Origin of the sequence: Microcystis wesenbergii FACHB-1317, from assembly GCF_014696875.1 — a bacterium.
Lineage (GTDB): Bacteria > Cyanobacteriota > Cyanobacteriia > Cyanobacteriales > Microcystaceae > Microcystis > Microcystis wesenbergii_A.
The window spans coordinates 1-56,725 of the sequence record NZ_JACJQV010000050.1 but is presented as its reverse complement, the minus strand read 5'-3'; the positions used below and the strand labels follow the sequence as shown (position 1 = coordinate 56,725).

Annotated in this window: 56 protein-coding genes and 3 pseudogenes (1 of these 59 cut by a window edge); 31 read left to right on the top strand and 28 right to left on the bottom strand. The window is 43.2% G+C overall.

Translation table 11 applies throughout. The features are described 5' to 3' along the window. Positions 1 to 807 carry the 5' portion of a metallophosphoesterase family protein gene (locus H6F92_RS01820; RefSeq protein WP_190356579.1) on the bottom strand. The gene continues 330 nt to the left of window position 1, outside the view, so only the first 807 of its 1,137 coding nucleotides appear in the window; it begins with the start codon at positions 805 to 807; its stop codon lies off the left edge, out of view. A gap of 65 nt (positions 808 to 872) precedes the next feature. Here H6F92_RS01820 and trmB point away from each other — a divergent pair, with 65 nt between their 5' ends. From trmB to H6F92_RS01805, 3 genes and pseudogenes are all read left to right on the top strand, one after another. After that, the gene (gene trmB, locus H6F92_RS01815) at positions 873 to 1,508 is read left to right on the top strand and encodes a tRNA (guanosine(46)-N7)-methyltransferase TrmB (RefSeq protein WP_190356578.1); all 636 of its coding nucleotides are present in this window, start codon (positions 873 to 875) and stop codon (positions 1,506 to 1,508) included. Between the two features lie 34 nt (positions 1,509 to 1,542). Continuing rightward, positions 1,543 to 2,168: pseudogene (locus tag H6F92_RS01810) on the top strand (hypothetical protein). Then, positions 2,169 to 2,969: a tetratricopeptide repeat protein gene (locus H6F92_RS01805; protein ID WP_190356577.1), complete on the top strand. Its 801-nt coding sequence runs from the start codon at positions 2,169 to 2,171 to the stop codon at positions 2,967 to 2,969. Positions 2,970 to 3,325: 356 nt separating this feature from the next. Here the strand turns inward: H6F92_RS01805 and glgA are convergent, their stop codons facing one another. Both glgA and dacB read right to left on the bottom strand, forming a co-directional pair. Beyond that, positions 3,326 to 4,804 (bottom strand): glycogen synthase GlgA, encoded by a 1,479-nt coding sequence (glgA, locus tag H6F92_RS01800; RefSeq protein WP_190356576.1) that lies wholly within the window; start codon positions 4,802 to 4,804, stop codon positions 3,326 to 3,328. A gap of 219 nt (positions 4,805 to 5,023) precedes the next feature. Beyond that, positions 5,024 to 6,448: a D-alanyl-D-alanine carboxypeptidase/D-alanyl-D-alanine endopeptidase gene (dacB, locus tag H6F92_RS01795; RefSeq protein WP_190356589.1), complete on the bottom strand. Its 1,425-nt coding sequence runs from the start codon at positions 6,446 to 6,448 to the stop codon at positions 5,024 to 5,026. A 174-nt stretch (positions 6,449 to 6,622) separates the two neighbouring features. On the opposite strand from dacB, the gene gorA reads away from it, so the two are divergent. Further along, the gene (gene gorA / locus H6F92_RS01790) at positions 6,623 to 7,975 is read left to right on the top strand and encodes a glutathione-disulfide reductase (RefSeq protein ID WP_190356575.1); all 1,353 of its coding nucleotides are present in this window, start codon (positions 6,623 to 6,625) and stop codon (positions 7,973 to 7,975) included. A gap of 46 nt (positions 7,976 to 8,021) precedes the next feature. On the opposite strand, the gene H6F92_RS01785 is transcribed toward gorA, so the two are convergent. Continuing rightward, entirely contained in the window at positions 8,022 to 8,807 is a 786-nt protein-coding gene (locus tag H6F92_RS01785) for a slipin family protein (RefSeq protein ID WP_190356574.1), read from the bottom strand. A 232-nt stretch (positions 8,808 to 9,039) separates the two neighbouring features. Between H6F92_RS01785 and H6F92_RS01780 the strand changes: the two genes are divergently transcribed. From H6F92_RS01780 to H6F92_RS01760, 5 genes are all read left to right on the top strand, one after another. Further along, complete coding sequence (locus H6F92_RS01780; RefSeq protein ID WP_002769830.1) at positions 9,040 to 9,525, top strand: allophycocyanin subunit alpha-B; 486 nt, start codon at positions 9,040 to 9,042, stop codon at positions 9,523 to 9,525. Positions 9,526 to 9,771: 246 nt separating this feature from the next. After that, positions 9,772 to 10,284 carry a hypothetical protein gene (locus tag H6F92_RS01775; protein WP_190356573.1) on the top strand — a complete coding sequence of 171 codons (513 nt, stop codon included), beginning with the start codon at positions 9,772 to 9,774 and terminating at the stop codon, positions 10,282 to 10,284. A 24-nt stretch (positions 10,285 to 10,308) separates the two neighbouring features. Continuing rightward, positions 10,309 to 10,818: a tetratricopeptide repeat protein gene (locus tag H6F92_RS01770; RefSeq protein ID WP_190356572.1), complete on the top strand. Its 510-nt coding sequence runs from the start codon at positions 10,309 to 10,311 to the stop codon at positions 10,816 to 10,818. Beyond that, positions 10,818 to 11,642, top strand: a complete 825-nt coding sequence (locus H6F92_RS01765; protein ID WP_045359832.1) for an ABC transporter permease — start codon at positions 10,818 to 10,820, stop codon at positions 11,640 to 11,642. The genes H6F92_RS01770 and H6F92_RS01765 overlap by 1 nt, the downstream gene beginning before the upstream one ends. A gap of 141 nt (positions 11,643 to 11,783) precedes the next feature. Next, on the top strand, positions 11,784 to 11,960 hold the full coding sequence (locus H6F92_RS01760) for a hypothetical protein (RefSeq protein WP_008199960.1): 177 nt from the start codon (positions 11,784 to 11,786) through the stop codon (positions 11,958 to 11,960). A 59-nt stretch (positions 11,961 to 12,019) separates the two neighbouring features. Here H6F92_RS01760 and corA read toward each other — a convergent pair whose 3' ends face one another. Both corA and H6F92_RS01750 read right to left on the bottom strand, forming a co-directional pair. Beyond that, the gene (corA, locus tag H6F92_RS01755; protein WP_190356571.1) at positions 12,020 to 13,180 is read right to left on the bottom strand and encodes a magnesium/cobalt transporter CorA; all 1,161 of its coding nucleotides are present in this window, start codon (positions 13,178 to 13,180) and stop codon (positions 12,020 to 12,022) included. A gap of 91 nt (positions 13,181 to 13,271) precedes the next feature. Continuing rightward, the gene (locus H6F92_RS01750) at positions 13,272 to 14,549 is read right to left on the bottom strand and encodes a recombinase family protein (RefSeq protein ID WP_190356588.1); all 1,278 of its coding nucleotides are present in this window, start codon (positions 14,547 to 14,549) and stop codon (positions 13,272 to 13,274) included. Between the two features lie 220 nt (positions 14,550 to 14,769). Between H6F92_RS01750 and H6F92_RS01745 the strand changes: the two genes are divergently transcribed. Continuing rightward, positions 14,770 to 15,138, top strand: coding sequence for a SpoIIAA family protein (locus H6F92_RS01745; RefSeq protein WP_190356570.1), 369 nt, complete (start codon positions 14,770 to 14,772; stop codon positions 15,136 to 15,138). A 102-nt stretch (positions 15,139 to 15,240) separates the two neighbouring features. On the opposite strand, the gene H6F92_RS01740 is transcribed toward H6F92_RS01745, so the two are convergent. The 9 genes from H6F92_RS01740 to psbO form a co-directional block, all read right to left on the bottom strand. Further along, complete coding sequence (locus tag H6F92_RS01740) at positions 15,241 to 18,369, bottom strand: BPTD_3080 family restriction endonuclease (protein ID WP_190356569.1); 3,129 nt, start codon at positions 18,367 to 18,369, stop codon at positions 15,241 to 15,243. A gap of 29 nt (positions 18,370 to 18,398) precedes the next feature. After that, entirely contained in the window at positions 18,399 to 18,728 is a 330-nt protein-coding gene (locus tag H6F92_RS01735; protein WP_190356568.1) for a XisI protein, read from the bottom strand. After that, positions 18,716 to 19,132 (bottom strand): XisH family protein, encoded by a 417-nt coding sequence (locus tag H6F92_RS01730; protein WP_190356567.1) that lies wholly within the window; start codon positions 19,130 to 19,132, stop codon positions 18,716 to 18,718. The genes H6F92_RS01735 and H6F92_RS01730 overlap by 13 nt, the downstream gene beginning before the upstream one ends. A gap of 191 nt (positions 19,133 to 19,323) precedes the next feature. Beyond that, on the bottom strand, positions 19,324 to 19,542 hold the full coding sequence (locus H6F92_RS01725) for a DUF2283 domain-containing protein (protein WP_045362939.1): 219 nt from the start codon (positions 19,540 to 19,542) through the stop codon (positions 19,324 to 19,326). Between the two features lie 57 nt (positions 19,543 to 19,599). Next, complete coding sequence (locus tag H6F92_RS01720) at positions 19,600 to 19,893, bottom strand: type II toxin-antitoxin system RelE/ParE family toxin (RefSeq protein WP_079209967.1); 294 nt, start codon at positions 19,891 to 19,893, stop codon at positions 19,600 to 19,602. Beyond that, positions 19,893 to 20,150: a hypothetical protein gene (locus H6F92_RS01715; RefSeq protein WP_079209968.1), complete on the bottom strand. Its 258-nt coding sequence runs from the start codon at positions 20,148 to 20,150 to the stop codon at positions 19,893 to 19,895. The genes H6F92_RS01720 and H6F92_RS01715 overlap by 1 nt, the downstream gene beginning before the upstream one ends. A 25-nt stretch (positions 20,151 to 20,175) precedes the next feature. Further along, a complete protein-coding gene (locus tag H6F92_RS25605) occupies positions 20,176 to 23,046 on the bottom strand; it encodes a DUF559 domain-containing protein (protein ID WP_242029964.1) in 2,871 nt (956 codons plus the stop codon). Further along, positions 23,039 to 23,947: a DNA methyltransferase gene (locus tag H6F92_RS01700; protein ID WP_242029963.1), complete on the bottom strand. Its 909-nt coding sequence runs from the start codon at positions 23,945 to 23,947 to the stop codon at positions 23,039 to 23,041. Before H6F92_RS01700 ends, H6F92_RS25605 begins: the two co-directional genes overlap by 8 nt. A gap of 129 nt (positions 23,948 to 24,076) precedes the next feature. Then, entirely contained in the window at positions 24,077 to 24,910 is an 834-nt protein-coding gene (psbO, locus tag H6F92_RS01695) for a photosystem II manganese-stabilizing polypeptide (protein ID WP_190356566.1), read from the bottom strand. 509 nt (positions 24,911 to 25,419) lie between these two features. Here psbO and H6F92_RS01690 point away from each other — a divergent pair. From H6F92_RS01690 to H6F92_RS01680, 3 genes are all read left to right on the top strand, one after another. Continuing rightward, entirely contained in the window at positions 25,420 to 25,764 is a 345-nt protein-coding gene (locus tag H6F92_RS01690; protein ID WP_190356565.1) for a hypothetical protein, read from the top strand. 61 nt (positions 25,765 to 25,825) lie between these two features. Then, positions 25,826 to 27,253, top strand: a complete 1,428-nt coding sequence (locus tag H6F92_RS01685) for a phosphoglucomutase/phosphomannomutase family protein (protein WP_190356564.1) — start codon at positions 25,826 to 25,828, stop codon at positions 27,251 to 27,253. A 218-nt stretch (positions 27,254 to 27,471) separates the two neighbouring features. Next, the gene (locus tag H6F92_RS01680; protein WP_159251396.1) at positions 27,472 to 27,942 is read left to right on the top strand and encodes a DUF29 domain-containing protein; all 471 of its coding nucleotides are present in this window, start codon (positions 27,472 to 27,474) and stop codon (positions 27,940 to 27,942) included. Positions 27,943 to 28,967: 1,025 nt separating this feature from the next. Here the strand turns inward: H6F92_RS01680 and H6F92_RS01675 are convergent. Further along, positions 28,968 to 29,540 (bottom strand): PEP-CTERM sorting domain-containing protein, encoded by a 573-nt coding sequence (locus H6F92_RS01675; protein ID WP_190356563.1) that lies wholly within the window; start codon positions 29,538 to 29,540, stop codon positions 28,968 to 28,970. Positions 29,541 to 30,039: 499 nt separating this feature from the next. Here H6F92_RS01675 and H6F92_RS01670 point away from each other — a divergent pair, with 499 nt between their 5' ends. Beyond that, positions 30,040 to 30,480, top strand: a complete 441-nt coding sequence (locus H6F92_RS01670; protein WP_190356562.1) for a Fur family transcriptional regulator — start codon at positions 30,040 to 30,042, stop codon at positions 30,478 to 30,480. A 58-nt stretch (positions 30,481 to 30,538) separates the two neighbouring features. Further along, positions 30,539 to 32,179, top strand: coding sequence for a DUF3685 domain-containing protein (locus tag H6F92_RS01665; protein WP_190356561.1), 1,641 nt, complete (start codon positions 30,539 to 30,541; stop codon positions 32,177 to 32,179). 409 nt (positions 32,180 to 32,588) lie between these two features. On the opposite strand, the gene lysS is transcribed toward H6F92_RS01665, so the two are convergent. After that, complete coding sequence (gene lysS, locus H6F92_RS01660; RefSeq protein WP_190356560.1) at positions 32,589 to 34,310, bottom strand: lysine--tRNA ligase; 1,722 nt, start codon at positions 34,308 to 34,310, stop codon at positions 32,589 to 32,591. Between the two features lie 187 nt (positions 34,311 to 34,497). Then, the gene (locus tag H6F92_RS01655; protein WP_002797241.1) at positions 34,498 to 35,067 is read right to left on the bottom strand and encodes a TIGR04376 family protein; all 570 of its coding nucleotides are present in this window, start codon (positions 35,065 to 35,067) and stop codon (positions 34,498 to 34,500) included. 209 nt (positions 35,068 to 35,276) lie between these two features. Between H6F92_RS01655 and H6F92_RS01650 the strand changes: the two genes are divergently transcribed. From H6F92_RS01650 to H6F92_RS01635, 4 genes are all read left to right on the top strand, one after another. Next, positions 35,277 to 36,191, top strand: coding sequence for an alpha/beta fold hydrolase (locus H6F92_RS01650; protein WP_190356559.1), 915 nt, complete (start codon positions 35,277 to 35,279; stop codon positions 36,189 to 36,191). 150 nt (positions 36,192 to 36,341) lie between these two features. Continuing rightward, on the top strand, positions 36,342 to 37,562 hold the full coding sequence (gene ispG / locus H6F92_RS01645) for a (E)-4-hydroxy-3-methylbut-2-enyl-diphosphate synthase (RefSeq protein ID WP_052277721.1): 1,221 nt from the start codon (positions 36,342 to 36,344) through the stop codon (positions 37,560 to 37,562). A 91-nt stretch (positions 37,563 to 37,653) separates the two neighbouring features. After that, a complete protein-coding gene (gene hisC, locus H6F92_RS01640) occupies positions 37,654 to 38,700 on the top strand; it encodes a histidinol-phosphate transaminase (protein ID WP_190356558.1) in 1,047 nt (348 codons plus the stop codon). Between the two features lie 101 nt (positions 38,701 to 38,801). Continuing rightward, positions 38,802 to 39,074, top strand: coding sequence for a hypothetical protein (locus tag H6F92_RS01635; RefSeq protein ID WP_002763859.1), 273 nt, complete (start codon positions 38,802 to 38,804; stop codon positions 39,072 to 39,074). A gap of 219 nt (positions 39,075 to 39,293) precedes the next feature. Here H6F92_RS01635 and truB read toward each other — a convergent pair whose 3' ends face one another. The 3 genes from truB to H6F92_RS01620 form a co-directional block, all read right to left on the bottom strand. Further along, a complete protein-coding gene (truB, locus tag H6F92_RS01630; protein WP_052277719.1) occupies positions 39,294 to 40,175 on the bottom strand; it encodes a tRNA pseudouridine(55) synthase TruB in 882 nt (293 codons plus the stop codon). 172 nt (positions 40,176 to 40,347) lie between these two features. Then, the gene (gene tsaD / locus H6F92_RS01625; protein WP_190356557.1) at positions 40,348 to 41,394 is read right to left on the bottom strand and encodes a tRNA (adenosine(37)-N6)-threonylcarbamoyltransferase complex transferase subunit TsaD; all 1,047 of its coding nucleotides are present in this window, start codon (positions 41,392 to 41,394) and stop codon (positions 40,348 to 40,350) included. Positions 41,395 to 41,521: 127 nt separating this feature from the next. After that, positions 41,522 to 43,093, bottom strand: coding sequence for a hydantoinase B/oxoprolinase family protein (locus H6F92_RS01620; protein WP_190356556.1), 1,572 nt, complete (start codon positions 43,091 to 43,093; stop codon positions 41,522 to 41,524). A 317-nt stretch (positions 43,094 to 43,410) separates the two neighbouring features. Here H6F92_RS01620 and H6F92_RS01615 point away from each other — a divergent pair, with 317 nt between their 5' ends. The 3 genes from H6F92_RS01615 (at position 43,411) to H6F92_RS01605 (ending at position 46,031) form a co-directional block, all read left to right on the top strand. Continuing rightward, positions 43,411 to 43,593, top strand: coding sequence for a hypothetical protein (locus H6F92_RS01615; RefSeq protein ID WP_190356555.1), 183 nt, complete (start codon positions 43,411 to 43,413; stop codon positions 43,591 to 43,593). A 575-nt stretch (positions 43,594 to 44,168) separates the two neighbouring features. Continuing rightward, positions 44,169 to 44,402, top strand: coding sequence for a hypothetical protein (locus H6F92_RS01610; protein WP_190356554.1), 234 nt, complete (start codon positions 44,169 to 44,171; stop codon positions 44,400 to 44,402). Between the two features lie 144 nt (positions 44,403 to 44,546). Next, the gene (locus H6F92_RS01605; protein ID WP_190356553.1) at positions 44,547 to 46,031 is read left to right on the top strand and encodes an HMA2 domain-containing protein; all 1,485 of its coding nucleotides are present in this window, start codon (positions 44,547 to 44,549) and stop codon (positions 46,029 to 46,031) included. 318 nt (positions 46,032 to 46,349) lie between these two features. On the opposite strand, the gene H6F92_RS01600 is transcribed toward H6F92_RS01605, so the two are convergent. Continuing rightward, positions 46,350 to 47,459: an iron-containing alcohol dehydrogenase family protein gene (locus H6F92_RS01600; protein ID WP_002789276.1), complete on the bottom strand. Its 1,110-nt coding sequence runs from the start codon at positions 47,457 to 47,459 to the stop codon at positions 46,350 to 46,352. A gap of 20 nt (positions 47,460 to 47,479) precedes the next feature. Next, entirely contained in the window at positions 47,480 to 48,037 is a 558-nt protein-coding gene (locus H6F92_RS01595) for a Ycf51 family protein (protein WP_002781770.1), read from the bottom strand. On the opposite strand from H6F92_RS01595, the gene H6F92_RS01590 reads away from it, so the two are divergent. The 4 genes from H6F92_RS01590 to queC all read left to right on the top strand — a co-directional run bounded on the left by H6F92_RS01590 (position 48,014) and on the right by queC (position 50,258). Then, positions 48,014 to 48,631: a 7-carboxy-7-deazaguanine synthase QueE gene (locus tag H6F92_RS01590; protein WP_190356552.1), complete on the top strand. Its 618-nt coding sequence runs from the start codon at positions 48,014 to 48,016 to the stop codon at positions 48,629 to 48,631. The genes H6F92_RS01595 and H6F92_RS01590 overlap by 24 nt on opposite strands. 222 nt (positions 48,632 to 48,853) lie before the next feature. Beyond that, positions 48,854 to 49,171, top strand: a complete 318-nt coding sequence (locus H6F92_RS01585; RefSeq protein WP_061430172.1) for a hypothetical protein — start codon at positions 48,854 to 48,856, stop codon at positions 49,169 to 49,171. Beyond that, positions 49,168 to 49,530, top strand: a complete 363-nt coding sequence (locus H6F92_RS01580) for a hypothetical protein (protein WP_061430171.1) — start codon at positions 49,168 to 49,170, stop codon at positions 49,528 to 49,530. The genes H6F92_RS01585 and H6F92_RS01580 overlap by 4 nt, the downstream gene beginning before the upstream one ends. Beyond that, a complete protein-coding gene (gene queC / locus H6F92_RS01575; RefSeq protein WP_190356551.1) occupies positions 49,530 to 50,258 on the top strand; it encodes a 7-cyano-7-deazaguanine synthase QueC in 729 nt (242 codons plus the stop codon). The genes H6F92_RS01580 and queC overlap by 1 nt, the downstream gene beginning before the upstream one ends. On the opposite strand, the gene H6F92_RS01570 is transcribed toward queC, so the two are convergent. Further along, complete coding sequence (locus H6F92_RS01570; RefSeq protein WP_190356550.1) at positions 50,247 to 50,819, bottom strand: manganese efflux pump MntP; 573 nt, start codon at positions 50,817 to 50,819, stop codon at positions 50,247 to 50,249. The genes queC and H6F92_RS01570 overlap by 12 nt on opposite strands. 563 nt (positions 50,820 to 51,382) lie before the next feature. Between H6F92_RS01570 and H6F92_RS01565 the strand changes: the two genes are divergently transcribed. Continuing rightward, a complete protein-coding gene (locus H6F92_RS01565; protein ID WP_190356549.1) occupies positions 51,383 to 52,336 on the top strand; it encodes a branched-chain amino acid ABC transporter permease in 954 nt (317 codons plus the stop codon). Between the two features lie 220 nt (positions 52,337 to 52,556). On the opposite strand, the gene H6F92_RS01560 is transcribed toward H6F92_RS01565, so the two are convergent. Then, complete coding sequence (locus H6F92_RS01560; protein WP_242029962.1) at positions 52,557 to 52,850, bottom strand: hypothetical protein; 294 nt, start codon at positions 52,848 to 52,850, stop codon at positions 52,557 to 52,559. 202 nt (positions 52,851 to 53,052) lie between these two features. Between H6F92_RS01560 and H6F92_RS26440 the strand changes: the two genes are divergently transcribed. The 3 genes from H6F92_RS26440 (at position 53,053) to H6F92_RS01550 (ending at position 54,906) form a co-directional block, all read left to right on the top strand. After that, a complete protein-coding gene (locus tag H6F92_RS26440) occupies positions 53,053 to 53,184 on the top strand; it encodes a hypothetical protein (RefSeq protein WP_265795898.1) in 132 nt (43 codons plus the stop codon). 223 nt (positions 53,185 to 53,407) lie between these two features. Next, complete coding sequence (locus H6F92_RS01555) at positions 53,408 to 54,301, top strand: IS982 family transposase (protein ID WP_190356548.1); 894 nt, start codon at positions 53,408 to 53,410, stop codon at positions 54,299 to 54,301. Positions 54,302 to 54,519: 218 nt separating this feature from the next. Then, entirely contained in the window at positions 54,520 to 54,906 is a 387-nt protein-coding gene (locus tag H6F92_RS01550; RefSeq protein ID WP_190356547.1) for a hypothetical protein, read from the top strand. A 141-nt stretch (positions 54,907 to 55,047) separates the two neighbouring features. On the opposite strand, the gene H6F92_RS01545 is transcribed toward H6F92_RS01550, so the two are convergent. Next, positions 55,048 to 55,368, bottom strand: coding sequence for a DUF5615 family PIN-like protein (locus tag H6F92_RS01545; protein ID WP_190356546.1), 321 nt, complete (start codon positions 55,366 to 55,368; stop codon positions 55,048 to 55,050). 1 nt (position 55,369) lies between these two features. Next, on the bottom strand, positions 55,370 to 55,588 hold the full coding sequence (locus H6F92_RS01540; protein WP_045356225.1) for a DUF433 domain-containing protein: 219 nt from the start codon (positions 55,586 to 55,588) through the stop codon (positions 55,370 to 55,372). Positions 55,589 to 55,899: 311 nt separating this feature from the next. Here H6F92_RS01540 and H6F92_RS01535 point away from each other — a divergent pair. Continuing rightward, a pseudogene (locus H6F92_RS01535) lies at positions 55,900 to 56,397 on the top strand (RNA-guided endonuclease TnpB family protein); the annotation flags it as partial. 2 nt (positions 56,398 to 56,399) lie between these two features. On the opposite strand, the pseudogene H6F92_RS01530 reads toward H6F92_RS01535, so the two are convergent. Next, positions 56,400 to 56,725: pseudogene (locus H6F92_RS01530) on the bottom strand (IS1 family transposase); the annotation flags it as partial.

Genomic DNA, 56,725 nt, shown 5'->3' with positions numbered 1-56,725 from the left:
CCATCCGGGTATATTTTGCAAATGAAAGGATTCTATGGCTAATTCAACCGTGTTTTCGCAATATTCTAGCACCCGGTAGGGATGGGGATAACTGACGAGGGAACCGGTGGTAATTTCATAGATACCTCTAGTAAAAGCCAGATCCTGCACGTGGAGATGGCCGGTAATCAACAATTTTACGCCGTTTTCCTGTAGTATATCGAGCAGTTCTACCGCATTAGCCAACATATAGCGTTTACCTAATTCATGATTGCTTTGTCCGGGTAAATGCTCGATCACGTTATGATGGATCATCACCATCACTAGATCGTTTTTTAGCGCGGGTAAAGTCTGTTTTAACCAATGCAATTGTTCTGCATCTAAACTGCCAATTTGTTTACCTTGCTCATCGAATTGATTAGAATTCAGACCGATTAATTGCACTCCGGGTAAAATTTCTTTTTGGTAGTATATTTGTTCGGGGTCGCTGTAACCAAATTGTTGATAATAAAAGGGAAAATCTGCTAAACCGATCTGGTTTTCCGTCGCGGTTAAACTCAAAACATCATGATTACCCGGCACCACATAGACGGGGAAGGGTAAAGTGGCTAAACAATCGGCTAACCAACGATGATTTTCTGGTTCACCATCTTGGGTTAAATCGCCAGCAATCAGCAGAAAATCGAGGTTAAGGGTGATGATATGGTCTAAAACAATTTTTAAAGCGGGAATACTCACTTCCACCAGATGAAAGCGATTAGAATGGTTCAAAATGGTTGTGGGTAAAGCGATATGAGGATCGCTGAGAATGGCGAAACGGAAATTCATCGCATTGAATTGGGCTAAATATCGGTAAACTAGATCGATCGAGGAGAAATGAGGAGAAAATATCTTTGGCTAAAGTTCGCGTTCGTCAGCACGTCAATCCCTTAAGTCATAAATATCGCCATCCGATCGCTCCCCCCGATTGGAATCAAGTTTATCAGGATATGACGCAACCTCTCCATCTTGACATTGGTTGTGCGCGGGGTAAATTTTTGTTACAAATGGCCCAAGTATATCCAGAAATTAATTTTTTGGGGATTGAAATTCGTCAACCTTTGGTAATTGAAGCGAATCAGGAACGGGAAAGGTTAGGATTAAGTAATCTCGCTTTTGTTTTTGGCAATATGAATGTTGCCCCAGAAATTTTACTGCAATCTTTGCCCGCAGATAAGTTATTTTGGGTGTCGATTCAATTTCCCGATCCTTGGTTTAAACAGCGTCATAGTAAGCGTCGGGTTGTGCAGCCGGAATTAGTCATAGCTTTGGCTAAATATATGGTAGCTGGGGGCTGGGTTTTTTTACAGTCGGATGTGGAATCGATCGCCCTGGAAATGACGGAGAGATTTCAAGCACATCCCCATTTTGTTCGGCAACATCAAACCCCCTGGTTAGAGGAAAATATTTTCCCCGTACCGACGGAGAGGGAAAAGTCCACTTATAATAAGGGTCAACCGGTTTATCGCTCGCTTTTTCGAGTTCGGTAGCTTCAGCTAAAATATCTTGGCACTGTCTGAAATCATGGTTATAAATCTCGACTCACCCCTAATACTTAAGGATGATAATCGCCCCCCTGTCTCTCAATTGCTGGAATTTCTCTTAAGCAAAGAAAAAACACTAAAAAAACTAAAGAAAATCTTACTTTTGAGGCTTTGGTCGGTACTTGGCGATTATACTTTATCACAGGAACTCAAAAAGCGAAAAAGAGAGCGGGAATTGTTTTGGGTAAGGGGCGCTATCTACCATCCTGGTTAAAAATTACCATCTCTTACCAAAGAAATGAGAGCTTAGAACTGGGAGAATTTATCTCTGGAACCGTCAGCAATCAGATAGTTTTAGGGGCGGTAAAACTATCCGTAAGCGGTCCGGTTAAGTTTTTTCCTAAAACCCGTCTTCTCGCCTTTGATTTTACCCGGCTCAACCTAACTCTATTTAACCGCTCTCTCTATTCAGGTTTTATTAGAAATGGCCGGGTAAGTGAAGCGAATTTTTATCAGGAAAGTATCAAAAAACAGGCATTTTTTGCCTATTTTCTGATCACAGAAACAATGATGGCAGCCCGGGGACGAGGGGGAGGATTAGCCCTTTGGATAAAAGAGATAAGTGAGACAAAACTAGCTGAAAATAAGTTATTAGAGGAGAAATAGATGGGATATTCTATTGAGGTAGATGGGACAAATTTTGACAGTGAAGTAATCGAGAAATCCTATCTAAATACGGTGATTTTAGACTTTTATGCTCTGTGGTGTGGACCCTGTAAATTGGTAAAACCGATGCTAGAAAAACTGGCAAGCGAATATAATTTTATCCTGGCCAAAATAGATATAGATAAAAATCCCGAATTAGCCGAACAATACGATGTAGAAGGAGTTCCCGATGTGCGAATTGTCAGCAAGGGAGAAGTGTTACCCTGTTTTGTCGGTGCTTTGCCAGAAGAACAAATTAGAGACTTATTTTCCCGTCTCGATTTAAAATCGGAATTAGAAACAGGATTAGCAGAAATACAAGAAGCGATTGCCCTCGATAATTTGCCCGCAGCTAAACAATTATTTGATCGTCTTTTTCCTAAATATCCCAACGAACCACGATTAGTTATTATGGCGGTAAAATTTCTCATGCGTCTAGAAAAATGGTCTGATGCTTACCGATTAATCAGTGCTATTAAAGAAGAAAATCCCCTGATCAAAGGTTGGAAAACTCTCCTAGAATTTCAACAGTTAAAACCAGAAAATAATCCCCTCGATGCGATATTTTTGACTGGGATTAATTCCGCATTAAAAGAAGATTATGCCGCCGCTTTAGATAAACTGATCAGCGTGGTGGGAGAAAGTAGAAAATATCGTCAGGATGGGGCAAGAAAAGCCATGTTAGCCATATTTCAGATTTTAGGAGTTAGTCATCCCCTCACCCAAGAATACCAAGCAAAGTTAACATTTCTGCTCTACTAGGTAGGGTTTGATGAAAAAGCTTTTCCTGGGGGCAGGGTGTGGGGTGTGGGGTGTGGGGTTTTATCGATTTTCAGGTGGTCAACTACCTAATTTTCAGGGAAAAAGTCCCTGAATTTTCCCCCCCGATCCCCGCAATGGCTGGCACTTTTTGAGGGGAAAAAAGTCCAAAAGTCTTATCCAACAAGGTTTTTAGATTTATTCAGCAGACCCTAAGTAGGGTTTGCGGCAAAAAGTTTGTTGGTGGGGTTAGGAGTCAGGAATCGGTCAAAACTAAAGCAATTCCCCGGTAATTTCAACAAATCTATTCCTCGAATTTCTGTTGACAACTGCCAGGGAATTGCTAGAGACAAGACAGTTTATTTGTGGCGAATCATTTCATAGAGGGCAACGTATTCTTCCCCAGGGCGATTCCAAGAGTAATCGCATTCCATACCTTGAATCGCTAATTTTTGGAATTCTTCTGGTTGAGTGTACCACAATTCCAATGCCCGGGACATGGCTGATTCGAGGGCATTATTATCGGGATCAAAAAAGACAAAACCATTGCGTTCTTCCGGTTTGTGATAGGTATCATAATCGCGATCAAAAACCGTATTAACTAAACCACCAACTCCCCGGACAATGGGAACAGTTCCATATTTTAAGCTGATTACTTGTGTCAGTCCGCAGGGTTCAAAATTACTGGGAACCACAATCATATCAGCCCCCGCATAAATCAGGTGAGATAATTCCTCATTAAAGCCCAATTCAATATGAACATCAGGGTTATTATTGAGGTGATTTTTCTCATGCCAGAACCAGTTATTAATTAACGATTCGGTGGCGGAACCTAAGAGGACAAATTGCGCCCCGCGAGCTAAGGCATAATACATGGCATGGTGAACTAAATGTACGCCTTTTTGGTCATCTAAACGACCGACATAACAAATTAAGGGTTTTTCTGCCTCATCTCTTAACCAGAGTCTTTCTCGCAGTGCCTTTTTATTGCGTGCCTTCTCGGAGAAGTTATCAATACCATAGGGTGCAGGAATAAATTTATCTACTTCCGGGTTCCAGATATTGTAATCTAAACCGTTGAGAATGCCAGTAAATTTCTGTTGATGCTGGTGAATTGTATGGCCTAAACCGTAACTAACATCGGTGTGGTGTGCTTCCCAAGCATGGTGGGGTGAGACGGTATTGAAATAGTTGGAAAAGACGATCCCACCTTTCATAAAATTAATCACAAAAGGATTGAAGTTATCGCGCATTCGGGCATAGCTAAAGTAGTAAGTATCGTTATTTAATCCTGTTGCCCAGAGAATTTCCGCACCAGCAAATCCTTGATGTTTAAAGTTATGGATGGTGTAGAGAACGCGCTGATTGCCCATACCATGATATTTATAAATTTCAAAAAGTAAGGGCGGAATTAAACCGGTTTGCCAGTCGTGACAATGAATTATATCGGGACGTTTATTACTTCTGAGCAAAAATTCTAAAGCGGCTTTAGAGAAGAAGGCAAAACGCATATTATCGTCCTTACAACCATAGTAAGTACCGCGATTAAAGAAATTATCCCCCGAATTGGGTTGAATAAAGAAACACAAGCGCCCGTGTACCCAACCACAAAAAACGTTACAGTGAATTGCCCCACCGTACCAAGGCACCCACAGGTCCCGATAAGCCTCGTGTAAGCCCCAAATTTGGTCGTAGCGCATACAATCATACATGGGTAGGATTAGCTCCACGCAATGACCCCGAATTTCCAATTCTCGACTCAATCCATATACCACATCCCCCAATCCCCCGGCTTTAATCACCGGGGCGCACTCAGAGGCAACCTGAACTATATACATATATCAATAACTCCCTCGATTAATCTACAGGTCAGCTAGAAGCAATTTTTACAAAAGTATACAAGCTTCTGTGATTAAATGACTCGATCGAATTAGTTGGGGGTTGGGGGTTGGGGTGTTGGGGAAGTGGGGTGTTGGGGAGAACAAAGCTGCCTTTTGCCTTTTGCCTTTTGCCTTTTGCCTTTTGCCTTTTGCCTTTTGCCTTTTGCCTCCTAAAGATTAACAGCGTTTTAACTGTCCTAGGAGCAAAATCACCTCATCGATGCCGTTTCTGAGGGTGGTGGCGGGCTGATCGCTGTTATTTACGGTTATGCTAAAGATTAGGGGTTGATTGTCGGCGGTTTCTAGATAACCGGCGAGAGCGATAACTCCGGTTAAAGTCCCGGTTTTTGCCTGTAATCGTCCTTCTAGGGGAGTCTGGCGGAATCTATTGGTTAAAGTGCCATCAACGCCGCCAATGGCTAAAGAACGCCGATAATCAGGATTTTCTGCCATTAGTTGTAAAATTTGACCTAAAGTCTTGGGTTTAATTAGGTTTTGTCGTGATAGCCCCGAACCGTCGCCGATTTTATAACTATCGCTGTTAATTCCCAGTTTTGTTAAAGTTTCTTGCAATCCCGAGACACCGCCGAGCATTTGTAGTAGGGTTTCGGCTAGTAAATTATCGCTATTTTTATTGACTTTTTCCACCAAATATGCTAGGGGTTCTGATTCTAAATTGGTGATCTCATAGCCGAGAATCTGTGAACTAATTTCTGCGTTTTTAACGGTAATTCCCGCTTTTTCAAGGATATTACGCCAGTGAGCGAGGAAATACTCCGAAGGTTGAGGAATAGCTAAATTAAAATCATCTTGACTATCAATCGCCAGAGAACCAGTGATAATTAGGCGATTATTGGCTAAATTGCCCTTAATTGCCAGAGTATTCGGGCTTCCTTGCGCTGCGGTGCTGGTTTGATTCTCAATTAGCCATTGTTTAGCGGCAATGGGATCAGACCATTGTAAATCTAAGCTTTGCCCCAATTGTCGCGGTAAAAGCTTTAAAGTGACGGAATTTTCGTTTAAAACCAAGCTAGAAGCGGGTACAGCATAGTCAAAAAAGACATCTTCCCATTCCCAGGTTTTTTGACTATCGGAGACGACAAAAGGACTAGCAACGACAATTAAGCGATAAATTGAGTTAATTCCCTGTGCTTTTAACTTTTCTGCGAATTTTTCTAACTTTTCTGTGGTTATGGTTGCATCTCCCCTCCCGACTAAGGTTAAAGTTTCTAAATCGGGGGGGTTGCCCTGGGCTAAAATGGGGGTTTTCAGACGATAATCGCGGTTAAATTTGCTGAAAGCGGCGGCAGTGGTTAATAATTTCGCAGTAGAAGCGGGAGTAAAAAAGTTATTTTCGTGGAGACTATAGAGATTTTCCTGAGAATTAAGGGATTTTACGAAAATTCCCCAATAAGCGCCTTGATAATCGGGTCGGGCCAAAATGCGATCGATCCTGGTGGCTAAGTCTGCTGGACAGATAAACTGGGAAGGGGGGGAATTGTCTTGACTGATGGGGGTTGCGAGGGTGACGGGATGGTTTACCCAGAGAAATAGGGAACAAGTCCCCAAGAGAAAAGATAATTTCGAGCGGCGTGTTAGCATAGAATTAAGTCTTGGCAGTAGGTAAATTGACTCTAATTTAGCAGCATTAGTGACCATATTCTGCTAGTTACTCGATAGATTCAGTTAGGGATTGATCCGAGATATTCGCTCCCCTTTTTGCCAAAAAAGTTTCTTGATTCCGTCAAACTTCTATTCATTTGCGAGGATATTTTTATGAGTTATGATTTTGATTTATTCGTGATTGGTGGTGGTTCTGGGGGTATTGCCACCGCTAGACGGGCTGCCGAATACGGGGCAAAAGTGGGATTAGCAGAATACGATCGCTTGGGAGGAACCTGTGTTAATCGCGGTTGTATTCCCAAAAAATTAATGGTTTATTCTAGTCGTTTTCCGCAACTATTTAAGGATGGGGAAGGTTACGGTTGGAGTCCAGTAGAGAGTCAGTTAAATTGGCAAAAATTAATTAGTGCCGTTAATCAGGAAACTATACGTTTGAATGGCATTTATCAAAAGATGCTCGATAATTCTCAAGTGACGATTTTTCCTAATTATGCCAAGTTTATTGATACCCATACCCTAGAGGTGGGAGAGGAGAAAATTACTGCCGATAAAATTTTAATTGCCGTGGGGGGACATCCCGTTAAACCCGATATTCCGGGGATCGAACATACGGTAGTTTCTGATGCCATGTTTCAACTGCCAGAACAACCGAAAAGAATTATAGTTTTAGGGGCGGGATATATTGGGGTGGAATTTGCTGGTATTATGCACGGATTAGGGACAGAAGTGGTGCAGTTAATCCGTAAAGACAAGATTTTAAGAGGTTTTGATGAGGATATACGCGATGAGATTCAAGCGGAAATGATCCGTCAGGGAATTAAAATTATGCCCGAAACTTTCCCCACTTCGATCGAGAAAACTGCTGAGGGTTTAAAAGTACATATTCAGGGGAAAGAAACCGCAGAAATGCTCTTTGTTGATGCCCTAGGATTAGCCGCTACTGGAAGAATTCCTAAGCTGGAAAAATTGGGATTAGAGAATATCAATGTCGAGGTAAAAAAAGGGGCAATTGTCGTCAACGAGTATAGCCAAACCAGTGAAGATAATATCTATGCCGTGGGTGATTGTACCGATAAAATTAATTTAACTCCCGTGGCGATTAATGAGGGGCGAGCTTTTGCCGATACAGTCTTTGGTAATAAACCCCGGTTAATGAGTTATGAAAACGTTCCTTCGGCAGTATTTTCTACTCCTGAAGCTGCGACGGTGGGATTAACGGAATTGCAAGCAAAAAAACAATATGGTGACACGGGGATTAAAGTTTATCGGTCTAAATTCCGCCCTGGTTACAATGTTTTACCAGACCGAGAGGACAAAACTTTGATGAAATTAGTTGTCCATCAGGAAAGTGGTAAAATTCTCGGAGCGCACATGGTGGGAGATCACGCTGCCGAAATTATTCAAGGAGTAGCCATTGCCGTAAAAATGGGGGCGACAAAAGCCGATTTTGATGCCACTGTCGGCATTCATCCCAGTGCTGCCGAGGAATTCGTCACCATGCGTTAATTAACAATTTTAGGTGTGTTAAACCAACCTAACACACCGGAGAAAATTAACCCTTTTGGCTATTGACAACTGAGCCATTTTGTGATGGTTTTTCGGTTAATTTTTGAGCAAGATTTAAGATATCGGAGGGAAGCATAATCACGGTACTGGTGTTATTTTCCGCTCCAATTTCCGTTAACATTTGTAGGCGGCGTAATTCCAAAGCGGCGGGGTTTTCCATGATTAATTGGGAAGCTTCCGCTAATTTTAGGGAGGCTTCCTGTTCTGCGGCAGCTTTAATCAAACGGGCCCGTTTTTCTCGCAATGCTTCCGCTTCCTTGGCCATAGCTCGCTGCATACCAGTGGGAATTTCCACATCTTTCATCTCCACCCGTTCGATATCAATGCCCCAGGGTTCGCTAATTTCATCGACAATTTGTTGGACCGCTTGATTGATTTTGTCTCGTTTTTGCAAGACATCATCGAGATGATTTTGACCAACTACATTTCTTAAAGTGGTCATGGCCGCTTGATAAACGGCCGCGGGGTAGGATTCGACTTTATTAATCGCTTTGCTAGGATCGATAATGCGATAGTAGAGAACCGCATTAACCTTAATTGTGACATTATCGGCGGTGACAGTTTCTTGCGGGGCGATATCGACGGTTTTGGTGCGAATATCCAGCTGCATTTTTTGGTCAACTAGGGGAATGATCCAGTACAGTCCGGGGCCTTTGGTGTCTTGATAACGCCCTAGACGAAAGATAACACCACGCTGGTATTCTCGATCGATTTTAAAGCCATTTAACCCCAGAATGCCCGCTATCAACAGCAAGGGTGCTAGAAATTCCATATTAATTACCACTTATCGGGTTCAAGTTAATCAGTGTGCGGTGACATCTCAATTGCCATCTCCTCGCTCCTGACCACTAATACATTCATTCTAGACAGTAACCGGGCTGTCGGGGAAACTCATAACGAAATATTACAATTTTTAGGAATTGCCCACCCAGCAGGGATGACTCGACTTCCAGACCCCGACCTGAGATAAACTACAGAATGTTATCAGAATTTACCTTGATATTATGAGCGTAGTTAGCCAAGTCATCCTCAAAGCCGACGACGAACTTCGTTATCCTAGTAGTGGTGAACTACAGGGTATCGGGCAGTTTTTAAAAACCGGTGAGCAGAGAATTCGCATTGCCGAGACTCTCGCTGAAAATGAGAAAAAAATCGTCGATCAGGCTCAAAAACAACTGTTCAAGAAACGTCCCGATTATAGAGCGCCGGGGGGTAATGCCTACGGTCAGCGTCAATATAATCAATGCTTGCGCGATTATGGTTGGTATCTGCGTCTAGTTACCTATGGGGTATTAGCTGGAGATAAAGGACCGATCGAACAAACCGGCCTGATCGGGGTCAAAGAGATGTATAACTCTCTTAATGTTCCCATCCCCGGCATGGTGGAAGCGATTCGTTGTCTCAAAGAGGCCGCTTTAGCTCTTTTGACTCAAGAAGATGCCGTGGCAGCAGCCCCCTACTTCGACTTTATCATCCAGTATATGTCCTAAGCGATCGGGACAACTCCACGGGCCTGAAGTCTGAAAAGGGGCAATTTTCCCCTCTTTCAGGGTTCAGGCTTGACTTTTTTCAGTGTTGCCAAAGGCACGGCGTAGCCGTCCAGTAAACAGTAATCAGTGATCAGTGAAAAGACAGTAGGAAACTGCCATTTAATACTGCTTACTTAATACAGACTACTCACTGATAACTTACCCACTGATAACTGATAACTGATAACTGATAACTGATAACTGATTATGTTTTGGCGCATTGTACTACTTACTTTTCTAATACCATCGGTCTATGGGGTGTTTGGCTGGTCGATCGCCCATGAGCGTTTATCATGGAGTGATTGGTTACTTGTCCGCGGTGATGAGATGAATTGGACTCTCACTAGCGAATGGCTAGAAATCATCATCTATATCCTAGCGGTAGGGGTTATCCTCTCAATTGCCCTAGGATTAACTCTGTTTAGTCACTTAATGCCGCTATTTTTCCGCAGTTGGTTTAAAAACGATATTAGTGCTGTATTATCAATTCTCGGCTGGTCTTTGGCGGTAGTCTTTATCTTCCACAAGTGGGCGGTATTTAGTCGAGTTTTAATCCTGTTAGCTGCTGCTATCCTCGGTCGTCTAGAACTTCAGGAAGCAGGTTACAATAGGTGGCAAGTTTTCCTGATGATCACCATTCTCTGCTTAGGTAGTTTTGGCTTGGGAATTTGGGCTTATAATCTTTGGGGTCACGAATTTCATCGAGTTACTACTGATTAATCTTATCTCTAATCTTTAAAAAGTATGCCCAAAAAAAATAACGATACGCTCAAACGAGTCTTAATTGTTTCCTCTGGTTTAGTATTTCTGGCTTTAATGGTGGTGCCAACTTTAGGTTTATTAAAAAATAATAATTCTAATTCCCCCCAAGGCAATCAACCTGGGCAAGAGGCAACTATTCCTCCCGAAAAATTAGAAGAAATGGTCAAAGGTTATGAGAAAATTCTCGAACGCGAACCAGATAACCCCACTGCTTTGCAAGGACTGGCCCAAGCTCGCTTACAGTTAAAAGATTTTATCGGAGCCAGAGAACCTTTAGAAAAGTTATATCAAAAATATCCCGATAATCTGGAAGTTATGCTAGTTCTTTATGGAACAAGATTACAAACTCAAGACGTTTCTGGAGCCAAAAGTATCCTAGAAAAGTTAGTCAAAACCTATCCCCAAGAACCGAAGTTTAAGGAAGAATTAACTCGTTTAAATCAAGCGATTGCGGAGGCTTCCAAACAGCAACCCCCAGAACCTAAAAAGTAATGAAAAAAGAATTAATTATTGAAGCTGGGCGAAGTGAAAGACAATATTGGCGGGATTTATGGCAATACCGAGAATTATTTTATTTCCTGGCTTGGCGCGATATTTTAGTTCGTTATAAGCAAACTTTTATCGGCATTGCTTGGGCATTACTGCGGCCATTTTTGACCATGTTAGTCTTTACTTTTGTCTTCGGTAAATTAGCCCGTTTGCCTAGTGATGGCGCTGCTCCCTATCCAATTTTGGTCTTTGCGGCGGTCTTACCCTGGCAATTTTTCGCCAGTTCTCTTGCTGAAGCTAGTAATAGTTTAATTGATAATGCTAATCTAATTTCTAAGGTATATTTTCCCCGGTTAATTGTTCCCACCAGTGCCGTTATTGTCAGTTTCGTTGATTTTCTGCTTTCAGGAATGATTCTGTTAGGGTTAATGGCTTGGTATAATTTTTTACCTAGTTGGCGCATTTTAACCCTACCTTTATTCATTCTCATGGCTTTTGCCACCTCTATGGGTGGGGGTTTATGGTTATCAGCATTAAATGTTCAATTTCGCGATTTTCGTTATATCGTTCCCTTTATCATTCAGTTTGGGCTATATATTTCTCCCGTAGGATTTAGTAGTAATATAGTTCCAGAAAAATGGCGTTGGTTGTACTCTCTCAATCCCATGGTGGGAGTCATTGATGGTTTTCGTTGGGCGATTATCGGAGGTGATGCCGGCATCTATTGGCCCGGATTCCTGTTATCCTTAGCCCTAGTCGTTCTCTTGCTGGTCAGTGGTATTTGGTATTTTCGACGACTAGAAAAAAACTTCGCCGATATCATCTAACCCTGACATTAGCTAACTTTGTTAGATCAGAACTTTTTTAAGAATTATGATCGGCCTATAATAATAACTGTAGTCACCCCTATCCTTTAGGGACAATTCTTGGTTTAGGGTTGATGTCCTTCAGCGCAAGCGAGATTGGTTATGAAAATTAGCGAACTAGAAAACTACTTGGCTCAGGTTAAGTCAGAGATTGGTGACATCGATATCGTCTATCAATGTCGCAACCAGCACTATAGTTGGTTGGACAAAATTAGAAGCCATCAACTGAAAGTGTTAAAAAATACCGCCGACACTAAATTATTGATTTCTCTGCAATAGCCATTTTCTCTTGCTAGATGCCGGTCAGGTAATCCGGTCCGCCTAATCTGCTTAACAGTTTATCTTTTCTTCCCTGTCGATAGGTTCTTAAACCAGCCGCGTCGCCAAAAGAAAATGATTAAACTGAAAGCAACGGTTAGCATCAACCCCCAGACGAACCCATAGCCCCAATACCATTCTAATTCAGGCATATTATAGGGAGATTTATCAGTATCAAAGTTCATGCCATAAATACCGACAATGAAGGTGAGAGGGATAAAAATCGTCGAGATTACCGTTAAAGTTTTCATAATCTCGTTCATTTTATTACTCACGGAAGACAGGTAAAAATCCATTAAACCATTGGCAAATTCTCGGTAATTTTCGATAACATCGAGGATTTGTACCACATGGTCATAACAGTCCCGTAGATAGGGTTTAATCGTTGTATCGATGACAATATACTCATCGCGTAAAAGGGTATTGAGGGTGTCTCTTTGCGGCCAAATTGCCCGTCGCAGGGAGAGTAATTCCTGACGTATTTGGTAAATTTTTGATAAAGTCTGTTCCGTGGGACTAGCTAAAATTTCGTTTTCTAACTCCTCGATTCTTTCTCCGTAGGACTCTAAAACAGGAAAATAACCGTCAATAATGGCATCCCAAATTGCGTAGGCTAAATAACCCGATTTTTGCTGCCGGATGGAACCTTTATTTAAACGGATTCTCTCCCTAACTCCCCCTAAAGAATCGTATTGTCCTTCTTCCTGCACGGTTAAAACATAATTCTTACCGACTATTAAACTGATTTGTTCTAGCAAAAAACCATGAGGATCGATTAGGATGGCCATTGGCACTATAATTAAAATATAATTCTCGCATTCTTCTACTTTTGGTCTTTGGGGAATACTGACTATATCCTCAAGGGTTAAGGGGTGTAAATGAAAAATTTCCCCCAACTCTTGCAGTTTATCTTCATTACCCAAACCGACGATATCAATCCAAGAGATGGAATCATTGGATAAATATTTAAGACAGTCTTGAGGTAAGAGATTATTAACTATAGTGGCTTGTTGGGGGTTATAATTAATTAAAAATATCTCCGTAGCAACGGCATTTTCATCGATGGTGATTAACCCTGGCATCGTCCCGGGTTGGTTATAGTGATAATCGTAAAGGTGGGGTTTTGTCTGGGAGGATTTTCGCCCTTTTTTATACCTGATTAATCTTTTGTTATTGCTCATGGTTGAGATCGATCGCTGTTGACCTTTTTATTAACATTGATCGCTCAAAAATGCCGCAATTTTTAGCTAACTTTAAGATTAGCCAAGATTGTTAAAAAACGAATATTAAACGTAAATGCCAATTATTAGCCGTTTCCCTCTCGATTTCGATGCGACGGATAAACTCGCGAAAATAAAAACGGCGCTCGATTTCCGATAAATCTCGCCAAAATTGCGGAAAAGCAACGGCACGAGCGATAATAGTCAGGTTATCGGGGGGTAATTGGTCTAAACGTCCTTGTATCTGTGCGATCTCGTTTTTCAGTTTATAGGACCTGAGATTAGCCGTTTCTTGATCTAAAATTCCCGCCGCTTCTAGGGAGGGCAATTGCGACAAAATATCGTTTTTTTGCCCTATTTCCTCGCTCATTCCCCGTTTGATCGCCTCTAAATCCGGTAAAGATATCTGAGCGATCGTCGCTGGTAGGTCTTGACAAATGCGCTCGATTGTGCTATTGAGAATTTTTTCATAAGCGATCGCCGAACATTTTTTTGTCCGGGGACATTGCAAAGGTCGCAAATAGAGGTATTCTGTGCCTTTTCCTCGCGCTGTCACTTTGGTAATCGTCATCCCCGATTGACATTGACTACAGACGACTAAACCCGCTAAGGAGCGCGGTGCGCTGGCACTGCGGGGGGGTAATTTGCGATTATTTCTCAGGATGCGATCAATCTGGGCTGCTTCTTCCCGGGAGATAATCGGGGTGTGGGTATCGGGGATAATATCTTGACCGAGATAGCACAAATCGCCGCGATAAACGGGATTAGTTAGCCATTTATGGGCAGTAGCTACCGATATCTTTTTGCCGTAGCGTTTTTCTAGATAGCGCACCGTGGAACCCAGGGAAGCGGAAATCAAAAAGCGATCAAAAAAGTCTTTGACTACTGGTGCGGTACTGCGATCGAGTATATAACGCTCCTTGCCACGACGATAACCGTAGGGTGCTTTTCCGGGGGGAGGCAAAGCTTGCAGACGATTGTGAGCGTGACCTGCTTTTAAACGATTACTTAGTTCGTTTTTTGATATTTCTTGCAGAATCTTGGCAAAATTCAGCTTATAATCTGGGTCTTCTAGGGCAATTATATCTATGTCGAGGGCTTCTAAGGATTGTAAAATTTTGCTAACTTCCGTGCCATTGTCTCCCAATTCTGCTATGCGACGCAGGATCAGCAGTCGGGGGGGAGTACCTTGACAATCGCGGAGCAGTTGCTGCCGTTGTGAGCGATCGCCAAAATCCTGATACACTTGTTCGGGAGAATAGGCCCAAATCGAGTTATCCGGGGAACTATCGAGCAGGGGGTTAGTATAGGTGTAGGCGATAATTTTCATGCTTTTCCCAAATTCTTGTCTAGATAAGCTGTTAAGCATCGATAACAGTTATCTTAATGGTGAGATAGGAATTTTTCGTTTTGGGAAGTTGGTTGTAGATACCTGTTTGGTGTTACGATAACTTACGGTGTCGCGATTATAACTCGTCTAGAGATGTGAGTAAAAGCGTCTATTCGTGATAGTATGTAGTTAGACTTCGACCATTTGGGAGAGGCAAACTATGATAGATTATAATTTAGATGCGGCGCATAGCATTCTCTATATGCAACCTAAGTCTGCGCTCGCGGAGGAAGATTTTGTTAAAATTGCGGCGGCAGTGGACCCCCACATTGAAGCCACTGGTGGCCTTGCTGGCGTAATCATTGAAGTCCCTACGTTCACTGGTTGGGAAAGTTTTGGCGCCTTGGTCGCTCATTTCCGGCTGATACGCGACCATCACAAGTACGTCAGTAAGGTGGCCGTAGTGACTGATTCGACTTTGGTTAAACTGATCGAAAGTCTGGCTTCCCACTTTGTCTCGGCTGAAGTCCGGCAGTTCCCTTGGGGGGAAACAGAGGTAGCGACCCAATGGATATTAGGCGACTCCTGATTCTCTTACCGTACAACAGACATCTTCACCAATTAACCTCAATCTAGCCTCAATTTTGGAGATGTCTAATACAGGGTTAGACCGATGGAGAGAGAAACCGAATCATGCTTCGATTTCTCTCATTGCTTGCTCAATTCCTTCTTTAACTTTGCTCAATCCAGTCAAAAAGTATTGCCAATGACCGTGTTTGCCACCGGCATTAATGGCATTACACCAGCGTTTAGCCGCTGCTTCCTTCACTTCCCTCAGTTCGTCCCATCCTTTAGTTTCTAAAATTAAATAGTTAGATTTAGCTGTCTTCAGACGGATAATAAAGTCTGGGATATAATCGTGGTATTCCCCATTATAAAAATAGGGAATAGTAAACCCTAAGCGTTCATTTTTAACAAAGGCTGCAGTGGCGGGATGATTGTCAATAATATAGGCGGCTGCCTGTTCCCATTGCTCAGTATCAGCCACCACACAGTTAAGGTGAGACTTGACCACCTCTCTCACTGGTTTGCCGGTGAAGAAGTTAATATCATCGGTTGAACCGTTGCCTAGATGTGCCTCATATTTGGGGATTTCTGGGGCTTCTCCGGCGCCGGTATCGGGACAAATGGACTCCGAGAGTTTTTCAATTACCCAACCGTAATAGGGGGAAAGAAACAGATCGAGAATGTGAGCGGGTTCTACTACTTTAACCTTTTCAGTTAGGTAGCGATCGCATATTTTTCTTAATTGGGGAAACAAGACATGAGGGGGTGCTTGACATTGCTCGGTTTGGCAGTAAGTGCGAGTTAAATCGGCCGCTAATTCAAAGACTAATTCTTGTAATCTTTTTCCCTGACGGTAAGGGTTGAGATCAAGGCTTTCTAGTTTGCCCGGACCAGATAGGCTATGACGACCTTGGTTATTAGCCAGAGTAGCTTTAACTTGGACTTCGGGGGCAATTTTAAAGGGGTTGATTTCTAAAGCGGCGATGGCTGTCCAATCAACGGTGACTCGGTTTTGTACGGCTTGGGTATAGCCTTTAACTCTGGGAAATTCTAGGCGATATTGGGATTTTTGCGGCACTGAGTAAACATGATAGCGTTTTTCTGGCTGAGGTTTTGCCCCTTGGGGATTAGCTTTAAAGGGAACAACTTCAAAGGGAACTCCGAAAATTGTTGAGGTTTCTTCGGCAAATTTGTTATCCTCGGTGAGGTCATAACTGCGCCTTCTTAACCCCCTACCTACCACCTGCTCACAGAGTAATTGGGATTGAAAGGGACGAATCCCAATAATATGTTTTACGGTGGAACAATCCCAACCCTCCGTAAGCATTCCTACAGAAATTACACATTTTATATCGCGACCGGGGGGGTGAAGCGGTCTAGCTAATTTCTCAGCTAGTTGAGCAAATCCTTCGGGATAAATATCGCGTCCTTGATCATCTTTTGTCCATTGAGTCTTACCAATGGTGTCTAAAGTCAAGCGCATCCATTTACTTTCATCGGATTTACTTTCACCCGATTCTAATTCTTCAACTACCTTAGAATCGACTCTAATCGTGTTAGTTTCTCCCTCGCTATTACGAAGCGATCGCAGGTTAGAGGAGGGTAAATCATCTGGTTTGATATCTTCTGCTATCCATTCATAGAGACATTTAGCAATCTTGGTATTCTTACAGACAATAATAAATACAGGCGGTCTGGGATCATCGGAGGCTGCCCATTCTTGTTTGATTTGTTCCCACTGTCCCCCTAATAAGGTGATGGGATGTTGCACATATTTGAGGATAGCTTCCGGTGTAGGATTTATTCCTTTACCCCGTTCAGATCGGGTCATTTTCTTCATTAACCATTCCCAGATATTAAAGTAAGCTAAATCTGAAACGGCTGCGCCGGTGGTATCTCTAACGGGTAATTGAGGAATTTTAACTAAACCTGCTTCAATGGCATCCATTAAACTAAAATCACTGACAACCCACTCAAAGGGTTTATTAGTATTCTGTTTAGAAGATTTTAAGTAATAGGGAGTAGCGGATAGATCCACACAGAAATTAATGCCTCGATATTTGTTAATTCTATCTAAACCCTCCAGCCAAATCGTGGCTTCTTTTTCTTGATATTTTTCCGATTCTTGCTCATCGCCAGCATCATTTTTATCTGGAGATATCCGAGATATCCGATAAGCATGATGCGCCTCATCATTAAAAACTAAAATGTTACCTTTATTCCCCACTTCTTGGGTTAAGATTCGTTTAATCCAAGCGGCATCACTTTCTAAATAGCGGGTAATTTCTACCTTAACTTCTTTAAGATTTCCCTGTGTATCATATTTCTCCCCTCCTTCAGCGACTTTTAACCGACCTAATGCGATTTGCTGTCCTAAAGTTTCTTGGGTTAGATATCTTGTTCCCCTAGCAGTTTCGTTTTTAGCGGCAATCTTAATCACTTCGGCGGCGGTGGTTTTGACTCCCACTTTCACCACTTTGGCAGTGTCATTACCGGCAGTGGCAGGCGCTCGCTTTTCAAAAATATGCCAATTTGTCACCAAGACTTTACCCTGTCTCAGTTTGTCCATCAGGTGAGAGGGTACGAGGTCACGGGTACGGTATAAGGAAGCTTCGCCGTTGTCGGGGTTGAGTTCCTGCAATCTACTTTTAATGGTGATATTGGGACAGATAATCAGGACAATATCGGAGAATTTAGCGTTACTGCGATCTGCTACTTTGTTGAGGATCGACCATGCTGCTAACATCCCCATCACTGTTGTTTTGCCGCTTCCGGTTGCCATCTTACAGGCGTAGCGGATGAAAGCTTTCAGGGTGGTATCAATGGGGGTATCTTGGGGAATATGAATCCCTTGGCGAAAGTCGGTGCGAGATTCAATTAGGAAAATGATGGTTTCTACTGCTTCTTTTTGAGCAAAAAATAGGCGATGTTCTCTTCCTTCTCGGTTCCAATAGTCCAATAGTTCTAAGGTAGTACGACTGACCCCGGGATAGTTTTCGTTTCTCCATTCTTTGACTTTGTTCCTGATGTGGTTAACCAAGGTCATTTCATAACCAGGGAAAAATTCATCGGGGGGTGAAAGTTTGAGAACTTTTCCTAATTCCCATTCGCTGTCACCTTCCCGGGGGGGATAGACAATAGCCGGTCTTCTCCCTTCTTTTAATTCTGGTTCATAACCTTCTCGGATGAACCAATAACGGGAGGGTTCATCAAAGGGGGAATTAAGGATAGGTTCGTTGACTTCGTAGGACATAGGGTTATTTAGGGTTTTTTTCTTATGTATTAACTCAAGGCAAACTCGGTTAAACTGCGTTTATAGGGAGCCTGAAAACCTAAGACTATATCTTGTTTGGGAACACCAGCCGCGATTAATTGATTGGCAATGCCGATTTCTGTTCCATCTCTTTGAATCCAGATTTTGTCATCTTTTATGTCAAGATGAATAATCACACCATAGATTCGCTTTTGCTCTTTCCACCCAATATTTAAGACTTGGTAATGATGGCGTTTTGTGTCAAAAATAAGTTGATTTTCTGTGTCATTTTTGCTGTCATTAACTGAATGTTGGGTGAGAATGTCTTGAATCAGTTGAGAGTATTTTATTCTTTCCATAATACCACCTCTTGTTTGAGAGAATTAAAGATTAAAAGTTTAATTTTATATTCGGCTACAGCGTCTTGAATAAATTGACGAGAGAAAAAGTCCTCATAGGTATCTTGAGGAATGGCTAGATAAAGAATCCTTTCGGGTTGTTCCTGTTTTAATGCTAACCGATAATTGAGGATTTGTCCTAATGCGAGATGAAATTCGGTGACTTCAGATGCGCCTAAAAAAGATTTAATCTCTAGGGCAATTTTTTGACCTGCCTTTTCGGCGGCAATTAATCTTTCCGCGCCTAAATCGATGTAAAATTCTACGTCATTGACTTTAAGATAAAGGGGATCATGGGTGATATTCCAGCCATCTTTTTCGAGGGCAATACACACAGATTGATGAAAAATATCTTTGGCTGACATAGAATTTTCTAAGTATAAGCAAGCTTGATAAACGGCTGATTTAACTTCATCAAGGGTTCATCAAAGGGTGAGTTGAGGATGGGTTCGTTGACTTCGTAGGGTAGGACATTTCGATTTTTGATTTTTGATTTTTGATTTTGGATTGATTAATTTTCTAGCAAGTTTTGAGGTTGTCTCATATTAACTCCTTTTTAAGCAGCTCGAAAAGGAATATTCTCAAGGATGACTTGGGGTACATTTCCTGTTCCTAAAACATCTTTAGCGTCGAGAATTTCAATGCCAACTAAAAGATCATTATCACCAAGGTTTAAGGTGATTTCATCGTTTAACTGAAGATTTCGACATTCATGTTTTCCCTCTACAAGTCTAATATAAAGGGCATCAATTTCTGCATCGTAGCTAATTTTCATTTTGTCTCCTTTAAAAATAGTAGGTGTAATAAGTTTTTTCTTTGTTTTTATCGCACCCTAATCACAAAATAATCTATCTAAATTGCGATACCCGCTAACAATTCTCAGGACAAAAATACCATCATCATGAACATTATAAAAAATGATGTAATCTCCTACTAAAAATCCCCTTAAATTAGGTCTAACTTGTTCATATCGTTTTCCCATATTAGGAAAATTAGCTACTAATTTACATTTTTGACGTATGGCATCAAACAGATTACTAGCAGAGCGTGGATTATTTCGAGCCAGATAATTACAAATTTCATTAAGATCATTAATTGCCTCTTGGGAGAATTGATAAATTGCCATTATTCTAAGCCATATTCTTCTCTTAATCTTGTTTTTAACTGCTCAAAAACTAATTCCCCATCGGTTACATTACCCGCTAAAATTTGCTCGGTTGCACTATCAATTTTTTGCCGTAACTCCTCTAATTGAGGATTAGTTTCCTGACCATCTTCTGCTAAAATAATAATTTCTACTCTTTGACCGGCTCGAAAGGGTAAATCGGATAAAATCAACTGATGCGATCGCTCAATTGTCAGATATTTTTTGTAAGCATTCATATTAGTTTTCCTTTCTTTAACTCAGCTAATTTAAACTCTTAACCACTAACAACTCATTCCCCCTATCATCAATCACCTTAACGGCAATTTGCCGATGTTCTCCCACGGCAAAAGCTGCGCTGGTTGTCCCTGCTAGATGTTCCCAGACCGATTCCTCATAGGTTCCCTTTAAAGCTTTCTTAATCGAATCCCAAGCGCCGGTACGGGGAAAAAATGCCTGATTGACGTGGAAACATAGGCCGTTGTAGTCAGTATCGAGAAACCAAGCGGGGACATTCTTACCCGGTTCTGAGTCCACTTTCATTGTAACCGGGTCAAACACATCCAAACCCAATAACTCCACTTGATATTTACCCTCAGGGATGGGATTAATCCTAATCTCTGGCAGTCCACAGACGCTGAATATCTGGGAACTCCTCATGTTTTTGAGTAAATCCCCCATCAGCAGGTCTGGAGTTGCTTGGATGTAAGTCGCGGGAATCCCCACCGTATCCTGACAGTGTTCTACAAACTGACGAGCGCTAGGAGCGATCGCAAAGCCAAGGACGAACAGATGAGCGTATTGTTTATGATAGGCTTCCCCAGCCGCTCTGTAAATCGGCTGTTCTGCGATCGCTCCGTTCTCTGGTCCGAATAGAAACGCCACCGGTTTCTGGGAGAGGGGAAGCTGATTCAGGTTTGCTTCTAGGGCCTCATCTACCACCTCCCCCAAGGTAGCACCTTCTAAATCACTAGCTTTGACCATTGCTTCGGCCGATAGATTCTGGGTTCGCGTCGGCTGTCGCACGTTGTTTAGGGTGATGGTGCGGTTCCCAGACAGACGCAACACGGGAGATTTCCGCAGAATTTCCAACATCCGTTCTTCATAGGGACCGCTATTGTCGATTACCACCGCTGCGCTTTCCGGTTCGTCTTCCATCTCCACCGGAGGCGGTATGGTTCCCTCGATGGTGAAGGGACTACACACCCGCACAATACTGTTATCTACTTCGGGACGGTCAACTAAGATTTCCGATTCGGGGGGTTCATTGTTAGCGATACTTTTCAGGGTGATGTGTGGGACTATTCCCCCAATTTCTTCCCCTTTACTGTTCTGTTTTCTCTTGTAGATAAAACCCCCCGTCGGTGAGTTATTATCTTTCAGTTGATACCAAGGAAAGGTGGCGGTTAATAGTCTCTGTCTGGCTAAGGCTAAGGGTACTCTACTGACATCACAGGTTATCCATCTTCTCCCCCATTGTTCGGCAACGTAGGCGGTTGTCCCACTTCCACAATTATGAACGGTACAAACTTCAGTAATAAAAGAGTGGACAGTTTCAATCTCTAAATCATAGACTGTTTCCGTCGTTATTTCCGATTCTAAATCTTTAATTTCACAGGGTATTTGTTCCCTGCCAAAATAAACAATATCACCGATTTTTAAAGTATCAGCCCGTCGCCATTCTTTGTAATGATCTTCTGAAGGTTCAACCGCAGCCAATGTGGCTTTAATTGTCTCTAATACTCCCGCCAAATTATGATAAATTTCTTGATTATTGAATCGTAAAATAGTTAATCCCAAATAGTTTAAATAAGTATCTCTTTCTTGGTCATAAACTATCGCATCTGGCCTATAATGGCTATCTCCATCTACTTCAACAATACAACCCTTTTCTCTTGCATAAAAGTCGGTAATATAACGTCCAATAGGATGTTGACGGCGGAATTTAACTCCTAATTGATTTCCTTTGATTTCTTGCCATAATTTAGCTTCGGCTGGAGTCGCTTCTTTTCTCATTTCTCTAGCTAAACCAAAATTATTTTTAGGAATATGTTCCCAATTGCGATCGCCTCCATAACCGATTGTCCGTTTTTGACATAAGACTCGATGATCTCCCGTTACCCAGAGGATTTGCTGACAAAGGTGGTGACGAATCCCGATCATTTTCCCTTGATGGGTTTTGCTGATAGTACGAAGAATCCGATGAGGTTGCAGATCGTGTCCGATGACATAATCTCCCGGTTGTAATTTTTCTATTTCTAAAGCCTCTAAAGCCCCTAAAGCCCCCCCGATGTCGGGGGAGTTGGGGGGGTAGCTCCCCGGTATCTGAGAGTTTACCCCCCCCTGCCCCCCTTGCCCTCCTAAAGCCCCCCCGATGTCGGGGGGGTTGGGGGGGTAGCTCCCCGGTGTCTGAGATTTTACCCCCCCCTGCCCCCCTTGCCCTCCTAAAGCCCCCCCGATGTCGGGGGAGTTGGGGGGGTAGCTCCCCGGTATCTGAGAGTTTACCCCCCCCTGCCCCCCCTTCAAAGGGGGGGAGTTAGTTGGTTGGTGGGGAATAAGGATTTTTGTACCTTTTCTTAGACAGGTGATATCTAATACTAAATCGCCGGGGTCGGTGGTCATTAATAGACAGCGTTGGATGACTTTATTTGATGTTTGAACTACATAACTAGCTTGATATGCACCTTCTGTATCATTCCAAAAATTAGTAATTCTTGAAACTGGATAATCATCATGATACAAAACATAAGTCAAGGCTTTACTTGTTTCATAAAGACGATTATATTTAGCTAAATTATCCATTCCTTCTTTATTAGTGCGCCAGCTTTTTCCTGTACCAGGCGAATATTTAGTTCCGTTAAATTCAAAAACAAAATCACCAGTAGTAAAATAACCACTTGGCCTTAAATCTAAAGGGATAAAAACTTTACTACCTTCAGGTATTGTATCAGGAGTATTTCTTTCTTCTGTTGTCATTGTGCGTCTTTCTCCATTAGGTAACTCGATATATCTCCAATGATGATCTTCTCGCCAGTCTTTAAAAGCAAATAAAGAATGACATTTTAAATTTTTAATACATTTTGCATAGAAAATAATATGATCCCCTACTGTTTCAATAGTAGATGTATTACCCATTGTCATTTTTTTTTGTTTTATAAGTAATATTTGCTACAAAATTCTCCCCCCCAAAAACCTCATCCATCAATTCCCGAACATGATGAACATTCTCATCGGAAATCTGCACAAAAACACTACCGCTATCAGTCAACAACTCCCGGGCCAACAACAAACGATCGCGTAAATAACTCAGATAGGAATGTAACCCTAATTCCCAAGTATCTCGATAAGCTTGCACCATCTCTGGTTCGCGGGTAAAATCATCGTCATCGTTGTGTTTAACGTCGCGTTTCCTCACAAAAGGTTGAAAATTAGAACCAAATTTTACGCCGTAGGGAGGGTCAATATAAATCATCTGCACCTTACCCCCCATCCCCTCGTATTGCAGTAGGGAGTTCATCGTCACCAACGAGTCACCGAGAATCATCCGGTTTACCCATTTATCGTGATACTCATAAGCTCGGAGAATCTGGTCAGTAATTGACCATTTAGGGTCATTAAATAGATTCAATTGTTCCCCTTTTTCCACCTTGTGGGATTTCAGGGTTTCAATAATTGCCCTAGTGGATAAACGTTCATGGACAAATAGAGGTAAAGTTGGCACTTGAAAAGATAACCTTTCGGCCTTTCCTGTCCAATTTAAAAACGGTTCACCGATTGCCTTGAGTTTACGCGCTGCTATTTTGGCGGTTTCTAAATCTTCTGCCGCGAGAATTTGCTCAATTAAGGCCTCAGCTTCTGCTCGTGCGGGGTTTTCATCCCAGTTTAACTCCGGGGACAAGGAGGAATCATAACGATAGGTGACAGGGGGTTTTTTCTTCTTGAAGTGGGGTTCTGTGCCAATATCGGGACGCTGGGGATGTTCCTCGCCATGGTTGTAACTTTTGGCTTCCGTTTGCTTGTTCGTCTTCTTGGGCATTAGCAACTCTTCCTCCATGGCGAGGTCAATCTTTATTTTAACCCTTGAATAACCCCAAGAGGGCTGAAAAAAAGCGAACTTCTCTAGGGAGAAATTCGCCTTAATTTCCAGAAATTCTGAATTTATTAATTAGGCACGAGCTTCGAGACGACCATAGAAAATGCCGCGAATTTTCACTTCTTCAGCATCTTTTGCCCCTAAATCGGTGTCGGAAGGCTGTTCACTTTCAAAAACACCAGCAAACTCGCCAGTAGAAGCGTCAACTTTAGTCACCTGTAAAGACATAGTACCTTTACCCAGTTCCGTCGCTTTGACGTTAGCACGCTGGAAATCTTGACTATCAGCACTAGCGGGTAAAGCGACAGCGTTATCATAACCCGTCACCACACCCCGACCTTTGGGATCTAAGAAACCAGCGCCACGATAGGAGGGAACTTTAAAGTCGCCTTCAAAATCGGTGGAACTGTTAATCGAGTTAAATCCGGCTTCGGTTTTGCCGGTGAAACCTTTAATGGTAAAGAAGAGGGGAACTCTTTCACCTCCGGGTAATTGTACGGTAATGGGTTGGAAATCAATACCGTCTTCTTCCTTGAGGGTTAAAACACCGTCTTCGCCTACGGTTAAGGTCGCTGTCATCTGTTCTAAACTGGTGGTATCTCTGGTTAAGAGTTTACCCGGGATAAAGGTGGCCGCTTCCCGCTTATTAATGGGTTCACCCTTGACAAAATATTCTTGGGGTTCTAGGCATAAATCTGTCACCACATAACTTTCGCCGCTTTCTAAGGGGAGAGTACCCCGGGTAAACTCGGAAATCTGGGGACATTTGTTAGCTAATCCCGTGTTTAAAATTTCATCATAGGTTAGCTCGTTTCTATTCAGGACGGCACTAGGCGCGTCGCTACAAGCTGTCAACACCCCTAAGCACAAGGCTAAAAAGGCAACTAACAAGGCACGAAATCTCATCTATGTCAACCTCTCTTTGTCAATCTTTACAATTACTACCCTTGATCCATAGCCTGATGAATTATGCGCCAATTCACCGAAACTCAGTTTATCAAAGATCCGTGACCATTGAGAAGATGGGAGACAGGAGGCAAGAGGCGGTCGGCGGTCGGCAAGACCCCCCCCAACCCCTAGGGTCGTTTCATTCTCGCAAATGTCATTCAATCAAATCCTTATCTGGCAAGGTTTTCAGTCAATTTCTCAGAACAAATATCTGAAAAATTTTTAAAATGCCTTGCTTTGCTTGCCCCGTAAGCGATTGAAGACAGACAAACAAGGAATCAAACTAGAGAATGAATCAGCCCTACCCCAACCCCCCCGATGTCGGGGGGGCAACACCCCCTCAACCCCCCCGATGTCGGGGGGGCAACACCCCCCCAACCCCCCCGACATCGGGGGGGAGGCTCTAAGTAACTGATAACTGATGACTGATATGATTGGTGTGACTGTTTTCAGGGGCAGAAATTTCGATGAATAGCCGATTGCCGGGAGATAATAGCCAATTAGATAGCCAACTAGATTCCCTTGTAACGACGGTGACAGCGATCGCCGAAGAACAGCAGGGAGATTGTAACGGTTTGTTAATGTTGCTGCGAACTTTAGAAAATTTACATCGGCAAATTCGCGAGCAGATGTTCGAGCCATCATTACCCAATACCCGTAAGGACTTATACGGATTACTCCGGGATATCGAGGAAACCGGGGGATGGCCCTATATAGAACGGATGAAGTTACAAATCTTAATGGAAAAATTATTAGCCAGTGAAGTCGGCGCGCTCGATTCGGCGGCAAAAACCGATGATCGGGAAAAATGAGTTTCCAGAGGGTACGGAGCGGGTTACAGTATTGGGAAAATGGATATTTTAGGGGTAAATCATGACCACCGCGAACCCGATTAAATTTGGAACCGATGGCTGGCGCGGGATTATCGCCGCCGATTTTACTTTCGATCGAGTCGCTCTGCTCGCTCCCTTGGCGGCTCAGGTTTTAGCGGATAATTATGGTCAGATCACGGGTTCGCGGACGATGATCGTCGGCTATGATCGGCGGTTTATGGCGGAGGATTTTGCTCAAACTGCGGCGGAATCGCTGCAAAAAGCTGGTTTTGATGTGCTTCTCTCCCAATCCTACGCTCCCACTCCCGCTTTTAGTTGGGCAGCTCGCTCAGAAAATGCTCTCGGTGCGATCGTGTTAACCGCCAGTCATAACCCGGCTAAATATCTCGGTTTGAAGGTTAAAGGTTATTTTGGTGGTTCTGTCTCGCCGGAAATTACCCAACAAATTGAAGCTTTATTGTCTAATCCGCCGCAATTTAACGCCAATGCAGGTAAATTAAGCACTTTTGAGCCTTGGTCAGGTTATTGTCAGGGTTTACGCCAAAAAGTTAATATTGCCGCTATTGCCAACGCGATCGAATCGGGACAACTAAAAGTTTATTCCGATGTCATGCACGGTGCGGCGGCTACCGGTTTAGAGCGTCTTTTGGGGGTGGGAATCACGGAATTACGCGGCAATCGCGATCCTTTGTTCGGTGGCGGCTCTCCGGAACCTTTGCCGAGAAATTTGACGGAAATCATCGATAAGCTGGCTCACAGCGCAAATTTAGCCCCTTTGCGAGTAGGTTTGGTCTTCGATGGCGATAGCGATCGAGTGGCGGCGATCGATGGTCGGGGGAATTTTTTAAGCACCCAAAATCTCATCCCGATTTTAATCGAGCATTTAGCCGGCAAAAAAGGAATGAGAGGGGAAATTGTGAAAACGGTGAGCGGTTCCGATTTAATCCCCAAATTAGCCAGTTTATACGGTTTATCGGTCTTTGAAACCCCGATCGGTTATAAGTATATCGCCGATCGAATGTTGACCACTCCTGTGTTAATTGGTGGGGAAGAATCGGGAGGTGTCGGTTATGGTAGTCACATTCCCGAACGGGATGCTTTATTATCAGCTTTATACGTTTTGGAAGCAGTGGTAGAATCGGGCCAAGATCTAAGCGATCTTTACGCGCAATTACAGGATAAAACTGGTTTTTATTCTCAGTATGATCGTATTGATTTGCCCCTAGCTAATATGGCAGCTCGCACTCAGTTAATTACTGCTTTGGATCAGGAACCCTTAAGGGAAATTGCCGGTAAACAAGTGACTGATTGTAATCCTATCGACGGTTATAAATTCCGTTTAGAAGATGGGAGTTGGTTGTTAATTCGCTTTAGTGGTACAGAACCAGTTTTGCGTCTCTACTGTGAATCTTCAACCCTCGATCGAGTTCAGGAAATTCTCGCCTGGGCAAAATCTTGGGCTACCTAATAGAAAACGGGTTTCTTGAAGAAACCCGTTTTCTGGAATTGAATGGGGAAATAATATATAGGAAGTAACAATAAAAGAGACTTTTGAGAATGAATTTACCTTAAAACTCCACAGAAATTATCCTCTTTTGAGCTGCCTTTTTCTTTTACTTGGGGATTTTACCTAAATCTGCAAAATAGAGTATAACTCAATCTAGATTAACTATTATCGAAGCCATCATGACAACTAAATCAGAACTCTATGAACAAGATTTTCAATTATGGCTGATAACAACAATAGGTCAGTTAGAACAAGGAGATTTTCAGGCATTAGATGTATCTCATTTAGTTGAGGAGTTGAAAGAATTGGGTAAATCAGATAAAAATGCCCTGGAAGGAAATTTAATGATTTTGCTGGCTCATTTACTGAAATTAAAAGTACAATCCTCCGCCCCTGAAAGCATGAAATCTAGCTGGTATAGCTCCATTGTCGAACACAGGGAACGAGTTATCGCCTTACTAGAAAACACCCCTTCTTTGAAATCTCATTTAGCAATCGCCATCGATAAAACCTATCCTAAAGGTCGCAAAATTGCCATCAAGGAAAGTAAATTGGCTGACTTGGGAATTGCGATTCCTCCAGAGGAAGCATATCCCTTAGACTGCCCTTTTTCCTTAGAACAGATTCTTGATGAAGATTTCTATGGCTGATAATTCATAAGTAGTCGTGCAAAATTAATTTCTTGGTTAGGATAGGCAAGAGGCAACCCCCCCTTATTAAGGAGGGATTAAGGTGGGATCGGCACCCCCCCTTATCAAGGGGGGCAGGGGGGATCAGAGGCAAAATCTATCTTCAATTTAATTATGACTACTTACATTCAGTGCAAAATTAATTTCTTGGTTAGGATAGGCAAGAGGCAACCCCCCCAACCCCCCCGACATCGGGGGGGCAAAGGGTTTCATTCTCTGAAATGTCATGATCTCAAATTCTTATCTGGCAACGTTTTAAGTCGATTTCTCGGAAATATATAGCTGAAAATTTGTCAAAACGTCGTGCTTTGTAGGTTGATTTATGAATCAACCTACTATGAGAGCAAAAACCTGTACTCCCCTGCTCCCTAGCTTACCTCATCAGCGATTAAGGGTAGCAAAAAACAGAATTAGATTCGGAGAATGAATCAGCCCTAGGAGCAAGGGGGGTGGGGGAGATTCAGCTAATTTAAGGGTAGATGGTTAAAATGCGTCTTAGCATAGCTTACAAGCTTTTTTGCTCAACCCTAGTTAATCAGCCTGCAAAAAATAAGTAAAAATTATAAATTTAAGATAAAAATTAAAATATTTAAATATTTGGGGCGATTAGTTAAATGTAACAAGTAAGTTACAAGATTTTGATTTTCCCAGAATTTGCCAAAATTTGGCTGTAAATCGGGGTTGCCTACATTTATTAATCTGGTATGATCATAGTATGCTGTGGGCTTAGTTTAACCGTTAAGCCTTAAATCAACGCAAAACCAAGGCAATCAGGGTACTGTATCGATTCTCTTGCCCAAAAAAAGCCCCTAGTGGTGACATTTCTTTATGTGACAATTTTTGAATTTTTGTAAAGGCTATTGACTTAAAGCCAGAATTGTGTAAGCGTCCCCGCTCCCAAGTCTGGCACTCATAGACAGTCAACAGCTAATCAAGTTGGGAACTAGGAGTTGACTTCTCCTCCTAGTCCCCTGTTTTTTAGGATATCAATTGCGATTAAGGTACTTCAGTCCAGCGCCTAAGCCTCCCAACACCAGCAAACTCAGCACAGTTGAGGGTTCGGGAACAGATGTCGGTGGCGGTGCCATCGGTCCGGGGGCAGAAAAGTTAGAAATCGTCACACTAGCCCGTCCGAAGAGGTTGTCCGTAGTGGCAATACGGAAACCGAAACTGTCGCCAGCTAGGACGTTAAACGTCGATGTCCCGTTTTGGACAACACCTCCCCCACCATTAGTTACTTGGGTGAAGCTGCCGTTGAGCAGATATCCGAAGGGATCGAAGAAAGGGTCATCAGCAGTAGAGTAGTTCCAATCAAACGTCACCGTCCCAGCCGCAGCCGCAGTGGTGGTGTAGTCTGTGGTTCCAGGCACGCCAGAACCATCGTTCCCCCCAGTCAGGCTAATGGACGCGGGAGCGCCGCCGGTATTAACCGACCCGTCGGCATTACTATTGGTAAATGTCCAATTAATGGGATCGTAAGCGTCTTGGAAACCGAACACTGTTGCGGCACTAGCACCAGAAGCAGCGGCTAGGGTGAGGCTAACAGTAGTGACAGTCATTGCGGTCTATGACCGCAATGACTCGAATAATTTTGGCGATTTGGTGGCCATGGCCTTGGAAATAAATTAATGTACCCCTTAAAGTTAAGGTTGATCGAAATATTTTTCAAGAGGATTTTTTATAGAAATATTCAATCCTATAGCGGTAAGCGCTTGAGTGAGATACAAACCAAGCTTTGCCTAGCATGGTTTATAGCTCGTGACACTGTACCTCATACGACTGCACACCGCTATATCTATATAGATAAGTAAATGGTTGGTTCTCTTATTCTTTGTGTGATCGGTGTAACTTATATAGTAGCGATCGATCTTTGTGTCCTTTGTGTCTGGAGTGGTTGGTTTCACTCATTCGCCCGCAAATCTACTCGAATCTGGCGCTGCTGATTTTTTATCTCAGTTTGAAGAGGGGCTGAAAACTGGCGCAATGTGGACATCGATCGAAAGACTAAGCTAAACTGGTAATGACTATGTATTAGGGCGGAGGTCAACGGACGCAACTATGGACAATTTGGAGGTAAAACAAAAACCGATCCGGTGTTTAGAAGATGCGATCGAAAGGTGTCAAACTTTAGGAATGCGGGTTAGTCGTCAGCGTCGCTATATTTTAGAATTGCTGTGGCAAGCGCGGGAACACCTATCAGCGCGAGAAATTTATGATCGTCTCAATCTGCAAGGAAAAAACATCGGTCATACCTCAGTGTACCAAAACCTAGAGGCCCTATCGGGTCAAGGCATTATCGAATCTGTGGAACGCTGGGACGGCAGACTCTACGGTAACATCAGCGATTCCCACAGTCACGTCAACTGTCTGGATAGTCAAGAAATCATCGATGTGCATATCGAACTTCCCCCGGAATTAATTAAACAGATCGAGGCATCGACGGGGGTAAAAATTACTGATTATCGCATCGATTTCTATGGCTATAAAGAAAACAAATGAGCCAGATCACTGTATAATTGGCCCTGTGAATAGTATCCGTTGACAGGCTGCAACTCTTGTGATCGATCGCCCTCTCACCCTAATTATCATCGATAATGACCCGATTTACCGCTTGGGTCTGGTGCAGGCATTGTTGCAGATAGAAAATATCACTATCGTCACCGAAGGGGATTTAGAAACAATTTTCGCCTTGACTCTGAATCCCTCCCCCGAAATTATCCTCATCGATCCTCTCTTTGATTGGTCCTACTGTGAAATTCTCCACTCTCGCTACCCCGAAAGTAAAATTGTTCTATTAACCTTTCCTCTCGATTCCAGGCAGCAACTAATCGCCAGAGAATTAGGCATCGCCGGTTATATTCCCAAAGGCACAAACCTAGAACAATTTATCACTATTTTAGGACAAATTTCCCGGGATGAATCCCATGATGTTGTCCCTTCTGATCTCACCATTGCTACCCGTGCAAGTTTAGCTCCTAGTCATTGGTTAATCAGTGCTGGCAAAACGGGATTAAATCGCATCGAAAGTGAATTACATTTGATTGATCTCCATCTTAATCAACAGTCTTTATCCGGCTTTGATCGCTTTTATTGGCAGGGGAGAAAACGAGAACTTTTAGCAGCTCTATGGTTAGTCAGAAAACTAATTCCCCTGGAAGGTAGCTATTACAATTCAGCTTCAGTCACACCCCCGGTAATAATTAACAATATCGATCGGGAATTACCAATTTTAAGCCGCGAGCGTCCCCTCTGTGTTTCGGCGGTTTTTGAGTCCACTTTAGCAGTCATTCGATTGCCTTTAATTAATAGAACCAAGATTAGTTTTGAAATTGATGTTTTACAGGATAATCGGCAGCGGGAATTATTATATTTAGTTCTCGATGAAATTCGTAAAAATGTTGATGAGATGAGATATTTACAGGTTAGCAGCGGGGAATTAACCAGTCGCTTAAATCTGATTATTTACGATATCTGGGAGAAAGTGACCCGTAAATTTTTAGAAATTAATGCCTCGGTTTATGAGGAAATTAGTAAAAGCAGACTTAACGAAATTATTCGGGAAGAAAGAGAGGCAATTCAAACAGAAATCCTCAATAAAATTCCTTTTACTCTTGACTTATTTTCCTATTTAGTGTACGAAAATAGTTTAACTATTGACGGAGTAGAATACCGAGCTAATGCTCCTGAAACTATTGCCAGAGCCGAAATTATCCTGCAAAATCTCATTCATAATATTGCCAATGCAGTGACGGTAATTATTCTCAATAACTTCTCGGAATCGGAAAGAATCAAACAAAAACTTTACCAGTCAGAATTTCTCATCGCCAGAAAATTAGCTAAAATCCGCAATGAATTATCTTGGAAATACCGACGGCAACAATATTGGCAAGAACCTAAAGATATCTTTGAAAGTCAATATCAATTATTTCACTATAGCGAGGGAGAAATCCAATCTCTAGCCATTTATTCCCCCCGACAGGAAGAATTAAATAGTTTAACAGGCATACCCTGGTTAGCTTCGATCGCCTTAGAATTAAGAGACTCTTTATCTCCTCGTTTACGCGCTTTTTTTCGGGTGGTGGGTAAGGGAGTAGTCTATATTCTTATCCAAGTTATCGGTAGGGGTATTGGTTTAGTAATTCGCGGGGTTTTACAGGGAGTCGGTAACACTTGGCAGGAAGTAAAAGGTAAAAAGTAGCTGATTAAGAATCTGCTAAGTCGGTATTTTTAAGGGGAAACTCTCTTTTAAAATTGGGCGTTACTTTCGATTTTATCACTCAATCCAAGCTTTTGGGGGGTTCTACCCCCCAAACCCCCCGTTGGGGGCGTGGCGCCGCCCCCAAACCCCCCGCGCATTAGCTTTTCGGTGGGATGCTTACAGCCAGCTGCTGATATATCTGTAATAATCTAAGAGTTACTAATAATTGCTGATTGTCGGTATTTCTGCAAATGCGAGATGCACCCTAATAAGTAGTTGTGCAAAATTAATTTCCTATTTTAGTTTTTAGTTCACTGATAACTGATAACTGATCACTGATAACTGATCACTGATAACTGATAACTGATAACTGATAACTGATAACTGATAACTGAAGTGGCCCTAACTTTTACAATTCCTTGTCAAAACTGTATTTATCGCGAATCTGTCCGACAAAAAACTGTCCTTTCGATGGTGCGGACTGAAAATCTTTATATACTGCCAAAGGTAGATCATGATAAAGATAGATACCACCGTGATTAAATTCCACTTTCAGAATTTTTTTTTCCTCATCGTAGTCAAAAGATTTAATCGCTGTACTTTGACTTTTTAATAAGGGGAAAGCAATCACATCGCGAATACTGGCAGAATCGGTTAATAACATGATCAGGCGATCGATGCCAATTCCTAAGCCTCCCGTGGGGGGCATTCCGTATTCTAAAGCGGTTAAAAAGTCCTCATCAACTCCCTGCGCTTCCAAATCTCCAGACGCTTTTTTGAGTGCCTGTGCTTCCAATCTTTGCCGTTGATCGATGGGATCGGTTAACTCAGAAAAACTATTAGCTAATTCCCGTCCAACCACATATAATTCAAATCTTTCCACGAGGTCAGTTTTTGAGCGATGGGGTTTAGCTAAAGGGGAAATTTCCACGGGAAAATCTAGCACAAAAGTGGGCTGTATTAGGGTTTCTTCGACTTTTTGTTCAAAAGCTTCATTTAAGAGCTTACCGATGGTTTTACATTCCTCTGGAACGCCAATGCCGGCATTTTCTGCGGCAATACGAGCCGACTCGAAATCATCAAAACTATTAAAGTCAACCCCGGTTATTTCTTGGACTAATTCGTGCATGGTCACTCGTCGCCAAGGAGGAGTTAGGTCAATTTCCCTGTCTTGATAGGTGATTTTCAGCGTACCTAAAACATCTTGTGCAGCATTAACAATAATGTTTTCGGTTAACTCCATCATGTCATAATAATCGGCATAGGCCTGATAGATTTCGATGGAAGTAAACTCGGGGTTATGTTTAGTAGAAACCCCTTCATTACGAAAAATTCGGCCTAACTCAAAGACTTTTTCAAAACCACCGACTATTAATCTTTTTAGATGTAACTCGGTGGCAATGCGGAGATATAACTCCATCTCCAGCGTATTATGATAGGTGATAAACGGTCTAGCATCGGCTCCTCCCGCTTCACTTTGTAGCACGGGAGTTTCAATTTCAATAAAACCTTCTTGGTCTAAATATCTCCGAATAGAAGCAGTAATTTGGGCGCGACGGCGAAAAGTTTGTCGCACTTCGGGGTTAACAATTAAATCCACATATCTTTGTCGATAACGCTTTTCTACATCGGTTAAACCGTGCCATTTATCTGGTAGAGGTAAGAGGGATTTGGTGAGAATTTCGTACTCGTTTACATAGATAGATAATTCGCCGCGTTCTGTGCGTTTAATCGTCCCTTTTGCCCCTAAAATATCGCCTGTATCGGTCAGTTTAATCACCGTGTTAAAGGCATTCGGCACGGCGGCCATGGTTTCACTAATGCGTTTTTTATCGAGGTATAATTGAATCGTTCCCGTTTCATCTTGCAGGTTAAAAAAGGCTAGTTTACCCATAATTCTTCGGGCAATAATCCGACCAGCAATGGCTACTTCTGTGCTAATTTCTTCCCCCGGTGCTAAGTCAGCGTACTGCTCTTGTAATTGTTGAGCATGAGCGGTAGATTTCCAATGGTAAGCGTAGGGATTTAAGCCAGCTTTTTGCAATCCTGCCACTTTTTCTAAACGAGCGGACCGGATTTCTTCGAGGGTAGAGGAGGGTTGATTTTCAGGATTTTGTGCTTGAGATGCCATCGTTTTCTAAGAGGAACAATTCTGGGGAATTTTTAGGTTTTGGGTTTTGGGGTTTTAGGTTTTTAGGTTTTTAGGGTTTTAGGGTGTTGGGGTTTTAGGGTTTTAGGGTTTTAGTTGAAATTCCCCCACTTCCCCACTTCCCCACTTCCCCAGTTCCCCAGTTCCCCAGTTCCCCTAATAACAGTAATTATCGTCCCATTTCTCGCTTTAATTTTTTCAATTCTTCTTCCATTTCCCATTCTTTAAATTTTAGATCGAGATTATCGTAGTTCGAGCGCTGATAGTCCGATTCTTGGGGTTGATCCCAAAAAGTGGTTTCCCAGTCACGGGACTGATTTTTAGGGGCTTTTTCGGCTTTAATTTGCACTTCTTGACGACGTTGTTGGACCTGTTGCAGTAACTCTTGGGATTGACTCAGACGTTTTTTCACCCCTTCCATCCGTCCCCAAAGTTGATTACCCTGACGAAATAGGGCCGCCTCGCGTTCACTAGCAGCCTTCAGCAAGTCCTGCCGTCCAGCGGCCTTAGCCTTATCAATTCTAGCGTGCCAAGTTTGGATATCTTGGGCAGTGGCCAAAATTTGCTGTTCGAGACGTTGACGCTCATTTTCTAGGGCGCTAATCAGTTTAGCAGTATCGCGCTCCTGTTCGCGCAGTTGTTCCACCAGCGCCTGTAATTCTAATTGGGGATGACTTCTGAGAAATTCTTCCAGTTGGGTTTCAAGAAAGCGACTGACATCATCAAATAGATTGCCCATCTGTGCAATATCCTAAATTTTCAATTAAAGTCTAGGAGCGATCGATTTTAATCCCCCTCTTTTTAGCATAGGCTAGATCAACCCTAGATTTAAATATATTTGGCAAAAGTAGTACAAAGATGTTATTCGGCTGCCGGTTAGGGACGGGGAAACCAGTATAATAAAACTAGAATAATATTTCCTGAAAAACTCTTAATTGTTTGACTTAAGTGACAACTTCACCAGCTTGGACAGAACGCATCGGTTATCAACGGGATTGGGTGTGGCGCGGTTGGCAAATTCGTTATAGTTTTATGCCAGCAAAAAACCCCCAAGATGCCGATAATCCCCCTTTAATTTTACTGCACGGATTTGGAGCGGCGATCGAACATTGGCGCCATAATATTCCTATTCTCAGCCAAAATCATCGAGTTTACGCAGTAGATTTATTAGGTTTTGGTGGTTCGCGTAAAGTGCAGGTTCCCTATACCGTTAATCTCTGGGTGGAACAGATACACGATTTCTGGCAAACTTTTATCAATAGACCGGTGGTATTAGTGGGAAATTCGATCGGTTCTTTAGTTAGTATGGCCCTAGCGGGTAAATATCCGGAAATGGTAGCCGGATTAGTTATGCTCAGTTTACCCGATGTCAGCCGTCGGCGGGAAATGATCGCCGATTGGTTATTAAATATCGTCACTCCTATCGAAAACTTTTTCACTTCGCCTTGGCTATTAAAACCGATTTTTTACTATCTGCGTCGTCCGCAAGTCTTGAAAAAATGGACAGGAATCGCCTACGAAGACAAGAAAGCAGTCAGCGAGGAATTAGTACAAATTATCGCCGCCCCAACCCTAGATGAGGGGGCAGCCGAGGCGTTTATTTCCCTGGCACAAGCTGTTAATCATCCCGAATATTGTCCACCAGCCAAGTTAATTTTACCACGCTTAGAAATCCCGATTTTATTATGTTGGGGCAAACAAGATCGCATGGTTCCCGTCCAGTTAGCCCAGGGTTTTGTCTCCCTTAATCCTAGGATAAAATATGTAGAATTTGCCCGGGCCGGTCATTGTTTACAGGATGAATGTCCCGACCGTTTTAACCCAATTTTATTAGAGTGGCTAGAATCTGTTCCTGTTCTTTGAGATGAACGTAGGTTGGGTTGAAGCATGAAACCCAACGTCTGCTCCTGTTACGCTACCCCTAACCCATCCGACAAATAATTGTGCCTCCCTACTTAGAATCTGTTCCTGTTCTTTGAGAGAATAGGGAGAGTGATTGTTGGTGATAGTCCTATGCAAACCTTGGAATCGACGCTCAAACCTCCCGCAACTGCCTCCGAATTCGACACCACGATTCACCGACGCAAAACCCGTCCCGTCCGGGTAGGTAGCGTTACCATCGGTGGTGGTCATCCCGTGGTCGTGCAGTCGATGATTAACGAGGATACCCTTGATATAGATGGTTCCGTGGCCGGTATCCGTCGCCTCCATGAAATCGGCTGTGAAATTGTCCGCGTCACCGTGCCGAGTCTGTCCCACGCCACCGCTTTAGCTAAAATTAGGGAAAAACTGCTCGCCACCTATCAACCTGTGCCGTTAGTAGCCGATGTACATCACAACGGCATGAAAATCGCTCTAGAAGTGGCCAAGCACGTCGATAAAGTGCGGATTAACCCCGGTTTGTACGTTTTCGAGAAACCGAAAGCCGACCGCAGCGAGTACAGTCAGGCAGAATTTGATGAAATTGGCGAAAAAATCGCCGAAACCCTGAAACCTTTAGTAGTTTCCCTGCGAGATCAAGATAAAGCGATGCGAATCGGCGTTAACCACGGTTCTCTGGCCGAAAGAATGCTCTTTACCTACGGTGACACCCCCGAAGGAATGGTACAGTCGGCTTTAGAATTTATCCGCATCTGCGAATCCCTCGATTTTCGCAATCTGGTGGTTTCCCTGAAAGCTTCCAGGGTGCCAGTTATGGTAGCCACCTATCGTCTCATGGTTAAGCGCATGGACGAGTTAGGTATGGATTATCCCCTACATTTGGGGGTTACTGAGGCAGGAGATGGGGAATACGGACGAATTAAATCCACTGCCGGGATTGCCACTCTCTTAGCGGACGGTATCGGTGATACGATTCGCGTTTCTCTGACGGAAGCTCCCGAAAAGGAAATTCCCGTCTGTTACAGCATTCTCCAGGCCCTGGGACTGCGGAAAACCATGGTCGAATACGTCGCCTGTCCTTCCTGTGGTCGCACTCTTTTTAATTTAGAAGATGTTCTGCAGCAAGTGCGGGCAGCGACTCAACACCTCACCGGACTCGATATCGCCGTTATGGGTTGTATTGTCAATGGACCAGGAGAAATGGCCGACGCAGACTATGGTTATGTGGGGAAACAGGCCGGTTATATTGCCCTTTATCGCGGTCGCGAGGAAATTAAACGCGTCCCCGAAAGTGAAGGTGTAAGCGAGTTGATTAATTTAATTAAAGCCGATGGCCGTTGGGTAGAACCTTAATTAGTTTTACCGGTAGGGGTTGACATCTATTCAACCCCTGATAATCAGCTATAATAAAAAGCTTGCTAGAAATTGCCGCCCCAGAGAGTTCATGCTACCTACACGCGATTGTGTTCGTCAAACCCCCGCTTACACTCCGGGAGAACAGCCCCAAAGCGCGGGATTTACCAAACTTAACACCAATGAGAATCCTTATCCCCCACCGGCGGAAATTTTTGCCCACCTGCAAGAGCAATTAGAGAAAGTCCGACTCTATCCCGATCCTATCTCCAAAGAGTTACGGCAAACGGCGGCGGAATTATACGGCATAACAGCCAATCAGATAATCGCGGGTAATGGCTCCGATGATATCCTCAATATCGCCCTGCGAACTTTTGTTAACCCTTGCGAAAGCGTCGCTTTTTTAGATTTAACCTATTCCCTTTACGAGACAATTGCCCGGGTACACGGGGCAAATATTATCGAATTTCCCACTAATGATAAATTTGCATTGGCAGGACCGATTATTTGTCCGGAAGCTAAATTAATTTTTCTGGCTTCCCCTAATCCTCCCCTCGGTAAACATCTTGAGCGCGACTATTTAGAAGCAACCTGTGCTAATGCGTCAGGATTGGTATTAATTGATGAAGCTTATGTGGATTTTAGTGATGACAATCATCTCGATTTTCTCTCCCGTTACGATAATGTCATCATTAGTCGCACCATGTCGAAAAGTTATAGTTTAGCGGGGTTAAGAGTCGGTTTCGGTTTTGCTTCGAGGGCAATTATCGAACAGATGGATAAGGTGCGTGATTCCTATAATTTAGATCGCATTGCTCAAACTTTAGCCACAGCAGCTTTAAAACACCATAATTATTTTGAGCAAGTTTGGCAAAAAGTCCGTCAAACCCGCAGCCGTTTAATTACTTCTCTGCGCGAGTTGGGATTTATTGTTTTTGACTCGGAAGCTAATTTTATCCTCGCTTCTCCCCCGCACATTAGTGCCAGTGAGTTATATAATCAACTCAAAGAGCGTCAGATATTAGTGCGATACTTTAAACATCCTCGCATTCAGAATTATGTGCGGATTTCTATCGGAACCGATGGGGAGATTGATCGCCTTTTATCTGCTATTCAAGAGATTATGGGAACAAATTAATCTCGATTTACGTCAGGGTTTTATTAGCACTTGAAACCCTGATAACTTCTCGAAAAAAAGGCTAGATCGATCGGAACAAAGCAGCGACAAACAAGGGTCTAATGGCCTGTCGTTTCTCCCGATTACTAGCCTTGGCTATCAAGATTATTAGTCCCACAAAAGGATTAAATACCAGCGCACAAATTTTTGAACTTATGCAAGTTTATCCTCAAGGAATCACAGTTCAAGAATTGAGCCAACGCTTAAATCGTCCCGTTTCTATGCTCAATCTTTGTCTAAAATCTTTGGTTGCTTCTAAAAAAATCGTGGCCAGAAAAAATCATAATCAGTGGGTTTATACTAGACCTCTTGTAAAAATCAAAAATTGTTGTTAGGGTTAGGAGTCAGTAGTCAGTAGTCAGTAGTCAGGAGAATTAAGAATCAATCATAATCAATTAAATGGTCTCTTTACAGATGTTAGGCAATTTAACCATTATTTTTGCCGTTTTTGAACCCTGAAAAATTAATTATGCAAGAGGATCACTGTTGATAAAAAAGCTTAGTTTGTCCAGATAAACATAATTAAGATATAGAAAAAGTTTTGATTATTAACCCTATTGCTGAATAACTATTTTAGGCTGTAGGTAGTATTCATCTTCTCTGCTAACTATCTCACCAATGCCGAGAAATTGAGCTTCTAAAGACTCCACAGCAACCAGAGAACCGCTCATAACATTTGTATCGGTGAGATTAATTTTTCTGCCGTGAAACCAATCGATAACTCTCTCTGATGTCAAAGAAATCCAGTCTAGATGTGCCAAGGCAATGCGAGGCGAAATTAAACCCTCGGAATTAGCCATTAAAGCTTCCAGATTAATACTATCAGCTAATTGAAAACCACAGCTTTCCGTGCGAGTTAAACTGGCTAAAGTGCCACCGACAGCTAACACCTTCCCCAAATCTCTGGCCAGGGAACGAATATAAGTCCCCGATCCACAGTGAATATCTAGCTCTATTTGCGGAAATTCGCCCTCTAACCAGCCTAAAACCGTAATTTGGTCAATTTTGACCTGACGAGGCTCCACTGCGATTATTTCCCCTTTGCGCGCCAATTCGTAGAGACGGCGACCATCCTTGTGAATAGCACTATACATCGGCGGAATCTGGGCAATATTGCCGATAAATTCCGCTAAATGGGGCTTAACTGCCTCTAAAGTTAAATCGCCACAGGGACAAGTGGCGATCGCTTTTCCCGTAATATCATCGGTATCGGTGCTGAGTCCTAACTGGATTTTTGCCCGATAAGCCTTATTTTCGGGTAAATAGGGCAGTAATCGGGTGGCAGCACCGACGGCGATCGGTAAAACTCCCGTAGCCATAGGATCTAAAGTTCCGCCATGGCCGACTCGTTTTGTCTTCAGAATTTTGCGGACTTTGGCCACGCAATCGTGAGAAGTCCAATCGGGGGGTTTATTGAGATTTAAAAAGCCAAACATTTGATCAATTGTAGGGTGGACTTGTGCCACTATAGGTCAGACTAAATCCTGTTTAAAAGGTATAGGAGAGTGGGGAGCTTTTTTCAGTGATCGGTCAACAGTAAACAGTGAACTGAAAACTCATATCTGATAACTGATAACTGATCACTGATCACTGATTCAAGGCTGATAGCTAAAAATCTGACGTATTATATAATTGCATAACTTCGCTTAAAGGTAAACGGGAACGAACACCTAGGGAAAGGTCAGAAAAATGACCAAGATCATAATGATCAACGGCAGCGCGAGCAATCATAGCGGCGTTATCGGTACAGAGTTTAAGCGGCGGAAAATAGACGGTTAAATGATGATTTTTGGCGGCAGTTTGCAGATGATTTCTTAAGGCACTATTAGCAGCCACTCCTCCCCCGATCGCGATAGTTTTTAAGCCATAATCTAAGGCACAATTGATTGTCCGACGGGTTAAACTTCTGGCTACCGTATCTTGAAAACTAGCGGCTATATCAGCTACAGGTAAATTATCTGGCTCGAATTTCTCTACTAAGCGCAAAACAGCCGTTTTTAAACCACTAAAACTGGAATCGTAGGCATGAAAACCGCCGGTTGGTAAAGATATTTTACCTTCAGGTAAGGGAAAAGCTTGGGGATTACCATCTTTAGCCATGCGATCGATTATCGGACCACCGGGATAACTTAAGTTTAATAATCGTGCCACTTTATCAAAAGCTTCTCCGGCTGCATCATCTCTAGTGGTTCCTAATTGTTGATATTTGCCGCAGGCCTGCACATGGATTAAACTGGTATGACCCCCGGAGACTAAAAGAGATAAAAAGGGGGGTTTAAGATCGGATTCAGCGAGATAGGAAGCATAGATATGACCTTCGAGATGATGAATGCCGATAAAGGGTTTATCGTGGATAATAGCCAGGGTTTTGGCTGCTGTCATTCCCACCATTAAAGCACCTACTAAACCGGGAGCAACTGTGGCGGCTATTCCATCAATTTCTGACCAAGTTAACCCCGTTTCTTGCCAAGCTTTTTCTAGACAAAAATTAATGGTTTCTAGGTGTTGTCGGGAGGCCATTTCTGGCACAACACCGCCATAGAGACGATGGAGATCAATTTGAGAAGAAACCACACTACTCAACACCAGGTTATTGTTAACAATAGCCACAGCCGTTTCATCGCAACTGGTTTCGATCGCTAAGATAATTGTCATAAATTAATCAGTAAATCGTCAGACACCCCCCTTATTAAGGGGGGATTAAGGGGGGATCCATCTTTAATTTAATTATAACCACTTACTTAATTTTGCTTAGGTACTTAATTAAAATTAAAGTTATCGTTCAACAATTTCCATAGCCACCACCGCCGGGAGTTTCAATAATAAAAATATCACCGGGGTTCATTTCTACAGTAGCAGTGCCGGGCAATTCTTCGATAGTTCCATCGTTTCTTTCCACGGCATTACGTCCTATTTTACCGGCTTTTCCTCCCGCTAGTCCAAAGGGGGGAATCAGGCGATTACCCGACAGAATATTAGCAGTCATAGCCTCTTGAAATTTCATTCTTCTAATCACACCATCACCTCCAGAATATTGTCCCTTGCCGCCACTATCGGGGCGAATGCTAAAACTTTCTACTAACACAGGATAGCGCATTTCTAATACTTCCGGATCAGTGAGACGGGAATTAGTCATTTGGGTTTGTACGGCAGCAGTTCCCGCAAAATTTGCCCCCGCACCAGAACCGCCGCAAATAGTCTCATAATATTGATATTCTTGATTGCCAAAAGTGAAATTATTCATCGTCCCTTGGCTGGCTGCTTGAATGCCTAAAGCACCGTATAAAGTATTAACTATTGCCTGGGAAGTTTCCACATTTCCCGCTACCACGGCCGCCGGATAAACGGGATTAAGAAAACAGCCAGATGGGATAATTAAATGGAGGGGTTTGAAACAGCCAGCATTTAAAGGAATTGCCTCCTCCACAAGGGTACGAAAAACGTATAAAACCGCCGCTCTTGTCACTGCCAGGGGGGCATTAAAATTATTATTTAACTGGTCAGATGTGCCAGTAAAATCGATGGTTGCTTGACAATTATTAATATCTATGCTAATTTTTACCTTGATGACAGCACCGTTATCCATATAATAAGTAAATTCACCATCTTTTAAGACAGATATAGCTTTTCTCACCGCTAATTCGGCATTATCTTGAACGAACTGTTGATAGGCTTTAACCATAGCTAATCCGTAGCGATCAACCATATTATGTAATTCTCTTTCCCCCTTGGCATTGGCGGCTATTTGTGCCTGAAAATCGGCAATATTTTGGGCGATATTGCGAGCAGGAAAAGGACTATTAGTTAAGTGATTAATTAATTCTTTTTCCCGAAACTGTCCCGCCGCTACCAGCAAAAAGTTATCGAATAAAATTCCTTCTTCGCTAATATGGACAGAATGGGGAGGCATAGAACCAGGGGTAATGCCACCGATATCAGCTTGATGTCCCCGGGAGGCAAGATAAAATAATATTTCCTGATTTTGGCGGTCAAAAATAGGACTAATTACTGTGACATCCGGCAGGTGAGTACCGCCATTATAAGGATTATTGGCTAGATAAACATTCCCTGTACGAATCGTCTCCCCTTTATCCTGAATTAAACTTTTGACACTATCGGACATAGAGCCTAAATGGACGGGAATATGAGGAGCATTAGCGATTAAATTTCCTAACTCATCAAAGATAGCACAGGAGAAGTCTAGGCGCTCTTTAATATTGACACTTGCTGCCGTATTTTGGAGAGTAATACCCATTTCTTCGGCAATAAATTGATAGAGATTTTTAAATATTTCTAGATAAATAGGATCGGCAACGGTAGTTATTTCTGTGCGGTGAGAATTGAGAGGGGACATAGAAAAGTCAGTTATCAGTTATCAGTTATTAGTTATCAGTGATCAGTGATCAGTGATCACTGATCACTGATAAGTTATTAGTATATCCCCTGCCAAAGTAAGTTATCGAGCCGCTATATGGCTAAAATATCGAAAATATCAGATAAATTTGCCATAATTTTCGTTTTTATAGCATTATACTTGTCTCTTGTCTTTTTTCTCCTCCTGTCTCGGAGTTTCCTGTCTCCTCACCTAACGGAAGCTTTTTGATTTTTGCAGGAGAGCTACTGATACGGGCTGACTGATATATAATCGCAGTCAGTACCAGAGGGTGAATTATGGATAAAACCAGCTTGATCGATAAAGTGCAACAAATGGCTAATAAACGCGATTATTTACTGCAATTGCGCGATCAACCCGACATTGGGGGGTTGAGATTGGATGTCAATCAAGCTCTTGAGGAGTTGGATGAGTTACTCGATGAGTTTCAAGCAACTTTTCCTGAAGAAAAACTTAGTTAACTAACCGACTCGACTGAATTGGGGTTTGTCCGATTGTGCTAATTTTCCCAAGTCATCGATCGCTTTGAGCTGCTCTTGGGAAGATATATCTTTAGTATCGGCTCGATTTTTTTCCAAAAACCCTTGACAAATGGCGAGACTTGCTTTATTGTTTATATATAATGGGAATCCGTGCGCCCATATATATAGGGTTTTTGAGGGAAGATAAAAAAGAAAAAAATAGCCTCAAAAATCGGGTTGGGTAGGAATAAGGATAAAGGTATGAAGACGGAAAGTTTCTCTATAATTAATAGTTAGCTAGCCACATGTACCACAAAACGTCCGTCGTCGTTCTGCTGATCGCCGCCATAGTGGCCGGTTGCAACCCAATCGGATCCAACTACGGCGGGCCCCTGTCGCAACCTAAGGACGAAATCAAAACAACCGTTGTGATGCCCGTTGACTCGCTTTACTGAACCAATCGTCCGAATGCCTCGCACTTCACCGTTTCCGATGGAATGCAGCCGGGGATATACCTGCTTAACGCAGCAGTTAACCCAAGCGCTGCCGGATATGTGTACGCAAGGGTCTATGACGTGAAATCTGGACAACGACTATCCGAGGACGACCTGACGAGGAGTTCGATACGCCATGTGGGCTTGTCTGCCACTGGCAAGACATTCTTTCCATACAATGCTGAGGTGGTCGTGTACGAAGGAGACTGGAGCAACAAATACGAAGCACGGTTTGAGCTTTGGTACAAGCCGGAACAAGGAGATGAATCAAAGGTGGCGGAAACAACCAGAATGATCAACGGCTGGGAACGCTAAGATCGTCAGCTAACAAGCCAATGCACCCGATCGGCGAAGTCGGGCGTTTTCAAATGGTCAATCTCTCGTCGCCGCTGCCAGCCTGTTGTTGAATGTCTTGTTCGTCCCGCTGCCGGTCGGTGGCCTCTCTAGAATCATCTCACCATGACGACAACAACTCTGACTCCCGCGCCGGCTCAAGCGGCAGAAAATTCCCCAGAGCCCCCTGAGCGGGTAGATTGGCAAGTCGCCCATCAAATTCCGGGGCGGCTGCGAATTCGCATTCCCCGCCTCAATTGGGATGACGAATTTGCCAGACGCTTACAGCGATCGCTGCTGAGAACCACTGCCATCAGCGAGAGCCGCATCAATGCCGCCGCCTGCTCCCTGATTGTCTCCTACCCGGCGGAAATGCTGTCAGCAACGGCCATCCTAGATTACTTGCAAGCGGCCATCCTAGTGGCCAGCCGGGAAAGAGAGCCAGAGGAGGCCGACCGAGGCAATCAGGAGACTTGGCCAACTTTAGGGCTGCCGGCCTTAACCCTAGCCGTGGCGATCGCTGCTGCTCCCCTAGAACTGCCCTTCTCGATTGTGGGGGGAATTGTCCTTGCGGCTTCAATTCCTCTCTGGCAGAGGGTTGGCCAAGCCCTCACCCAGCAGGGACAAGTGACAATAGACTGCCTCGATGCCCTCTGGTTGAGCTACCAACTGCTCCAGGGCAACGGTGTAGCTGGCGCACTCGCCCTCAATCTGGCGGCAGTGGGAGAGAGCCTGCGCCAGAGCAAGCTCCAACAGCTAGAAGACGAGCTATACCTGCTGTTCGAGCAAGAAGATGCAGAAATCCACTGGCTTTCCGACCGGCAGCGGTTCGCTCCCGTTCCCGAGGCAGATCGAGAAGGGTGGCTAGATTCCGTCGAAAAAACCGAACTACTCCAGAACCTCAAACCCGTCGCCCAAGGAGCGATCGTCCCCACTTTGCTCCTGAGTGGCACTTGGGCAATCCTGACGGGGGACTTGGGGCGAGCGAGTGCGGTGTTACCCCTCGACATCGGGGTTTCTCTGCGGGGCGTTACTCCCTTGGCAGTGGTTTCGGCCCTGACGGCGGCAGCGCGACAAGGCGTTTACATCCGCAATGCCAGGGTACTGGAAAAGTTGGCTCAGGTGGATACTCTGGCCTTTACCTGCGAAAGTTTCCAGGACTTGATTACCCCGGAGCTGCTGGTGAGTTGGGGCATCCCTTCTGAGTGCATCCACTTCGCCACCGATGCGGCTGCTGTTGAGTGCCTCCGAGAACAGTTGCGCCGCCAAGGTAAGCGGGCCGCTTGGATAACCGACAGTGGTAGTGATTGCTTGGCTGCCCAGGAGGATCAGGTGGTTATTTCTCTAGGGAGAGGGGAATTTGCAGCGGCCGCAGATGTCATCTTCCACAGCCACGATCTCCAGCCCCTCGGCTACACCTTTGCCCTGGCGAGGCATACCTTTGCGACTGCAGACAGGAGTTTGGCGATCGCTACTCTGCCCAACCTGTTAGTGGTGGCAGTCGGGGCATTTTGGGGACTCAACCCGGTGGCTGCCGCTGCGATCAACGGTAGTTCAGCCATCCTCGCAGAACTGAACAGCCTGCGCTCCCCGAAACCTAACCCCTTTTAAATTGGTGCGTTAAGCTGTTCGTAATTTATAGTTATTTCAAATAAGAACGAGACAATAGTCGGCACAATAAGTACGAACCCACATTCCGCACCCTCAACTGTCACATTGGCCGTCCCCCTCTAGAGACTTGAGTAAAAAGACTTAGCTGGTGAGGGTTTTCTCTGCGCCCGCTAGGGGGGTCTTGAGACCCCTAATTAGGGCTTGCTGAATAAATCAGATAGGAAAAAGTTATGATGCTAAGGGTAAATTCTGTTTCTTCAATGATAAGTGATTCTGTTGATAATTTTTCATTATTAATAAGTCCCGAAAATATTCCCGTTAATTAGCTTTAACTTTCTGCCCGATTGTATCGGCAGTGGTAGTAGAAACCATGGCCGCCATAACTTGTTCGGGGGAAACCGTAAAAGGCAGACGATGAATGTCCGAATTAGGCTGACAGGCAATTGCGGCCGCGTGGCGCAATTGGGCAAGGGAAACATCTTTTAATCCTAAATCCTCTAGGGATTTAGGTAACCCAATTTGTTCATAAAACTGGATTAGTTGCCCCCGGGCCGATACTGCTAATTGATTACCCAAAACTATTTCCTCTAGACGCAATTGGGCGAGAATGCCGTAGGCGACTTTTTCCCCGTGGAGCGCGTGATGGCAAGCGGGAATATGGGTTAAACCATTATGAATTGCATGGGCGGCCACGGTACGACAATTAGCGCCCCCTAAACCGCCGATTACTCCGGCTAATAAAACGGTGGCATCTACCACCTGTTTCCAGTCCTCCCCGCCGATATTTTCCAGGGCTGCCGGGGATTTTTGGAAAAGAATATCCCGCAAAACCCGGGCCTGTTGGACAGCGGCAATGATTAAGGTTTCTGTGCAATGACCGCTACTGACGGAAGCTTCGTACCATTTAGCGATCGCATCGCCAATACCGGCGATTAAGGTTCTTTTCGGGGCAGTTTGGATAATACCATAATCGAGAATTAATAAATCCGGACAACGGGCTAGGGACAGATCGTAAAGAAACGCCCCCGCGTCAGAATAGACGTTAGATAGGGCTGTCCAAGCGGCACAGGTAGCGGCGGAGGTGGGAATCGTGGCGATCGGCAAATGGCACTGATGGGCGAGTAATTTGGCCGTATCGAGGGCTTTGCCGCCACCCACACCGATGATAAAATCTGCCTCGTGACTCTTGACAGATGCCTTTAAATATGCTAGGGAATTTTCCGAACAATCGGGGGCGTAACTGTGATAGCTAGGAGTGAGATTTTTTAGGGGAGATGACAAAAAAGCTAAATTGCGATCGCCGCCCACCACCAGGGGACGTTTACCCAAATCCGCTAACTTGCCGGTGGATTCTTCTAGGGCATTGTCACCCCGAATCACTTGTGCGGGGGCGATTAACAGGGGCAAAACAGCGACAGCATTGGACATTTTTTGACAACCTCTCAGGATTATTGGCTAATTTTAGCGAAACTTTCGGGAAAAAGCTGTAGTTCAGGAGTATTATCCCCCGGGGCGGAGAAGGATTTTTTAATCTGTCCCAAGTACAAAGGAGCAGATAAACCGGGCTGAGGGTGAACGAGAGTGCGAGCGCTAATGATAAATTGATTATTACCGCCAGCACCGGCGCGACCGGAGGAAAACAAGTCACTAGCGGCTTGTTTTAGGGTTGCTTCCACTTGCTCGGGAGTAACGGTATTGGGCAGGGAGATAACAGCTTGATTAGCTCCGTTATCATAGACAAGGGAGAATCTCACCGCCCCCGGAATTTCTGTGCGGGTAAATAATCCCAACCCAAGACCGAAAATCCCCACCGTCAACACAGCCATAAAGCTAGTAACACCGACGAGACGAAAGCGGATTCCCCAACCGACGAGAAAAGCGATAATCGTGAGTACCAAAAAAACCAGCGTGGCAATACCGGACCATTGGGTGTATTTGGCGAAGTTTAGGGGAATGTCCATATTTTCTATAATACTGATTCTATGAAAACGGTTAGCATAAACCATTGTACCTATCCTGTTGTCGAAACTTTCCATTCTGTCCAGGGCGAAGGCTTTTGGACGGGAAGCAATGCTTTTTTCCTCCGTTTAGGAGGTTGCGATGTCTATTGTCCTTGGTGTGACCAAAAAGAGTCTTGGAATGCCCACCGTTATCCCCAACAATTCCTGGGGGAATTGGTAGAGATGGCAAAAGACGCTAACCCCGCTATGGTGGTGATTACCGGGGGTGAACCTTTAATGCACAACCTTGATCCTTTAACCAAGGAATTAAAAAATCAGGGTTTACGGGTACATTTAGAAACTTCTGGCGCTCATCCTTTTACTGGGGTTTTCGATTGGGTGACTTTTTCTCCTAAAACTTATAAAATGCCCGATCCTAGTATTTATGCACGGGTGAATGAGTTAAAAATTGTCGTGGCTCATCCAGAGGATTTAGACTGGGCAGCTATGCAGGAAAGTAAGTTATCGGAAGGGGTGATTAAATATCTGCAACCCGAATGGAATACAGTGGAAAGCAAAGAGTTAGTCTTTAATTATGTTCTCCGACATCCCCAATGGCGTCTCAGTCTCCAAACCCATAAGTTTTTAGGAGTCCGCTAGTCAGTTATCAGTGATCAGTTATCAGTGATCAGTTATCAGTTATCAGGAGTCAGCAGTCAGCAGTCAGTTATCAGCTTTTTTCTCCCTGCTCCCATCTCCCCATCTCCCCATCTCCCCCCGCAACGCGCACGAAGTGGTCTCCCCACTTCCCCACTTCCCCATCTCCCCAATTCATAATTCATAATTCCCAACCCCTAATTGACTAACAAGAGGTTAAATACTATGTCTAACAATAATTCTGAACGAGTAGTGCGTCGTGGTCGAGTTTTTCCGGAGATGCAATCTACAGAGGAAGAAAAGGCCAAACATCGCGCCCGACAATTAGAATTTTATCATCGTTGTTGGCCGATTTTTCAGAGTTTACAGCCCCGGTTAATGAAACATTACTATGGTTGGTATATTGCGATCGAACCCGATAGCGGCGATTATTTTATCGATCCCGACAAAGAAGTGGCTAGTAAAAAAGCAAGGGCAAAATATCCCGACAAAATCCATCATATCTTTGGCATTAATGAAACTGGAGTTAGTGGCAGAATATGATTGAAGGGAGATTTGGAGAAAATGGTCAAATTTATTTTGATATCGATTTAGTCAGCCCTAATGGCCTGGTGTTACCTGTAGAAGCTATGCTAGATACTGGTTTCACGGAGTTTTGTGTTATGAATGACCAAGATGCTCGCAGTCTTGAATGGCCATTTTTAAACCAAGATAAGTTACGCACCGCCCAAGGAGAAGCATTTTTTGATATATATTTAGGCAGAGTAAGAATTGATGGTCAGGAATACGAAATTCCCGTCTTTGCAGGGGAGGCAATTCAGGAGATTTTGTTAGGTTCGCAGTGGCTAAAACAATTTATCTTAGTAGCTAATTATCAACAAGCACAGGTGACATTAGGGTAATGACAAAAAAGGCAATTATTTTACTTTCCGGGGGATTAGATTCAGCGACAACAGCAGCGATCGCTTTAGCTGCTGGTTATCAATTAATCGCCCTTTCCTTTCGTTATGGACAAAGACACGAGCGGGAATTAGCAGCGGCGAAAAAAATTGCTAATTTCCTCGATATTAAAGAACATCATCTGATCGAAGTCAATCTATCTTTGTGGGGAGGTTCCGCTTTAACGGATCAATCTATTGCTATTCCCCAAGAGGGAATTAACCCGAATATTATCCCGATTACCTATGTGCCGGGGAGAAATACAGTTTTTATTTCGATCGCTCTTTCTTTAGCAGAAGCAAGGGCAGCGGAGGCGATATATTTAGGAATTAATGCGGTGGATTATTCTGGTTATCCCGATTGTCGTCCCGAGTATTTAGATGCCTTTCAAACTTTAGCTAATTTATCATCAAAAGCGGGTTTAGAAGGGAAAGCACCCCAATTAATTGCCCCTTTGGTGATGGATAGTAAGGTAGATATCGTCCGTCGTGCTGTTAGTTTAGGGGTTCCCATTGCTGATACTTGGTCTTGTTATCAAGGTGAAGTTGAACCCTGTGGTTTATGCGATTCCTGTCGCATCAGAGATCAGGCTTTAATTGAGGCCGGTTATCCCGAATTAGCCACTCCCCTGTTGAAACAGTCGGGGAAAATAGGGAGGATAGTGAAAAATGGAGATAATCTAGGCAATTAAATGTTCAATGAGGATTTTACTGCCGATTAATATTAAAACTAAACCGCCGAGAATTTCCACCTTTTGACTAAATAAATTACCGAATTTATGCCCGATAAAAACAGCTATAAAACATAAAGCAAAGGTAATAGAACCGATGACAGTGCAAGCTAAAAGTAAGGGAGTTTTAATCATCGATAAACCCAAACCAACTACTAAAGCATCGATGCTAGTAGCGATCGCTAATCCGATTAAAGTATAGGAATCTAGAGGATTAAATTTTTTTTCCTCGTCATCATTTTGAACCGCTTCGTAGATCATTTTACTGCCGATCGCCCCTAAAATAATAAAAGCGATCCAGTGGTCAAAAGAGGCGAGAAACTCGCGACAAGTTAGGCCGATACCCCAACCGATCATCGGCATAATCGCTTGAAATCCGCCAAAAAACAAAGCAATTTTCAAAGCCTTATTAACATGAATATGACGAATCATCAGGCCACTGGTCAGAGAAACGGCCACGGCATCGGCGGCTAATCCCACGGCCACAAAGGAAATGGTCAAAAGTTCGAGTGAAGTAAACATCTATAGTTGTTTATCTTTTAATTTCCCCCTATCTTAACTAATTTTTCCCCAAAAAACTTTCATATTTATCTCATGATCCTCTCATTTATCTATCATTTCTCTAACCTAAAAATTAACTGCTCGATTAGTGAGAGGATCGAATTGAAAACGTTTAAAACCATATTACTGGTTTCTCACCGATCGCCTGCACCTGATGGATCGCTTCTGGGGTAAAACTGATGATATCCTCAGCTTCTAGGACTTTTGCGCCCGCTACTGCGATTTTATCAGGAAATTCAACCGTAGGAGTCCGAGGAACCGGTTTTCCGAGTTAACTAACCAATGCTGCTGTCTCATAAATTCCCCTGAATTTTTTCCCAGACAAAGTTAAGTAAGATACCTTTTCCCATCACCGATCATCCCGTCTGCTTTTAAGGTGGCTAACGCTACCATATAGGAAAAGTGCCAAGTAAAAAATCATGATAATTTCGAGAATTACCGGAGAATGAGGTGGGAGAGAACGGTGATAAAATTAGCTAATTGACTCCCCTAACTTAAACACCCAATAACCGCTCACTGAAAATATGGCTGACTTTTTTAACACCTATGGTTTTTTAATTGTTTCAATGGTATTTGGAGCCATTTTAGGCATTTCAATTTATCTGCCCTTAATGGCCGGTCAATTATCCTTAGCAACCCCCGGTTTTTACGCTTTAGGTGGTTATGTTGCCGCCATTCTTTCCACGAAAGTTTTTACTAATACTGGTAGCAATTATCCCCTTACTTTGGTCTTTTTAGAAATGTTAATTGCTGGCATTATTTCGGGAATATTAGCCATAGTTTTAGGTATTCCTGTTCTCCGTTTGCGAGGTATTTATTTAGCTATTGCCACGATCGCTTGGGTAGAAATTTTAAGAATTATTGCCCTTAATCTCGAGATAACCGGCGGTGCAGTCGGTATTTTCGCCATTCCCCAACCTTTCACTACTCAATTAGCCTACCTTTGGCTGGCTTTGCCCCTCTTATTCCTAACTATGCTGTTTCTCTACCGGTTAGAAAACATCAAAATTGGTCGGGCATTTAATGCCATTCGTGCCGATGAATTGGCAGCTGCGGCCATGGGAATTAATCCCACCTATCACAAAGTTTTATCCTTCACTTTCGGGGCAGTTTTAGCGGCAGTTGTGGGAGCGGTAAGCGCCCATTTTCTCAATACTTGGAATTCCCGTCAAGGAACTTTTGATGCCAGTATTATTTTCTTGGCTTTCGTTTTAATTGGTGGTTCAAGAACTTTTGTCGGGCCGGTGGTGGGAGGCATTGTTTTAACTGCTTTGCCCGAAGTTTTACGCGCTCTCGGCGGCGTGAATGGTTTACCAATTTGGTTAGGGAATTTCTTGCGCGATGGTCGTTTGATTATCTTTGGAATTTTAATTGTTTTGGGAACGATTTTTTATCCCCAAGGCTTAATTACACCTGAATTAATCAAAAAACTAATTCCTTTTAAAAGACGTTCCTCTCTTAGTCAAGTTGATTCCTAATTACAGTGATCAGTTATCAGTTATCAGTTATCAGTTATCAGTTATCAGTGATCAGATTTTAGTTTTCAGGTAATTGATTACTGTTTACTGTTCACAGCAAAAAACTCCCCAGTCCCTACTCCTGTCTCACGGTTCGCTCATTTGAAAAGCCTTTAGCACAATAAATCGGTCAAAATTCAGTCACCATAAGGATTAGAGACATCTCAGTCGCTCAGTCCCCCTAGCCAGAAACTAGCGAGGGAAGAATGTAGATAGATTCAGGAACTTTCATCAGCGCTAAAATCCGTTTCTGGAGAGGATTAAGACCCGTCATTTCGGTTGACCCATCTCGGTGAAAATAGAGCGTAATGCCACTGAAAGCGGCTAACAATCGTTCCGCCGTCGGGCGTTCGGTGGTGCGTTTGGGATTGCCATCATAGAGGCCAGCGAGAAGCTTTTTTTGTTCCACTAACTGACGGCGAACCACAAACTCCATCAAAGTAAAAACTTGCAGGGCAATCGTCAACAAAAACATCAAGCCTCGAATCTTTTGTTCATCCTGGAAGTAGATGGGTAAGGCGGGAAGACGACCTCGTTTAAAACGATGAAAACCTCGTTCAGGTTGCCATTGTTCGCGATAGGACTCACGGTTCGCTCAAATGAAGTGCCTCTAGCCTAATAAATCGTCTCAAGTGTATTCTGGGTAAGCAGTTGAGAGATGAGAGAGGCATTTCACCTTGAGAGAAACTGAATCAGAAAGAGCCGACGACCTGCCAGTGATCATCCATTGGCTGAAACAAATGGAGATTGAAAAATTAATTGAACGCAGTGTGCGACTTATTGTTTGGTTACAAAAGGTGATTGTATAAAAGATTGAAAAGAAAATTCCCACATCCGTATCTGGAGCGAGAAAATCGTTACCAGTGAGTGGAATGAGGGAAAATGTTTGGCTCTCCCAGGTTTGGTGGGTAAAATGTATTCTAAGATACAGTCTTGGGGCAGTGAGTGGAACGAACCACAGAGACACAAAGGACACAAAGATTGATCGCTACTATATAAGTTAAACTTATCACACAAAGTCGAGAAGAGCCAATGTTTTCTATTGAAGAGTTTATCATTGCTGTATTCTGCTGTATCGACGATTTGTTGATTGAAATTACTCAGACCTACCCAATCAAGAGACGAGGTTTTGCTCCAGCCTTGAGTGCGAGTGAAGTTTTAACAATGGAAATAGTTGCAGAATTTTTGGGAATGGATACAGACAAAGAGATTTGGAAATACTTCCATCGTCATTGGCTAAAACTATTTCCTCATTTAAACAGTCGAGCTGCTTTTATCCGTCAAGCAGCAAATTTTTGGCAGTATAAGGAAGTTCTACAACAAAGACTAGCAAGGCAGTTAGGGGCATTTTCAGAAGAACTTCATTTGATTGATGGATTACCAATACCTTTATGTTGTTTCAGTCGCGCTCCCAATTGTCGTAGTTTTCGAGGAGAAGCAGATTATGGTTTTTGTGCTGCCAAAAAACAGACATATTATGGGTTTCATGGGCATTTACTGATTAGTGGAACGGGAGTAATTACTGGATTTACTCTTACTGCTGCCAATGGGAGTGAACGTGAAGCACTTTGGGATTTAGTCACTCAAATTCAAGGTCAATTAATTGCTGATCAGGGATATCTAAGTGAGTTTTTTTCTTCAGAACTTGCCAGGTGTGGTATTACTTTGCCTACCCCTCTACGTTCTAATATGCTAGAAAAACGTAACCAGACTGTAATTCGATTAATGCAACGTTTTCGCCGCTTGATTGAAACAGTAATTGGTCAACTTGTTGACAGATTTAATATTGAGAAGGTTCGAGCCAGAGATATGTGGCATTTCACCAGTCGTCTTAATCGCAAGATTTTAGCTCATACTGTTTGTTTCTGGCTTAATCGTCATAATATTGATCCTCTTCAATTCGATAATCTTGTTAACGAATATTAAGTCGCACATCGCGTTAAATTGACCAAGAGTTCCCATCCCCTCATGGCAATCGACAAGGATTAAGCTACGGTCAACTGGCGGTCTTATTGTTAACCTATATGATTAGTCAAGCTGACCATCGACTCTGTGCTGTTGAAGCATGGGTGGCATTCCATCATCGCACCTTAGAATGGGCAACCGGCTGGAAAATTGGTTGAAAAGATGCGACTGATGACCGCTTGGCTGACTTATTAAAGCTTTTGGGTTGTGAGGAACATCAAGCCATTGAGACCATCGAAATCAAGTTAGGACAACATCTGATTCGGGCTTATGAATTACCCACTGACCAAGCCCGCAGTGATAGGACGAGTTTTTCCGTTTACCATGAGCCCTCGGAGCAGAGCGATAAGGAATCCCTGCTGAACTTTGGCTATAGCAAAGACCGCCGCCCTGACTTAGTTCAATATCGTCAAATGTTAGCTACTTTAGACCCAAATGGCCTGCCTTTGTTGGGAGCGACTTTCCCTGGTCAAGGAACGGACGAATCCCATTATCTTCCTACTTGGAAACATCTAGCAGAAATTATTGGGCACAAAAACTTTTGGCGTTGCTTAATCAAGGTATGAATGCTAATGAGTGCATATATCAAAAAGTCAGTTTGAGCCTGAGTTTTAAAAAATGTAGATGCAATGATTCATACCCAAAGTCAGCAACGCCAGCCTGGTTTAACAATTTCTGGCACAAGAATAGATTGCTCACCTACACTTTCAGGCACTGACCACTGTAGCTTGTCCTTTAGCCACGGTAGCTAAAATAGCTAAAACTTGAGGTGCTAGAGGTTTGAGATCGCCTAAACGATTGGAGGGTACTTGTAAAACAATTACCGCAATATCAAACTGTGGCAGATTCTGCTGAAATGAGAGATTCCGATCAACGGTAAGGAAAATATCAAACTCTGCCTCTGCAAGGGCAAGAAGTTGTCCGTTCTTGACTCCTGCCCATCCCATTTGCGGAACTGTTTTTACTTCGTAGCCAGGAAATTCTCTTGAAAGCTTGCGATCAATACACTCATCCAACAGGAGCTTCATGCTATACCGTCATACCAATAACCCGTTTCCCGGCCTCTTCCAGTAAGGCGATGACCTGCTCTCTGGTGACAGTTGGAAATCCATCTAAGAAATCGTCTATGGATTCTCCTGCCTTAAGATAGTCCAGTAGCGTTTGAGCAGGAACCCTAGTACCGGTAAACACTGGAGTACCGCCCATAATCTCAGGGGATGCGCTAATGATTGGGGAGTTCTTAAGCATAGATCTCTGACCTCTGGGTTCTATATTGATATTTTATCTCAAATGTCGGGGTGAAGACCCTCGATTTTAGCGACGGGATGAAACCCCGACCAATATAACACAGCACTTCGACACATTTCGAGGGGCTTCGATGTCAAGGCTCAATGTCAAGGCTCAATGTCAAGGCTCAATGTCAAGGCTCAGTGACACGAAGCACGACACTTCGACACATTTCGAGGGGCTTCGATGTAAGAGCTTCGATGTCAACTAAAATCTTGACAATCTATGCTGTACAGGTTAACTCCAAATAAGTTGTTTGAGGTCGATAAACAATGATTGTCTTAGAAATGAAAGCCGTGCTTAAGCCTAGTCATTGTTCTGCCATTGATGAAGCTATTCGTACAGTACAATTCATCCGTAATAAGGCTTTAAGGCTTTGGATGGATGCCAAGAGAGAAGACAAAATCGATAAATATTCTCTCAATAAATATTGTGCAGTTCTCGCCCAACAGTTCAAGTTTGTCGATGCTTTAAATTCTACTGCTAGACAAGCATCTGCTGAACGAGATTGGTCTTCTATTGCTCGTTTCTATGACAATTGTCAGAAAAAGGTTAAAGGTAAAAAAGGTTATACTAAGTTTCAGAAAAATAATCGTTCTGTGGAATATAAAAACTCTGGAGGTCAACTATCGGAGGATAGAAAGAAAATAACTTTCACAGATAAGAAAAACATTGGCACGATTAAACTAAAAGGAACTAGAGACCTAAACTTTTATCCTCTAGACCAAATTAAACGAGTTAGAATTGTTGGCGTTGCTGAATTAAGGTATGATTAGGCAAAATGGCGAGCATTCAGAGGAAAATAATTTCTGTTATTTGAATGAGGAACTGGAACATCTTCAAATTTTAGGTAGTGAATTAGTAATCGAATTGAATGTCTGAGCATTTGTTCAGACTTGGAATAACAAAGAGTTTTTCGATGTAACCTGGCCAAATAATGTCTTAGCCTAGGATTTTCTCCCTCTACTCTAGTCCTATAGGTTTTGCTAATAATCTGATCTCCGTCGGGGATAAAATTAGGATAAACTTTCCATCCATCTGTCACCTAAAAATGACATTTCCACCGACTAACAACTTCCCATAAGTCCGCAAAAGTTT

Excerpts from the sequence above, each read along its gene's own strand:
- H6F92_RS01775 (WP_190356573.1), top strand. The coding sequence starts at position 9,772 with ATGTTTTGGCGCATTGTACTACTTACTTTTCTAATACCATCGGTCTAT.
- truB (WP_052277719.1), bottom strand. The coding sequence starts at position 40,175 with ATGTTTGGCTTTTTAAATCTCAATAAACCCCCCGATTGGACTTCTCAC.
- psbO (WP_190356566.1), bottom strand. The coding sequence starts at position 24,910 with ATGAGATTTCGTGCCTTGTTAGTTGCCTTTTTAGCCTTGTGCTTAGGG.
- H6F92_RS01635 (WP_002763859.1), top strand. The coding sequence starts at position 38,802 with ATGGCCTGTCGTTTCTCCCGATTACTAGCCTTGGCTATCAAGATTATT.
- H6F92_RS01615 (WP_190356555.1), top strand. The coding sequence starts at position 43,411 with ATGGATAAAACCAGCTTGATCGATAAAGTGCAACAAATGGCTAATAAA.
- H6F92_RS01780 (WP_002769830.1), top strand. The coding sequence starts at position 9,040 with ATGAGCGTAGTTAGCCAAGTCATCCTCAAAGCCGACGACGAACTTCGT.
- H6F92_RS01725 (WP_045362939.1), bottom strand. The coding sequence starts at position 19,542 with ATGAAAATTAGCTACGATGCAGAAATTGATGCCCTTTATATTAGACTT.
- H6F92_RS01735 (WP_190356568.1), bottom strand. The coding sequence starts at position 18,728 with ATGGAAAGAATAAAATACTCTCAACTGATTCAAGACATTCTCACCCAA.
- H6F92_RS01600 (WP_002789276.1), bottom strand. The coding sequence starts at position 47,459 with ATGTCCAATGCTGTCGCTGTTTTGCCCCTGTTAATCGCCCCCGCACAA.
- H6F92_RS01545 (WP_190356546.1), bottom strand. The coding sequence starts at position 55,368 with ATGAAGCTCCTGTTGGATGAGTGTATTGATCGCAAGCTTTCAAGAGAA.
- H6F92_RS01715 (WP_079209968.1), bottom strand. The coding sequence starts at position 20,150 with ATGAATGCTTACAAAAAATATCTGACAATTGAGCGATCGCATCAGTTG.
- queC (WP_190356551.1), top strand. The coding sequence starts at position 49,530 with ATGACAAAAAAGGCAATTATTTTACTTTCCGGGGGATTAGATTCAGCG.
- H6F92_RS01580 (WP_061430171.1), top strand. The coding sequence starts at position 49,168 with ATGATTGAAGGGAGATTTGGAGAAAATGGTCAAATTTATTTTGATATC.
- H6F92_RS01555 (WP_190356548.1), top strand. The coding sequence starts at position 53,408 with ATGTTTTCTATTGAAGAGTTTATCATTGCTGTATTCTGCTGTATCGAC.
- H6F92_RS01685 (WP_190356564.1), top strand. The coding sequence starts at position 25,826 with ATGACCACCGCGAACCCGATTAAATTTGGAACCGATGGCTGGCGCGGG.
- lysS (WP_190356560.1), bottom strand. The coding sequence starts at position 34,310 with ATGGCATCTCAAGCACAAAATCCTGAAAATCAACCCTCCTCTACCCTC.
- H6F92_RS01670 (WP_190356562.1), top strand. The coding sequence starts at position 30,040 with ATGGACAATTTGGAGGTAAAACAAAAACCGATCCGGTGTTTAGAAGAT.
- H6F92_RS01680 (WP_159251396.1), top strand. The coding sequence starts at position 27,472 with ATGACAACTAAATCAGAACTCTATGAACAAGATTTTCAATTATGGCTG.
- H6F92_RS01745 (WP_190356570.1), top strand. The coding sequence starts at position 14,770 with ATGATAGATTATAATTTAGATGCGGCGCATAGCATTCTCTATATGCAA.
- H6F92_RS01805 (WP_190356577.1), top strand. The coding sequence starts at position 2,169 with ATGGGATATTCTATTGAGGTAGATGGGACAAATTTTGACAGTGAAGTA.
- corA (WP_190356571.1), bottom strand. The coding sequence starts at position 13,180 with ATGAGCAATAACAAAAGATTAATCAGGTATAAAAAAGGGCGAAAATCC.
- ispG (WP_052277721.1), top strand. The coding sequence starts at position 36,342 with ATGCAAACCTTGGAATCGACGCTCAAACCTCCCGCAACTGCCTCCGAA.
- hisC (WP_190356558.1), top strand. The coding sequence starts at position 37,654 with ATGCTACCTACACGCGATTGTGTTCGTCAAACCCCCGCTTACACTCCG.
- H6F92_RS01785 (WP_190356574.1), bottom strand. The coding sequence starts at position 8,807 with ATGGAATTTCTAGCACCCTTGCTGTTGATAGCGGGCATTCTGGGGTTA.
- H6F92_RS01570 (WP_190356550.1), bottom strand. The coding sequence starts at position 50,819 with ATGTTTACTTCACTCGAACTTTTGACCATTTCCTTTGTGGCCGTGGGA.
- H6F92_RS01595 (WP_002781770.1), bottom strand. The coding sequence starts at position 48,037 with ATGGTTTATGCTAACCGTTTTCATAGAATCAGTATTATAGAAAATATG.
- H6F92_RS01585 (WP_061430172.1), top strand. The coding sequence starts at position 48,854 with ATGTCTAACAATAATTCTGAACGAGTAGTGCGTCGTGGTCGAGTTTTT.
- H6F92_RS01760 (WP_008199960.1), top strand. The coding sequence starts at position 11,784 with ATGAAAATTAGCGAACTAGAAAACTACTTGGCTCAGGTTAAGTCAGAG.
- H6F92_RS01675 (WP_190356563.1), bottom strand. The coding sequence starts at position 29,540 with ATGACTGTCACTACTGTTAGCCTCACCCTAGCCGCTGCTTCTGGTGCT.
- H6F92_RS01560 (WP_242029962.1), bottom strand. The coding sequence starts at position 52,850 with ATGTTTTTGTTGACGATTGCCCTGCAAGTTTTTACTTTGATGGAGTTT.
- H6F92_RS01590 (WP_190356552.1), top strand. The coding sequence starts at position 48,014 with ATGAAAACGGTTAGCATAAACCATTGTACCTATCCTGTTGTCGAAACT.
- H6F92_RS01700 (WP_242029963.1), bottom strand. The coding sequence starts at position 23,947 with ATGCCCAAGAAGACGAACAAGCAAACGGAAGCCAAAAGTTACAACCAT.
- gorA (WP_190356575.1), top strand. The coding sequence starts at position 6,623 with ATGAGTTATGATTTTGATTTATTCGTGATTGGTGGTGGTTCTGGGGGT.
- H6F92_RS25605 (WP_242029964.1), bottom strand. The coding sequence starts at position 23,046 with ATGGGTAATACATCTACTATTGAAACAGTAGGGGATCATATTATTTTC.
- H6F92_RS01740 (WP_190356569.1), bottom strand. The coding sequence starts at position 18,369 with ATGTCCTACGAAGTCAACGAACCTATCCTTAATTCCCCCTTTGATGAA.
- H6F92_RS01690 (WP_190356565.1), top strand. The coding sequence starts at position 25,420 with ATGAATAGCCGATTGCCGGGAGATAATAGCCAATTAGATAGCCAACTA.
- H6F92_RS01540 (WP_045356225.1), bottom strand. The coding sequence starts at position 55,588 with ATGCTTAAGAACTCCCCAATCATTAGCGCATCCCCTGAGATTATGGGC.
- H6F92_RS01765 (WP_045359832.1), top strand. The coding sequence starts at position 10,818 with ATGAAAAAAGAATTAATTATTGAAGCTGGGCGAAGTGAAAGACAATAT.
- H6F92_RS01565 (WP_190356549.1), top strand. The coding sequence starts at position 51,383 with ATGGCTGACTTTTTTAACACCTATGGTTTTTTAATTGTTTCAATGGTA.
- H6F92_RS01770 (WP_190356572.1), top strand. The coding sequence starts at position 10,309 with ATGCCCAAAAAAAATAACGATACGCTCAAACGAGTCTTAATTGTTTCC.
- H6F92_RS01605 (WP_190356553.1), top strand. The coding sequence starts at position 44,547 with ATGACGACAACAACTCTGACTCCCGCGCCGGCTCAAGCGGCAGAAAAT.
- dacB (WP_190356589.1), bottom strand. The coding sequence starts at position 6,448 with ATGCTAACACGCCGCTCGAAATTATCTTTTCTCTTGGGGACTTGTTCC.
- H6F92_RS01730 (WP_190356567.1), bottom strand. The coding sequence starts at position 19,132 with ATGTCAGCCAAAGATATTTTTCATCAATCTGTGTGTATTGCCCTCGAA.
- H6F92_RS01750 (WP_190356588.1), bottom strand. The coding sequence starts at position 14,549 with ATGAAAATTATCGCCTACACCTATACTAACCCCCTGCTCGATAGTTCC.
- glgA (WP_190356576.1), bottom strand. The coding sequence starts at position 4,804 with ATGTATATAGTTCAGGTTGCCTCTGAGTGCGCCCCGGTGATTAAAGCC.
- H6F92_RS01620 (WP_190356556.1), bottom strand. The coding sequence starts at position 43,093 with ATGTCCCCTCTCAATTCTCACCGCACAGAAATAACTACCGTTGCCGAT.
- H6F92_RS01655 (WP_002797241.1), bottom strand. The coding sequence starts at position 35,067 with ATGGGCAATCTATTTGATGATGTCAGTCGCTTTCTTGAAACCCAACTG.
- tsaD (WP_190356557.1), bottom strand. The coding sequence starts at position 41,394 with ATGACAATTATCTTAGCGATCGAAACCAGTTGCGATGAAACGGCTGTG.
- H6F92_RS01720 (WP_079209967.1), bottom strand. The coding sequence starts at position 19,893 with ATGGCAATTTATCAATTCTCCCAAGAGGCAATTAATGATCTTAATGAA.